The organism is Bartonella tribocorum (assembly GCF_002778015.1).
In the GTDB taxonomy this organism is placed as follows: domain Bacteria; phylum Pseudomonadota; class Alphaproteobacteria; order Rhizobiales; family Rhizobiaceae; genus Bartonella; species Bartonella tribocorum_B.
In genome coordinates this window covers 1-45690 of record NZ_NJPP01000013.1, presented here as the reverse complement: position 1 = coordinate 45690, position 45690 = coordinate 1, and the positions used below count along the sequence as shown (strand labels likewise).

The following is a 45690-nucleotide window of genomic DNA, read 5'->3' as shown; positions in this document are numbered from 1 at the left end:
TTGTATGGACACGGGCATCTTCTGCAACCATTTCGGAAAGTTCAGTTTTTCCCAAAGGGGGTAACATTTCCTTCGGGATGAGCGTGTTATTTAACTCTTGTGTTTGTGGGACAGTGAAGGTCAATTCATCACCATGTTTTAATGTTTTGAGTTGGTCTGGTGTAAGGTAGTCCTTATTGCCGATGATGAAAGTTCCCTTTACATTGATGGCAAAGCTGTTAAGGCCAGCACCTCTATAAAGTCCCGTGTAAGTCTCACCTTCCTTTGTAACCATAACAGGGAGATTATTCACATTACGTCCCATATTTTCCATGTTATCCATAAACTCTTTTAAAAGATCAATTTTTTCTGGATTAGAGATATCTTCAAAAAGATGTTGCATCGGTTCTAGATCACCCTTTACTGCTCCTGCAACACTGGCGAGCGTCATGCGTTCTTGTGTGACAAGCGAAAAGTCAAGTTGATGGCCTGCGGCTTGAGCAAGTTTTTCAAAAAACACTTGTTGTGTGCGTCCATTACCTTCTCTGAATGGATGAATGTAGTTGAGAAAGTTAAATAAGTTTGCGGCTTCCAAGTTAAATTCTTCGCGCGTTAAGCCTTGCAAATTATTCTTTTGACTAAGCGTTTGATCTAATTGTTGTAAGCCTTTTTGAACCTCATCACCGATTGCAAAAAAATTAGAATGTTCTACGATAGGCATGACGGCTGTGGTACCATCTTCAAATGTAAAGGGGATATGACGCGGATGTCCAGCCCATTCAAAGGTATTTTTAAACAACTTATGATGAATAGAGCATAGATAGGAACTATTAAACTGTTCTGGTAGAGGCTCTTTACGCAGATTGATCATTTTTTTTGCTGTATCATGCGCGCATTTTTTTACAAAGGATGTGTAGTTTTTTATTCCATATTTATTTTTGAGCGTGGCGCTTTGAAGATAAGTATAATGATGATGTGAAAAGATTCTGTCTGCGTCTGGCATTTATTCTTCCTTTCCAGTTTTTAAATAATTGTCTTAAATAAGCCTTTTTTAGCAGGCATATTTTTTCGGGTGTTTAATCTTTCTTTTTGCAAAGGCAGAAGATAAAGCTAGCCCGTTTTCGTTTGTGCGCCCTTCCCATGAAAGCAGATTGATCATTTCTTTTATTGTATCATGCGCGCATTTTTCCAAAAGGGATGTGTAGTCTTGTATTCCATATTTATTTTTGAGCGTGACGCTTTGAGGATAAGTATAATGATCAGGTGAAGGGGTTCTGTTTTTTTTTTGCTTTAGGCATGTTTACCTCCTTATAATTCAGCGTTGTCCATAAGAGTGTTAAATTTTTCTAGTGAAATACTCCCTTTCGCATATTCTTCTAAAATTTTTAGCGTTGTGGAATGAAGCGTTATTCCCTCTATTGCATGGGAGCTGATGGCCGCGTTAACGTCTTTGCGGCGTTGTTTTAATTCTTCTTCTGTTGTCTTTTCTGGCATTTATTCTTCCTTTCCAGTTTTTAAATAATTGTCTTAAATAAGCCTTTTTTAGCAGGCATGTTTTATCTTTAGTTACCGCCAAAGATATTGCGTTGTTTGAAGGGATCGTAATAAATTTCTGTGACCTTAAATTTTCCTTCAACTCGTTTGCATTGGATGATGATATCAATCATTGAAATTAATAAACCTCGAATATCATCACGCTCTAAATCACCACCTCCTTCACTTTCTTTGACCAAAAGAGTCATTTGTTCAAAGGCGCCAAGGGCTGTTGAGGCGTGAACCGTTGTAATGGAACCTGGATGGCCTGAATTAACATTGCGGATATAATAAAAGGCTGTCCCATCTCGAAGTTCTTGCAAAAGAATACGATCAGGACGCATCCGTAAGGATGATTCAAGCAATTCTTTAGGGCCAACAGAAGCTAAACCTTGGCCATCTTTTGAATAAATCATCGAAACATGGTTAGGGTGCGGTATCACCAATTCTTGTGTGTCTTCAATGGTGATAATACGCTCTTCTTGAGGAATTTTGGCGATTAACGCTTTGGATAATGTTGTTTTACCCGAACCAGTTTTTCCCGCAATCAAAATATTTTTTTGGCATTTTACAGCCTGATTTAAAAAGGAGACATAGTCTTTATTGCAATAGGCATTAGCTAAATTATGCTCGATCATTTTGAGTTCGCTAAAACGTCTATGATAATCATTCAATGGCGTGAAAGAGATTTGCTCACATAACGAGAAGAGACCTTTATTGGCGAGTTCTTCGAGAGAAAAACTCTGCGATGATGGTTTACGAATGGTCATACTAATCGTGTCTTTTTCGACAGCTGGTGGAATGACAATTTGAATGCGCTCATTGCCTGGGAGAGTTGCCGATAATATTGGATTCTTGTCTGATATATTTTGCTTGGAATAGGACGCGACAACTTTCGCAATCCCCATAAGCTCATTAAAAGACAGAGCGGGAGCTTCTATTGTTTTCCATCCATCAATTCCTTCCGTCATCACTTCATAGGGACGATTGATAACAATTTCAAAAAGACTCTCATCTTTCAAAAAAACACTAATGGGTTTTAGTTTTGTGAGAACAATAGCAACTGTTTCATTACTCATGGTGTCTAAGTTTGGATTCATTGTAAAGGTATCGCAGAATTTTTGTAAAAGTTTCTTGGAAAAGCCCGATTGATAATCTGTTTTTTGTTTTCGATAACTTTTAATTTATAAACGCTAGAAAAATCTAAATCGCGGGCAACAAAAACGTTTACCATTTCCCCTTGGTTTTTGGATAAGGTAGGAGGAATATTGACGTAATTTTGGGCAATAAGATTTGCAATGTTTCGTCCTGAAGAGAGTGTTTCATTCTCTTCTTGGTCTTGTTTTTTTAATAAATTTTTATTGGCATAGTTTGTTGCATCTTTTATCAGGGATACAAGAAGTGCAGATCCAATTCTCTCTACCCAATGATTATCAATATCACCATCAATACCAGAGCGTCCTAAATTGTCTGTTGCTGGTGAAGCTAAGGATATAATGACACCATTGGGGGTTTTCGCTCTATTCCATAGTACAAAGAGACGTTTTTGCCCCTTTTTCAACCCAGCGCGATATTCACCAACAATTTGGGTGCCTTTATCAAGAAGGACAACACGACCATTGTCTGATAAAATATCTCTGGAGACGATACAACTGGCAAAACCTTGTTGATCACTGTTGATGGCTGTTTCTAGGATACAAGGGATAGAAGTTCCCATTGTGATAATATAATTTCGATTGCCAAGAGTTGAAGCACGAATACCTTCAAGAACTGTGGGTTTGAGAAGATGATTAAAGCGTTGTGTTGTTTCATCAGGCATGCTTTCCAGTTGGTGAGGAAAGGCACTGTTCTTTGTTGGTAAATCTGTGGTGCTTTTTGGGGTATTCGCATAAGCTAATACAGGAGCACGTTGTGCTGCCTCCAGCAGGGAATCATCGGAATTTAATTGATTAATTTTGGGTGTTGGTAGCTCGACTTTGGGTAACAGAGCGTTATTTGTGTGAGTCTGTTCAAGAGAAGGAGGGGTAGGTTTTGCAGGGCGAAAAAGTTCTGTTTGTTTGATAACTTTTCCTTCTTTTGATCCTTCTTTTAAAGATTCAACCGGTTGTTTTTTGTCTGTGACAAGCATTGAATAAGCTAAATAAAGACAGACACTGAAAAGAATAATAAGAGCGATTGCTTTGCCTATATTGCTCTGTTGACCTTTTCCTTGAGCCGTTTGTATGGTATCGCGATCATTAACGTTTTTTTCATCCACGGCGTTATTCATGGCTGTTTCCTATGTTCACTTTACGTTGTACAGATGGTGATGTCGTTCCCGTTTCAGGATTAATTCCTTCTGGAACAAACCTTTTATTAAAAATACACAATACTTCATTTCCACGCCGTAGCGTGAATTGTGCTGCTGTCGCATGAACAATAACCTTGTTGCCTTTAATTGATTTAGGAATAAGGGCTTCCTGCCCATCAGGCGTTACAAGGTAAATGGCAGGGATTTCAACATTACCTAAAAAGGTAAAGGTTGTTGTTTTTCCATTATCATAGACAGAGGCAGGTTCAATGAGCGATGAGCCTTGGGCTTCATAAGCCCAATTGCGTGGTCCGAAATCTTCATGGATATTTAAAACATCATTGACAAAGTTTGCTTCACGCTGTTCGGCTTTTGCTGCTTCGGCTAATTTCTTACGCAAAGCTTCATCTTCTGGATAACGAAACTTTACCAAGAAATAGGTCTCATTGCCGGCTGAAACATCGCCTTCACGAATTTTTAGTTCAAATTGGTAAGAACGTTGTGTTCCATCTTGGCGGCTTGTGACGATTTGTAAGTTGGTCACAGGTTGGACTTCACGCGGTTTAAGAAAAACAAAGTGGCCAGCTGGTGCAACTTGCCAGGCAACAGAATTTCCAATTCCTACATAGGTTATTTCTTCATCATCGGCAAACTCCAGTTGAACTGAAGAGCGAATGGAACCAATAATTTGTACGACATTATAGGGGTCATAATTGATAAACCTGATGCGGTTATCTTTACGGGCACTAACAGGTGCTGTTTCTGCAAATGAGAAAACTGTGTGAAAGCCAAGAGTGATCGTAAAAATTAAAAAAGTTGTTTGTAAAAGCCTGATCATTTTATTACCTCTGGATCAGATCTATATTCTGAGATTTGAAAACCAAGGGGGTTGATAAGACGATCAGACGTTGAAATGTGTGCGTTAACGTAGGAAAAATTTAAAATTGAAATCCAATGGGAAATCGTTTCTTTTTCATTAAAGTCTCTGACCGTTTTATAGTAACGAACTTGAATAAGATCTTTGCTTATAAAAGAGATTGATTTTATTGTGACTGTCGCAGTCATGTTGTGATAAATATTTTGCGGACTTTCTGGATTATTGCCCGCATACCATTTTGCAAAACGGTTTTGTTCTTTTGGGGAAGATAAAAGAGAAATTAAGCGAAAATTTCTTTCTGCTTCGGATGCTTGAAAACCTTCGCGCGCACGAACATATTGGCTGGCAAAATAACGCGTTATTGCTTCATCATAGTCGTTAGGAGATTCTTTTAGGGCGCTTACAGTATCGACGATGCCTGTTGTGTTATCAACGCGAATAACAAAAGGCTCTACCGTTTTCAAGGGCGTCAAAGCTGCGACAGCCAAAGCAAGCGCAATCGTCATCAATCCAAAAAGCACTGTTAAAGCCATGGAAATTTTCATCCGCACATGCATACTATGCATGCGATCAATGTCAAAAGAGCGTGCTTCTTTTATATATTCTTCAAGCGCGTCACTTTTCACGCGTAACCTCCACAGTTTTATCAGCTTGTGCTTCATGAATTGTTGACTTTAATGAAGCTGGATTAAGGGTCGAGTTGACTGTTGCTTTTTCATTTTCCAAAGTATTGAGAATGATGGGCGTGGTCACAGGTTTTAGTGACCTTTCTTGGAGGACAATGTTTTTGTTGTTCCAATTCCATTTATCTTTATTTAAAGCACGGGTATGTTTTCCATTACAGCGTGGTGGTTTTTTGGGAGCACTCAAAGAGGCGCAGCCGGTAAGGGCAATTGTTAGGATCATAACAAAAGTTATTTTTCGTTTCATTTTTTGAACTCACAAATATTTTGGAATGCAATGCATGAGAGCCTTTATGTTGAATATCTTTACACGTTTATGGGATGTAAGAGTGCGATCGGTTTTGTTGTAAGAACCAATATGTTGACACTTACATGGAACAAGATCATGGAACGTGCGCCAAAAGGCGCACGCAGGGCAAAAACAAAAATGTTTATTTTCTTAAATAAGCGCTTTATCTTAAAACCGACCACGACCACCTCCAAATCCTCCTCCTTTTGCCACAGCTCCCACTGTTTTAGCAGCGTTACCGGCAGATCCTGAGAGGTGTGAAGCAGCACTTTTTACGGCATTACCACCTGATCTTATACCACTCGTAAACATTGAGAAAATCTGTCCTCCTGAGGCAGCAGCGTGAAAGTATGGTCCACCAGAGGCGAGCGCTGTTGCAAGACTGGGAAGTGCACGGAAGATCACAACCCCTATGATAGAAATGACAATGACAGGGGGAAAAAGAAGATAAATTGATTTATATGAAACATTGAGAACCTGTAGGATCACTTGACATATAATAGTGCCAAGCATGATCACAAGAACTTGTAAAATAGTGAAATTGATCAAAGTTGCAACCCATGCATCGGAATATTTGCGCGTTGCATTGAATAAATATAAACTAATAAATAAAGGTCCAAGACCTATAATCATAACCAGTGCAACTTGTGCAAACATTTGGACAATAAAACCACCGATACAAAAGAGTATAACGGCGAGAAGCATGATAGAACCAAGAAGTCCCACAACGATCCTTTCTAAAAACCAAGCATTGTATAAGACTTCTTGATAGCGAGAACTGGCCTTTAACAAAATATAATCAAAAACATTGGAGTTTGTTGGATTGCTGTTGAGCGCATTCCCAATCGCGTTGGACAAATCATTGAAGAAAATATCTTTAACATATGTATTAAACGTCTCCGCATTCGTTGTCATTGTGGTTACAACAACAATCTTAACAACATTGTTGAGAAGACTATGCATGGAGAGCGCAACACGACCCGTCATAACATTATAACCATAGAGAAAGATAAAAATAATTGCGGCAAGATTTAAGGGCGCTGAAAGTGCAGAAGATAAACCACTCACCGCTGTATCAACTACATCATCGAGGGGCGTTACAATATACCCAGAAATGCTTTCAAAGGGAGAAAAATTATAGTCTGACATTCGTACGCATACTTTCAAGTTTTTCTTTCAATTTTTCTTCTTTTTCTTTTAATTGTGCTTGGATCTGTTTATAATTCTCTTGCACCTTTTCTTCACGCAACTCCTCTTTTGTCTTCGTATCTCTTGCTTGAATCATCGCCAAAGACTGAAGCTTTAAAGAATTTGCTTGAAGATCAGCTTGAAGAAGAGAAACTTTTACTTGAAGCTCTTGTCGAAGAGCTTGAAGCTTCTGTAATTCTTCAAGTTGAGATTTTTTTGCAGTGTCTGTTGTTGTTTCAGTGGCTGTTGTCTCTATTTGTGCTTTAAGGTGTTCAAGTTGATCACTTATTTCTTTAATTTTTTTCGTCGTTTCAGCGGCAGTCTTATAAATGGTTTCAGCCGTTTCTGATTTTACAGCATTTAATTTTTGTGTGTTCTCAAGTGCCTGTCTATAATATTCATCAACATCGGGGGGAGTTTGCGCTATTGTATGAGAAATAAAAGAAAAAGATAATAGTGTCACTAAGCCATATTTTTTCATTGATTTTCTCTCCTTTGATAAAATATAGGCAGCCATTCTTTAGGATCTGCTCCATATTCGTTTATAATTTCATTCATGAGTTCGATATTTTTTGTGGTACCACTTAAAACGGCAATCTCATCGTTCATTCCACGTAAATTGAGTTCTGCAACGACGGAACTCTGTCCTTGTTTGATGAGAAAACGACGGGATTCTCTGCTTAATTCTGACTGTATCAGTTCAAATTCACGCTCGGTGAGTTTGAAATCTTCGACATAATCATGGTAATTTGCTTTTTGATTGGGAAAAAATATTTGGGTAGGACATTGTTCAATAATTGTATGCGCGATTGTTGAGTTTAAAGCGTCTTTGGGACTTTGTGTGGCAAAGAGCATTAAGCCGTTTTGTTTACGGATTGTTTTGAGACGATCTTGTGCAAAAGCTTTAAATGAATCATCTTCCAAAGCTTTCCAGAACTCATCAACAACAATAATGATGCGCCGTCCATCAATCAGATCAAGAATGCGATGAAAAAGATACATCATCAAGGGGCGCCGAATTTCTTCATTGTCTAAGAAATCAGTCATGTCATAGCCAATGAATTGGGCATTTAAATTGAGATCATCTTGATCATTATCAAAAACCCATCCTAAATCATTGCCTCTAATCCAGCGTTGTAGCCGTATGGCAATCCCTTCTTTGGATGTGTTGTCAAAAAACAGTTGAAGGGCACCAAGAGAGCGTTGTGTTGGAGGCAAGTTTTCCAAGGAGTCGATGGCTCTGGCGATATCTTGTCGCTCTTCTTCGGTCACGATTTGCTCTTCAGAGGTCACAAGCTTTAAAATCCAATTGCGAAGAAAGATTTTATTTTTCTCGCTGTATTCCATGCCCTTTAAGGGGGCAATACCGGTAGGGTGTCCGTTTTTTAAAGGCTTATATTTTCCACCACCTGCACGCACAAAAATTTCCGCTCCTTGATCTTTATCAAAAAAAACCATGGTCGGATTGTGTTTTTGTAATTGTGCTAGAAGAAAATTAACAATCACTGTTTTCCCAGAGCCCGATGGACCACAAACAAAGGTGTTGCCTAAATCACCAAAGTGAAAATTAAAATAGTAAGGAGAACCCGCTTGTGTCTTTAGCAAAGCTACAGCAGTTCCCCAAACATTATCATTCAATTTGCCAACCGGAAAAGAGTGGAACGGCGATAGAGCGGCAAAGTTTCTGCTGGTAATGGCGCCGGAACGTGCACGATAGCTAAAATTTCCGGGGAGCTGCGCCCACCATGCGGCTTCCAATCCTAAATCTTCTCTGGCAATCACGGCGCCCCCATTGGTTAACTGGGCACGTGCTTTTGATAAGTTTTCAGTCAATGTTTTAGGATGATCTGCAAAAACAGCTAAAGAAATGTGATGTTCGCCTAAAACAAAACGGTTTGATTCCAAATCATCTAGGGCTTCATCCAGTGCATCAATTTGTGAGCTCGCACGGTCGGCCACATTAATCATTTGATTTTGTTTGCGGCTCATAATTGCACCGGCGGCCGCTTTACTTTTAAAAACAAAGGATTGAGTTAAAATGAATTCAAATGGCACCGTGAGCAAGCCATCAGTCATCCCCGGGCGTGTTTTAGAAGGGTATTCTTTCCATCCAAACATGCCGACGAAGCGTTCGTTGCTTTCATGGCGAATTTCAATAATTTCTTTCCCAAAAATAACACGATCGGAGTAAATCGTTGAGGCAATGGTGCCAAATGTGAGAGGAATACGTTCACGTCTTCCACCTACCAATTGATGGAGAAATTCACTTTGTTCGGAAAATAAAACACCTTCATGTTCATAGATTGATAAGAGACGGACCTTATATTCTTCTAAACCCTCCATGAGATCTTGGCTTAATTCTTCGAGTTTACGAATAGCTTCCGCATCAGGTTCAGATTGCGTCTTTTTCGCTTTGCTCAAGCGCTGAAAAAATGCAACCAATTGTTCTGTTTTATCGGCTGCGGGATTCCAAAGAAGTGAAATAAACAGATCATTTCGATATAGCTCTTGAGAAACCATTTTCTGTTTGTATTTTTCATCCAAGATTGTTGCAAAAGATGAAAGAAAATGGCCTTCTGGATAAATCGTTTCACGACGCCGGATAATGTGAGAATATAAAGCAACCCGTTCATCGGCAATATTTCTCAGCAGCGTGTTTAATTGGTTGTGTAAAGAATTTAATTGATCAATGTCTGCTGTGTCAAAATTTATACCTTCAACGGCTATCACAACCATTAAACAGCGCGAATTTAAAGCAATGACATGTTGGTTAATGTAGCGTATATAAGGAATATAGTCTTCAGGTAAAGTTTCCCGCTTCATTATTGTCATCTGTTTCACCGGTTTCGTTCCTTCAGAGTAGCTCCTTGTAAGCGCGAACAAGGCGTAAGGGGGAGGTAGAACTCCCTCCCCATCGGTTGAGGTTTTTTTGTTTTCCTCGTGTATTGAGCCACGCAAATAATACACGAAATTGGTTGTGATCGTACTTTGTTACCTCACGCAAAATAAAGTGCATCCCAATTCCAAGACCAAACATGGTAAAATCACTGGTCAAAATGAAGAGAATGGATGTGGCCATAATATTGAGCGCCATTGCTTCCATTGTAACACCGCAAAACATGGCCGGACGTGTACAGGCAAGAAAAAGAGTATCTTCATTCATATTATATTATGCTCACTAATTCGTCGGACCGGCTAATTTATTGACAAGAGCAGGGGCTCCAAAAACAATGGCAATACCAAGAACACAGTAAGCCGCTTTGCGTAAATCAATAAAGCCGTACATCCAGCCAATACCCACAGCAGCAACACAGATAATGGCAATCAGCTTTGCTGTTGGACCCGTCATCGCGCTAACAATGTTGCCTAAAACACCATCAAGGTTCCCAAAACCACCCCCATCACTAGCAGAAGCCGCAGCATAAGAAAAATCTGATACAAAAACTGCCGTAAACAGCAGCATGGTCATGATAAAAACGATATCCTGAAATCTATTATTTGTCATTTTACCTCTCTATTAACAAACAATATTTATTTATATGTCGACATTCTATTGTCTCTAAAAACTGAAAAAATTTGTTATTTTAACAGTCTAAACTCTTCGTTTTTTGTTTTAAAAGCCTTGATCGTGGATCTTCCACTCTCAAATTCTCTTCAAAGAGACGGGCTGGAATTCTGTTATATGAAAATGGCAATTTTAAGTTTGTATTTTTGGTTAAGATAACAATATTAAAACAATGAAAGAAAGAATCTTATTTTTTACAAAAGTGTTGTTAATTTGCAACATAGATATTTTGATTTTTTTCTTTAAAAATAATGCTATTGCCGATAAATAATATGAAAGGAAGATAAAACAATGAATTTTTTGAGCGAGTGTGTTGTAAAAGATGCAATTTAAATTAATTGTTATTATTTACATTATGGGTTCTATCGTGTGGGGATTAAGCCAATATAAAGATAAAATAGATTTCAGCATTCTTAAACCATTTACGGTGCAAGATATCGAAGATATTGTTGATCTCTATCGAGAAGAAAAAAAATTGAGTCAACCGATCACTAAACAGCCACTAGAAAAAACTAAACAGCCATTGGACAAAAATGAATCAGTGCTTGATTTGCAGACGCGTGCTTCATTAAACAATGTTGCAAATGATGGGGCTGTTTTTCATGGTAGGGCATCTGTTACCAGTGGAACTACATTTAAATTATTGACGCCTTCTGCACAATCTTGGCGATCCCATATTACCCGTGATATTCATCTTTATGGTGTGGATACCTGCGCACCGCGTCAAAAAGCAAAATTAAAGAATCAAGAATGGCCCTGTGGTGTGGTGACAATGGCTTGGCTTGTCACCAAAACACTTGGTTATGATTTATCCTGTAAGCAGGCTTTTATGCACAATGGTGTTTATTATGCGCAATGTTTTGTTCAGGGGGTTGATTTGGCAGAGGCAGGTCTTACAGAAGGCATGTTGGTACTCTCAAAAGAGGGTAAAAATCCTATTCCAAAACAATATTATCATGCGGAAGAAAAAGCACGCGATAACAAGATTGGTCTTTGGTCAAGTGACTTCACTGAACCTCTAAAATGGCGGCGCGATAATGGATCTTATAATCCCTTTGCAAGGCCATGATTTGCTTTAATGAACCTATTGACTTAAACTTTGATAGAGAAAACTTGACCCATAAAATTACAACTGACCCTGGGGTAAGTGGGAATAAACCGTGAGAATATTGACGTCTTTGTTTCATAAAGGTGAACGGGTAATCTTTCTCTTTTCAAGAGAGAGTTGCTCTTAAAATGGACTCTCTTCTTGTGTGTTTTTAAAAAGAAGGGAAATGTCATTTTGGATGGCAAAGGATTTTTGAGTATTTGTGCTTGAAGGAAAAAGTGAGAAGATAACAAATGTTCAAGAAACGGATTTCGATAGGGGGATGATAGATTTTAAAGCTCGATTGATAAAAGTAACAATGAACAGCCCCCAAAATAGTAGAAGGTTTGATACAACTAATAGAATGTTTCACAAGAGCTTAAAAGAATTCATAGCAAAAGTTTTTCTAAATCAGAACTTTGTCTTCAATATTGGATAAAGACTGTTTGTATTTCTTCAAAGCTCGTCAATTTGTTGCATGCTTTATGAAGCTTTCATATAAACTTATCTGCTTCTAAATACTTTCTTGCAAATAGATCCTTACAATGAAAGCTTCGTAAAAGTGATTTTTATTGTTGGTGTTTTTTCTATATTTTAAAATCAATAAGTATAAAATAACTATCATAAATAAGGGAAAAGCAATGGCCGAAATATAAATAGGTAAAGAGCATTGGACTTTTTTCTTTGATGACTTCGTCGTCTATTAATGAAACTAGCTATTACCATGTTTATAGATTTTCCGAGGAGAATAACAATTCCTATTTCAGTGTCTCTATTTGAAATAAGTTGGATAAAAGCACTTGTGTGTCTTTTGATTTCGTCATTTGTATTCAGTTTTGCTTTTTTCTTCTCATTATATTTTACGACAAACGCATAGGATGGTTGTCGTGCGCTTTTTTTGCATTATTGTACTTAGATGTTCATTGTGGAAGCAAGCAAGGGATAATCACGCTCAACTTTCGTAAAATATGAAAATTCAAAACCCATTTGGGGGATAATGTTAACAGATAAGGTATTTAAAGAGGAGCAAAATGAAAAAGTTTATTTTATTATGCACGGCTCTATTGTTAAGAGCCGAGTGTAAAAAAACATAGCATAGAAGATTTTAAAAAAGATGCAAAATGAAGAGAAGAATGGGTAAAAAAGTATTTTCTTTCAGGACCAGCTGTTTAGGAATCTACGAATTGTCAAAACGTTCTAAAAGCAGAGAATGAACTATTTTTCTCGAAAGAGACTCCTTCTACCGATTGTGGGCATGCATTTTAATAAATACATACCTCAACAATAGATATGATATATAAGTTCCAAATAAAGAAGTTACTGTGCAAAAAATAATTGCTGAATAGTTGTTTCTTTAATTTTTATAGGTAGCAATCGTTATCACTTTTCATCTTTCAGATAATCGCTTCAAATTGTATTGGTCATTATATCGTTTGTTTCAACTTTATAAAATTGAGGATGATTCTCACGAGAGTATTGGACCATGTTGTCTTGCTAATGACGTTGGTGTCGCATTGAGATTTTAGAGGAAAGAACATGCTTTGAGGAATGTATAAAAGACACTAAGTTTTTATGCAATATATTGATTTATAATGATAAATCACTGTTTATATGTTGAGTGAGAGTTCCAAATAACGTAAGATTCTCTCATTTTAGACCTGTTCTATGTTGAATCAATCAAAATCACTTTCTTGCACATCACAAGCTGGATGAGCGTGGGGATAAAACTTGTATAATAAAGGACGAAAAGTAGCTCCTATGAATCATCTTAAGTGCTAAGAGGTGTCCGCAACATCAATGCATTGGCAAAGTGTGTGATGGTGCCAGTTTGTTATTTCACAAGCGTAAAGGTGGGGGTGCTATATTCATGGGGGCTTTAGCGTTATACCATGCATGGGCGTCGTTTTGAGATGGGCTTGGTGTGCTCTTTGAGAGATGTTTCTTTAAAACAAGTCCGTGAATGTACAACTGGGGGGCGTTCTATTTTACGTGAGGGTTGTGACCTATTCAAGAACGCGATAAACAAAAGCGTGAGGTAATAAGCAATCTGCATTATTTGAAAGATATTGCTTTGGGCCCTTTTTGAAAGCCGTAAAGCTGAATTAAAAGGAGATGGGAAAGATGGTAAAGGGTTTTCACTTTTACGCCTTTCAGGCATCTTACGAGTCTTTAAGTGTATCAAATGTATATTGTCTAATATCAATGGCGTATTCACAGCGAAGAGGGGGTGACCCTTTTATACGTATGAATGCTTGTCCTATTATACTGTAAAGCACTATCGTTTGAGATATGATAATGTAAGATGAAATTTTGTGCATAGGGTGTTTTGATGAGGAAATGTGATGAATATTCAGGGGAGGGCTTGTTCCTATAATTTTGGGAAAGGACCCCTATGAAATGGGAAGCTGAGAAGGAGTTGTTCTTCAGAAGACGAATTGTTTATCAACCGGTTTGAGGAGAGATTTGCATCCTCTTTGGTGTGGGGAGAACGCCAAGAACAGAGCATGGTGCGCTTTATACTTATGCTTGTAAACGCTTTAATTTTGATCAGAAATCAGTTTTAAAGTTGCTTTCTGTTTGACAGATGTGAGGACTCTAAAACTTTTTAAAAGCCAATATTCCTCTTTGCGCGAGGCGATTTCATCATAATGGTACGGGGTATTCTCTTTCTTAATGATATCAGTATAAAAAAAGGAAACTGAAATTTTCAAAATATCGGAAATTTCCTTTAAACGTCCTGCACTCACACGGTTTAGGCCTTTTTCATATTTCTGGATTTGTTGGAAAGGTGACACCTCAATGTTGACCCAATGTTTTTTGAGACATCTTCAGCATTTTTCATCTCAAACGAATCTTTTTACCAACAAAAAGATCAATATTAAGATTATTGGTTGGCATTTTTTCTCCACCGGGTGGGAGCGCCTTCGCATTCGTATTCCGAGAGTTAAAAGCACTGAACTCAAATCAGCATTTTACTTTTAGTGCTGAAAAGCACTTGGACAGTGCAAAATCTTTTGGAATTTTAGGATACCTGCAAAGTGAGATCAATTCATGTTTGAGTTTTTCAGACTTTTAATCCCTATTGGTCGTTGCGTATGCGACCAAAACATCTTTTAACTCATAAAATAATTGCAGGATCTTTGCAATAAAAATAGTTTTTCTTGAGATGGATAGGTTTTTTTAATAAGAGGCTATTTGCCTTTCAACTTTTTATTTAATATTCGCTTATTACAATTATGCCATCCGTCCTGAGTTTGGCGAAAAAAGCAACCAAACCTATGGGGTTTAAGATTAAGTGCCTAGGGGACCGAAAGAGATCTTTGCCTCATAAGAAAAATGGTTTTTCTTATGGGGCTTGATATATCATGATGATAGGAAAAAGCTTTCATGAGTGGAAATTCCTCATGCAAAACAAAATCAAAACGGGATAATAGATGGGATTGTTGGTATATTCACGAGCAGGGATATTTTTCAATGCTTGAGATCATTTTACAACAGTACTTCTTGAAGCGTATAAAGTAAAAGCTTTCATAAATAGTATAAACGCTATTCTGCTATCTTTACTGAAAAAAGATGCCTGATAGAATATATTCTCCAGACTCTTTGGTAATCCAAAATATTATGACAGTTTTTACATTTGAGAGGGATTATTAGGAGGTATTTTATTCTTTTCTTCAAGTGTTTTTATCTATACGCTCGTCCCGCTTATAATGTGCAAGCAAATAGTTTTTGATTAATTCAATATAAACAGATTTGAAATGAGAAAAGAAATTGAAGTTTCTTATTATGTATGAATAACGAATTATTATTATAAATCAATGGATTTATATTTAAGGAAGCAATTTAAAAAAGGAGGGCGTTAAATTGAAAATTTGAGTATTTTAGATGAAAAACGATATTAACGCAGTTGTTGTTAGAATTGAAATTTTTATGCAAAAAATGAGCATTTGGCAATGATAAGCTTTTGATATAAARCGTTTTAAATTTTCATAATTTATTTATTTTATCATTTTTTATGGTCTCTATAGATGATACAAAGTTGGGATATGATTTGAGAAAGTAGATGACAGAAGTCTTATCTTTCGATAAGTAAATTTGAAGTAAAAGACAGCTTGATCAATGATAAATAGAGATAGGTGCACCATGAATGAACTTACCCATATTGAGATTATTATAGCGCATTATGATGCTGTTTTTTGTGATGTGTGGGGTGTTGTGCATGACGGTGTACAGGCATTTGAACCCGCGTTGAAAGTGTTGTATAAAATTCGACAAATGGGGAAAAGTGTCATTTTATTAACCAATTCTCCTCGACTAAGGGAAGATGTTGCAGCCCAATTACAAAGCATGAATATTCATCGTGATTATTATGATGCCATTATTACTTCAGGGGATGTAACGCGTGATCTCATTTGTACTGCGCCGCGTAAAGTTTTTTTCATTGGTCCACAACGTGATTTGGTGTTGTTTGAAGGGTTAGAGTGTGAATTTGTTGAAGAATGGGAAGCTTCTGTTGTTGTTTGTAGTGGTTTTCTTGAAGATTTTGATGAAGAACCCTCTGCTTATGAGGAGATGTTTCGTCGTATGCGCGCGCGGAATTTACCTTTTATTTGTGCTAATCCTGATATGATTGTTCATTATGGGAATAAGGAATTTTGGTGTGCTGGTGCCTTGGCGCGTCTTTATCAACAATTAGGGGGGGAAGTCCGCATCGCTGGAAAACCTCATGCACCTATTTATGAGTGTGCCTTTGAAAAACTTCAAAAAATACGTGGGAAAGTAGAAAAAAGTCAAGTTTTAGCTATTGGTGATGGTCTTTTGACGGATATTAAAGGGGCGGCTCATTTTGGTCTTGATGCTCTTTACATTATGGGCGGGATTCATCGTTATGATTATATGAAAAATGGTGTGGTGGATAAGCAAGCGTTGCATTCTTTTCTGGAACGTCATGGTTATAGGCCACAAGCAATCATGTGGACACTTCAGTAATGGCTAATTTTTTGCGTCTTCAGGGAACTCATATGTTTCCTTCGGCTTGGCGGGGAGCTGTGTTGGCTCTTGGAAATTTTGATGGTGTTCATTGTGGGCATCAGGTAGTGTTGCAAAAAGCGCTTGATTTCGCGCGGATAAAAAAGAAACTCGCTGTTGTTTTAACTTTTGAACCTCATCCAAGAAGTTTTTTTCAACGTTCAGCGCCTGTCTATCGTTTGACAGAGGCTGCTGAGAAAGCTGAAATTTTTAAAATTCTTGGCTTTGATGGCGTAATTGAACAGCCATTTGATACACAGTTTGCTACTCTTTCAGCGGATGAATTTATTAGGTCGATTTTAAAGGAAGTTTTTGATGTTTCCGTTGTGGTGACAGGCGAAAATTTTCAATTTGGTCATCAGAAAAGTGGAAACGTACATCTTCTTTGTCAAAGGGGAGAAAAATATGGATTTCAGGTTGTGCAAGTTCCCTGCGTTTCTCGTTCTCAAGATTCACAATCGTTGGTCATTTCTTCTAGTTTTATTCGACAACTTCTCTCACGAGGAGACGTGGACAAAGCAGCTCATTTGTTAGGCTATCACTATCGCGTATGTTCTCATATTATTCAAGGCGAAAAACTTGGACGCCTTTTAGGATTTCCTACCGCTAATCAGATGTTGCCTCCTCAAGTTCGTTTGGCACATGGTGTTTATGCGGTACGCTTGCGTCGCGCGAATGGTATTTTATATGATGGCGTTGCAAGCTTTGGGTGTCGTCCAACGGTTGTTAAAGATGGGGTGCCACTTTTGGAAACCTATTTGTTTGATTTTAACGATGACCTTTATGGGGAAAGCTGTACCGTTTCTTTTTTCCAGTTTTTGCGCGGACAAGAAAAATTTGATGGGCTTGAACCTTTAATTGCACAAATGCACCGTGATGAAGAAAAAGCAAAAGAAATTTTACAGACAGTCCGACCATTATCAGAGTTGGATAAGCAGCTTGCTTTTAGAAATAGGCCATAAGTTTATCTGAAAAAGAAAAAAGAGCGGTAAAAAGAGCACTTAAAGTGATGATAATTACAAAGATATATTCCAAGATGTCATGGAATATATGTTTTTTCCGTTGTTGGGAGGGGGAATCGAATATTTGAAGATCTGATTGAGGCATGATTTTTTTTAAAGTTAATTTGATGGATTTTTTTATTATTCAAAAGTTTACTGCTTGTTTCTTTCTAATCTGTTAAAATCCATGATGAAAAACCAATGAATAAGAACATAGCATATTTGGCAAGAATAGATGAGAAGCAGGAGAAAGGTAGTTTTTAATCTTGGAATTTTATAAGTTTGAAATCAATAACTTTTGATTTAGAAGTTTATTATTGCTTTTTTCTGATTTGTCTTGTTATGGCCGTATCATTCTTTATGACGATATTGGGCGCATGGAGAATTTTACGCATGGGATGTTTTTTGTTCTTCATGTGATGAATATTTTCAAGTAAAGCTTTTTTGTTGTGTTCTGCGAAGGAGACCAGTGGTTAGCAGCGGTTTTCATGCTAACGCATCATGTAAACTAAAATGAAGCCGATGGAAATTGCTTTAAGTCTCGTTTCTCTCATATAATGTGATAGGGAATTCACCTTAAAGAGAGCAAGGAGAGTGCGATCAATTGTAGATAAAAAGAAATCATTAGGAAAGAGCAAGGGGGACTTGTTTTAGAATTTCTAATGCTTTTGATGATACAGGGCACACCTTTGTTATCGTATTGCACTCGCCTTTCATATTCTCAAGCCAAGAACTGTCTCTTCATTTGTTCTTTAGTAAGTATCACGCATAATAATGCAAGGGAAGGTGGTCTTGTAAGGATAAGAAAACACAATGGCTCGTTTTGGCACCATTGTTGTTGGTGGATAAAAGTGTTGGCAAAAAGTTAGGATATCTTTGCAATTTTATTTTCGGTCTATTCGTAACTTTGATGGTGTTTTTTCTGATAAAACTTTTGTTTTTGTTGTTGTTTGTCAATTAATATTCAGTGCCAATGCAGCAGGATGTTTGAGGCAAAGATCAAGGCGGGGTCGTTCTTTTTTCTTCTGCTGTTCCAGTTTTTATATGTCAGATGGAGATGAGTATCTTGCCTATATCCTTTGGAGAATTTCTGAAACCAATCTACAATCTCATTATGGGAAAATATGGCGTTATAAATGGAGAAATTCGTCTAGCGTCTTCTCTCTTTTTAATTCGGTTTTCTTCCTTTATAACTCTTCACAGCAAGATTATTTGAAGAATGAAAATGACGCATTGCTTCAGATTTTTGTTTTTCTTGTCATAGGGTCCATGTTCTTTATGTAAAGGATAAAAAGCTTTAAATGGAATAGACTTGCTTTGTACATTTACGCGCTTATTTTAAAGAAATATTTGCCTTATTTTTTTCACGACGGCGCTTGTGAATGGAAGAATCTAAGCTTCGTTGAGTGTTATCGTCTTTATGTTGAATAAAAGAGCCATTTAGCATTATTTGTTTGTATTTTGAGCCTTCAATATTGTAATTTCTTGGCTTCTTGAGAGCGTTTACAAGAGCTATTTTTTCTTAACGCATTTTTATGCGTACGGGGTCTTCTCATTTTTGATATGCAAAAGAGGTGTTTTTGATTGTTTCAAGATAAACAGATTTGAAATGTGAAAATTCTACGGGACCAGGGTTTCTTATTCAACGGGAAAAATAATTAATTATTATTATCAATCAATATATTGTAATTAATCATAGATTATGGCTTATGGCTTTTTATAGAATATTTTGTGCGCTTTTTACACAGAATGTGGGGGCTTAGTGGTTTTACTGTTGTTTTATATGTCTGTGGTGTGCGAATGAGGTGTATAGGTAAGGATGAGAAAAAGGAAATGAAGCTGTGATAAAAGGTGAGATAAATATTTTTTTGATTATCCTATAAATTTGCATGCATTGCTATGGCTTTAGAGGGGGATGTTTGTTGTATATTCAAGGAAAGAGCTTTCTTTTAGAATTCTATAAAGTCGATGATATGAAGTTAGGAAGCTTAAGTAGGAAGCCTAAATAGGAAACACGTGGCGAAAATTATTGACAGACACTCGTTTACAGATCGATGCAAACTTAAGAATCCTTATTTTTTAGGACAAGGAAAAAGCATATGAAGCTTATGATTAAAGACGTGCTAAACGGTAAAGATGCAGTGAACGCATTCCGTGATGGCAATAGGCAAGAAGAGGAAGAGACGCTGTTTTTAAAATTGTTTGCATGGTTTCAACACATGATTTTTCTATGGTCGGAGGAAAAATGGGAATGTAATGGGCTTTTATGCCATAGTTATTTGCAACCGCTTTAATGCTCGAAAAATCAGGTTGATGAGGTTCCTCGTGATCGGGGCGGTTACAGATAATTGTTTTAAAACCAACTTCTGCCAATGTTTTGATATTTTCTATGCTAATTTGGGCGCCGATAAAAATATCAGGGTCAATTTGCTGTAAATTCATTTTTATTTATTCCCAATTGTATGATTTTTATGATACTCTTAAGTCTATAAAAGAACATGATGAAGGTAAGATCTTTCAATGGCATCTTAACAAAAATATTCTTTTTTTCGAGAAGAGTGTTTTGGGCGAATGCGTTGTAAGGTGCAAAATACCTCAATGCGCAACACGTTTGTTATTGTGTTTTATATAACACATTAATTTATTAATGATAATATGATATTTCTTAACTTGAGTTAGAACCTTGAAGCTGTAAGGTTCTCTTGTTTTAAGCCCGTTTCATATTGCATCAATCAAGCCCCCTTTCTTGCACGTTATTAAGCGAGAGCCTCATGTGGAGTGAAATTTTCAAGATAAGGACAAAAAATGTTTTTTCATGAGTCCTTTTAAGGGCCAAGAGCCTATGTAACCCCTACGCGCTGGCAAAGTCGCGTGATGGGGGGCGTTTTCTTCTTCTCAAGTGTAAAGATGGAGATGCTCAATAGATTGATCGTTATGAAAATCTTCTCTGTAATGGATTCCTTGTTCTTCTCACGAAGCATAGAACATCCCATTGTGTTGCTTGTTTATGGGCAGGGGTATCCTTATTTTTTCTTTCAAGCTCATTTCACTTTGTTGCGCATAAAAGGTATAAATTTAAAGAGTATAACATTCATTGTATCCGCTCTTCTTTAGTTCAAGAAAAGGGACAAGTAAGCTGTTATCATATACAAGCCATCGATGCTGCCAATAATTCTTGATATTTAAAACACTTCTTATGACGTGTTTTAATAAGCAGTATTTTTATTTTTAAGTGTTTGTTTTCATCTGTCAGCTCTGTTTGTGAGGGCAAGCAAGTAATTTTAATCGATTGAATTTAAGAGAGGCAAACAAGAGAATTTTATGGATTTTTGTTCTCTCATTACAACATGTAAAATCATGAATTCTTCTTGATCATTTGTTATTTATTCAGGGCAGAGCTTGTTTGTCGAGTCGTATGTAGGGGATGCCATGAAGGGCGAAATCTAAGGGGTAAAGATTATGGATAGACCATTCTTTACAGATTGATGTAAATTGAAGAAACAATCATTTTAAGGCAGGGGAGGAAGAGCGTATTGCTTGTTTAAATTTATCGTTTTATCCTTAAGAACACTATTTTCATAATATTGAGCGTTCATACTAAAAGAATATTATAAAGATAAAGTTGGGGGCTGTTGTTTTTATCCTAAAAATTAAGAAAAGTGGTTGTTTTGCACGTGTTGGGTGCTTGCTTCTTTTGTTGTTTTCTGTATAGTCGTAAAAACGATAATGATGAAAGACGTAACGAATGATTATTGGACTTTTGAATCAAAAAGGGGGTGTTGGAAAAACCACGTTAAGCGTGAATCTTGCGGCCAGTTTTGCACGTACTGGTGCACGGGTATTGCTTATTGATGTTGATCCACAGGGGAGTGCATTGGATTGGGCTGCTGCGCGTGAGGATGTTCCTTTATTTTCAGTTATTGGTTTGCCGCGTGCAACAGTTCACAAAGAGATTGCACAGATTGGTCATGGTTATGATCATGTTATTATTGATAGTCCTCCGCGTGTAACGGATCTTGCGCGTAGTGCCCTTATGGCTTCGGATTTTGTGCTTATACCCGTTTTGCCTAGTCCCTATGATATTTGGGCAGCTGATGGAATTGTAAAGCTGATTGATGAAGCGCGTGTTTATAAAGAAAATCTTCAATCTGCTTTTGTTATTAATCGTAAAATAGTCAATACGGCGATAGGGCGTGATGTGAACGAAGCCCTTGGGATATATCCCGTGCATGTTCTTTCTTCTAGTGTTGCACAACGCGTGATTTTTGCAGAAGCTGCAGCACAGGGTAAGGCTGTTTACGAAGTTGATGAGCAAGGACCAGCAACCGCAGAGATTGAAGCTGTTGCAGCGGAAATCAAGGAGTTAGTGTGATGAATAAAAAAATTAAAATTGGTACGAAACCAACCAATAAATCAATCCCTTTAACGGCGGATGCGTGGGTAGGAAGCCACAAAGAAAACATGAGTGGAGGAATGAAGCGCCTTACGATTGATATACCAGAAACTTTACATCGGGTAATTAAGGTAAGTTGTGCGAGTCGTGGAACTAAAATGGCCGATGAGGTGCGCGAATTGCTTTCAAAAAAATATGGAAAATAAAAGATGATATACGATAATAAGTATGCGTTGATTTAAGTGTTTTTAACGAAGAGGATGCTGGCCATTTTTATATAAAGTTAATCGTGATAAAAGCACTTCTCTTTTTTACGAGGATTGTTGCATCTTATGAAACAGTGATAAATCTATAAAAATTTTTCGTTTTAATTTTTCTTCTATAGATGTGATCATCATACCCTTTGTATTTGTATTATAGCTGGAGAGCTGTAAATTTATTCTTCCGTAAGAGTTTTTCTGATTATGATTTTAAATGTGAAGTGATTTTTTGTTTATTTTACGTAATATATGTCATTAAGAATAGCGTTGATGATGTTTTTCTGTTACACAATACTTCATTTCATTAATTTATATTTATGTATTTAGGGGGATAAAAATAAATAAAATTTATTGATATTGATACGTTATAAGCTTTCCTCATACCCAAAAGAAATCATTGAGCATGTTAGAAAAAATATTTCTTACATTTATATGATTTTATATTCTGAGTATTGAATACTCTTTGATGGTCGGCAAGGAATAATCTTTTTTACTACTATCAGAGTGTATAAGATCGCTTTTTTAAAATTTTTATTGGCATTGAAACTTCTATTGTCATTTAAAAAGTTTAAGGGAAATTAAGGTTTTCTTTCTCGGGGGAGAAGGTGATAAGAGCACAATCAGTCGATGAGAAGATATACTCTTTCGTTTGCAGAAAATTTGCAATGAATATGGGCATGATGAATTTTTGATAAGATATTTGTTCAGCTTCTCATAATGAAGTGGTTCTTGAAGGAAAAAACTTGAAAGAAAAGAAGTGATTAAAAAGCTTTTTGAAAATATCAAGATATCACAATTTTTGCTAAAGTTTGAACAGTTCAAAGACAAAGAGCAGTTGTATCGATGATATTGCAAATGTAAATCTGAGAAAGAAAGCGGCTCTCATGATTTAACCTATTGGCGTTGAAAGTGCATGTATTTGTCGAAGGAAAGTTATATGCAAGGTCACGATATGGGAATTACATGAAACCAACGTTGTTACGATTCATATAAAATAAGAGAGGGGTAAAACTATGAATAAGATTATTATAACAGCACTATTGCTTGGCACAGGGCTTGTTACTGCTGGGTGTGAGAAAAACTACAGCGTAGCAGAATTTAAGAAAGATAAAAAATTGATGCAAGAATGGGGAAAGAAATGCGAAAAAATGGGACCATCTTTACAGTCATCATCTAGAAATTGCCAGAATTTACTAAAAGCTGCTAGTGAATTTGTATTAGATGGTTTGAACAAGGAATTAGGAAAAGAAATAGATTAATCAACTTCAAAATCTCCTGAATCTGAAAAACAACAAGTCAACAAATAAATTATAAACAATATCGATGAGAGCATGTTTTTTTGCTTTGTATTAAAGGTTATAAAAATTGAGTACAGAGGAGGGTTTTAAGATTTTTAGAAATGCACAATGAACCGGAAGTGCAATTTTAAGGGGATGCTCAATTGTGTCTCAGATTTTTTAAATTTGAAAGAAGGGGAATTTATTGATGAACAAGACCATTATTATAGCATTGCTGCTTTGCACAGGGAGTGTTGTTGCTGGTTGTGAAGAATCTTATAGTGTTGAAGATTTTAAAAAAGATGAAAAATTATTCAAAGAATATGCAGAAAAATGTGGATGGACGGGTCATTCGAAAAGCTGTAAAAATATGCGGTTAGCGGATCGTGAATTTGCTAAAGAACGTGCAAAAAAAGCAGATGAAAGATATCGTAAGTATAGAGACGAGTATAATAGAAAGCAAATGGAAGATCTAAATAAAAGGATTTCTGAAGATAAAAGGCGCAAATCTGAACAAAAGGCAAAAGAATAATCTAAAAAGTAAGAAGGCGGTTGGTATTAGAACAGGAGAGGGGGCACTATGAAGCGCGTTGTTATTACAGCATTGCTTGCTTTGCATGGGGGGGTGCTGGTTGTGAAGAATCTTATAGTATAGAAGATTTTAAAACCAACGAAAAATTATATGAGGAATAGGCAAAGAAAGGTGAAAAGGGCGATTCATCGCTAACATCTTGTCAAAATTGTAAAAATCTTCGATAAGTGTATATGGAACTTTTTTTGAGGCCTTCATTAAAATCGTCAAACTCAATAAATTATTGTATCAATAATGGATGGGATTGTTATTGTTGCTATTACGTTTTTTGAGGTTCCGTCTTTAACCTTTGGAGAGCTTTTTGATGGTTTCAAAAGCTCGTCTTTTACGGTTTGTACTCTTTGTGGAAGCCGATGCCATATTGTCGTCTATTCAGTTGAAAAGTGCTTTCAATTGTGATACTGCTGCATCCCAATGAGCTGCCGTATGTTGCTGCTAATTATTTCAAACTGTGTGCTGATTTTTTAATGTCTTTGTTGCATGCATGATAAAACATGAGACAAAATCTATGTTTTTAGTTTTTTTGCGTTTATCATAAATGAATATTTCATCACACTAATAACGGCTTTAAGCTTTGCGGTTCATTTCAGAAAAATTTGGAAAAAACTGTTTTGAATTTACTTTTTTCTGTTTTTAAGAGAGTAAAAAAATCATTCTGAATGGACTTATTATCGTTTTATATTCAAACTATTTTTAAAAAATTGCTGTTTATTTGAGCCTATTATAACATCAATTAAGGGGGTGAGAGAGTTATACGAGGACGGCTTTTCTGGAACTTTGAGGCGTTGATTCCATCCTTTCGTCTTGTTCATTTTTTTTTCTTGCGAGTTTTCACAGCTTTTTTGGGTGTTTTTTATCGTAATTATGCCATCGCATGATCGTTTTGAGTGATGGTGGCGCTCATGCGTAAATTTTATGTATGAAGTATTTTTTGTTCTTAAGTGTTTGGTGAATATTATTTGAACAATGCTTTAATTTGTAAAAAGTGTTTATTTTTTTCATGTTGAATGAGAGCTTTGATGATCGCTTCTTTCATTTCAAACCTGTTCTAGGTTGAGCTAAGAAGAACCATATTTTTTGCACGTCAAAAACGAAGGTGCCCCTTGTGAATAAAAAACAATGTAGAAAAGAATATAAATTTCTTTTATAAACTTCTCTCAAGAGTTAACAAGGGTTGTCGCCTCATGAGGGGCTGAATGTATGATGGTGTGCGGCTTGCTTTTTCATAAATGTCAAGATGGTGGTGCTTTTTATCATAAGCATCAATTACCCCTTTAGGGTTGTGATATGCCTTGAAGGAGGAGGTTTTAGTGAAATCTGCTTGATTAAGAGGATAAATTGTTTACAGATTAGATCTGGTGAAAAAATCCGTCCTTTAAGGCAGGGATGAAGTTGGGATTTAAAAGAGCGTAAAAAGACAAAAACTAATGGTTAAAAATGCATATAAAAGTAGAGCTTAACACCAAAAGATTTGCAAACGATATTTGAAATTTTGCGGTGATTGTCTGAAGGGATTAAAATTTTGCTTTGACCTTATATACAATTGAGATGCTCATTGGCACAGTTTACAAAAAGCTCAGAGAATATGCTTAGTATATCTCCATTCCCAGCATTAAAATAACAAAAAAAGCATTGATGGTGATAATCAAGGTTGAATAAAGCATCGCGGCTTTTACGAGATCAACCATAAGGACCTCTTTCTGTTCTTTGAGAGGGGATTTTATGAATAACAATATGTTACAGCCTGTAATATATTCTAATACAACATATTCGACAAGCTTAAAATCTTTTCTTTTTTATAAAGGCTTGAGGCATTGGAGTACTGTAAGGCATTAATAAAGAAAAGCTTTAAAATAAATATTGATTTCGTAGTTTTTTGTACTGCGCTCAACTCTTTTTACCCTATTATGCCATAAAATACGGTTATTGACGGTGCTAATAGGGCATGTAAACTTTACTTGAAACGTTTAAGTGTCTTTTATTGCGTGTGCGTATCTTTTTTATGAACATTCATAGGCTTGTTTGTTGAGCCTTTCGTTTGAGTGATCACATAAGGAGGAAGTCAAGAGGAGCTCGCTTGATAAAAATTCGGGTTGTGTACAGAGCAGATTGAGTTAAGGTTTTTGTCCTTTAAGGCGTGTGGTGGGGAAGTTAAACACGCTTTCTGATCGTTCTCTTTCATAACAAAATTGGTTCATGTTGCTTTTTGAGTATACTTTTGTATGAAAAAAGGAATGTTCCAAACGGAATATACTTATGTTGCATATTAATGCGCTTACTTTAAAGAAACGTCTCTTAAGGTCATGGTATAACGGTTAGACCTCCATGAAAATAGTATACGATAGCGTGCTCCTGTTTTTATGTTTCATAAAAGAGTAAGCATCATTCTATACCTGTCTTTAATGTTTCTTACAGCTCTTTTAGCTCTTTGAGAGGTTTTATAAAAAGCTTTTTTCTTTCAGTATATTGTTATTTACACCTTAGGCTTTGTTTGTGATGTGCAGGTGATTTTAATTGATGCAACATAGAATAATTGGAAATGCGATAATTTTGCGCTCTTTAAGTTTTTTATCAAGCATACAAAAAGAAAGAATTACTAAATCAATATATTGATTTATATAAATTAAGTCTCCCATATGATTTTGAAACAGAAAAGCCGCTAGAAGATTGAAAATAAGAGGAAGTCCATAGCAGAAATGCTTTTATTAAGCAGATTGTTTTTCCTGTTTTTAGGCTAAGAGCGCATGTGAAGCAGCGATATTTAAGAGTGAATATGCATTGTGGAGTGAAATAATCTTAAGGGAAGATGATGTGAAATTTTGAAAATAGCAATAGAAGAGAGTTAAGCGTTATTCAATTTGAATACCGTAAGATTCTCTCATTTCAAGTCTTTTTATATTCAATCAACCAAAACCATTTTTTTAAATGTTACAAGCAGGGAGAGCAGAAACTTGCACAAGAAAGGCAAAATACTTCTTATGAAGCATCTCGAGTGCCAAGAGGGGCAATATTGGGAACTGTGTATGTGATGGTGTCGGCTTGCTCTTTTTATTAAGCATAAAGAGGGATTTTATACATTTCATGGAGGATTTATGATGATATCATTCATGGGACCGGTGCAAAATGGGTTTGTGCAAAATCAATCCATGAAAAATCGGCTTTGAGGGATTGTTTCTTTAAAATAAGTGCTGTGATATGCGATTGAAAGCCTAGCGAACGCATGGATTAAGAAACGCTTGAAAAGGTTTTAAAAATCTTATATAGTCGTTCATTGCAAAGAAAAGCGAATGATAATTCAAAAAAAGAAATTGGTAGCTATAGCAGAAATGCTTTTATTAAATTGAGCTGCTGTGAGGTGTTTTTTTAGTAATGCTTTACGGCTGATCTGTTCAGAAGAGCATTCTTTTGGTGGTTTGTGCAAAATGTTGCATGTAAGCAGAAAGAGCATGATGTTGGGTGTGTCTTTTTGAATGGATGCAAACTGATCTTGTAGAGTGCCATCTTATGGGATGTTAGGAGAGTACGCAGATCCAGGAAAAGCCATAAGGTTATGGAGGGTGAAATGCTGCTATCGACAAAATGCTGACTTAATGGGCTTTAGGTCTTTGTGTGTTGAAAGTTCTTGTTGGTAGATGTTTTTTGTGGCCAAGGTTATAGCCAGAGCATTGTTGTTTTCTCCAGAGCGTTGTTTTTTTATTGAAGGCTTGGTGGTGATAAATAGGCAACAAGGGAGAATAGGTAAAACAACAAGATAGAATGGGTAAAATAAGCAGAAAAATTTTTTGAAAATTGCGATATTGCTGCGCTGAGATTTAAGTTTATGGCGTTGTGGTGAGTTAGTATAGCAGCAATAAGGGTTTTTGAGCAAAGCAAGAAATATTTTAGAGAATGCGTTGAAAGTTGACGAGGTATACGCTTTTAAGGGTTATTGTACTGTTATCTGAGCAATGTTCGCACTATGAGTGCGATTGGCTGTGGCAGCATTGAAGAAAAACTGTTTAATCTCCCTCATTTGAAAGCAAGATTGAATAATATGGTTGAAGGGGAAATAAAAATGTCTGTAGTGCAATATGGTGATGATAGTTTTGCAGCAAAAGCAAAAGTTCTTGATAATAATCTTATTGATCGTGATTGGGCGATGACAAAATTTGTCGCTGCTGTTAAAGGATTAGCTCAAGTGGTTGATTACGAAAGCAATATGCTAGAGAGCAGTGGTGTTCCAGATTACGAAGAAATAAATTTATGTAAAATACGTGGTTTGCGTGATCTTAATAAATCTATGAGTGATGTGAAACGCTACATGAACCAAGATATTGAACATGAGGTTGAAAATTTGCTGTCTGATTTACAAGAAAAATTACAGCGTAATAGTGAGTTACTTCAAACGCATTTAAGTGTAGTCAATGATCTTTCGCAAGCTATGCAGTTCTCTGGGCTTGTGAAAGAATTAGAGGAATAATCTAAATTTGATTAATAATCAGCTGTTCTATGTCATTATAATGATGAGTGAGAATATTGATTTGAATAAAGAGCTTGTTTGTTGAGTTTGTATGTTTTAAGCGCGTTTGGGTATTTAAATTATCATTCTGCTGTAAAGCAGAGTCTTTAAGATGGTTTTTTTTAGGGTTATGTGCGCACATACGCGTGTTTGTGGGGAGGCCAAAGTAGGAAGAAGGCTTTAAGAAAAGACGAGTTGTTCAAGAGTATTGAGATTATTTACAGAATATTGTTTTAAAGGCGAGGTTGATAGGGCGCATCGTTTTTTCGTTTATAGAGGGGGGCAAAAGGGTAATGAGATTATCCCATGATGCCTTATGTAATAGCTTTCTTTAAAGTGTGGTGATTAAGTTTTACACATTGAATCTTTTCAGAAATGTGATGGATATTGCCTGCCTGATGAGGCACTGTTTTTAAAAGTTGGGGGATATGAGGTGCACCGCTGTGGAGCCCCAGTGTAAGCGGTTTTAAGATAAAGATTAAGGCGGTTTAGTATTTTTTCTTCTGTTGCCAGCTTTTGTATGCCAGATTGGAGCAAGCACCTCTCTATTGGGGTTAATATTTGAAAAGGGAATGTAGCTTCATTGGGGGGAATTATAAAGCTGTAAAGGGGGTGTTTTTCCCATCATCTTTTAGCTTTACGGTTTTCAAAAGCATTGATTGAAAGCGCTGCCTTCTAAATAGTGAAGAGGATGTATTTCTTCATGTTTTTATTTATGGCGTTTTTTAATGGGATAACGTTCCTTATGCAAAACAGAAGGATTCAAAAAAAATACACTTATGTTGCCAATGTACGGGCTTTTTTAAAGAAATATTTCTCAAGGCTCGTTACACCCATTTTACAAACGTTCTATTTTGTGATGGCGGTTTGTGATGCAACTCGTGTGTGTGATGTGACGGCGTCCGTGAAAGTATAAAGCTCCCATGGAAATAATATAAAAGAGTGCTACCACCTTTGTGTTCATATTTTGATGTTTATAAAAGTATAAGTTGGCATCTTTCTCAGAATCGTCATACTCTTTGTTAGCCTTCTGTGATAGCTTTTGGCACGTGAGATTTTTGGGCATTTTATTCTTTTTTACTCCTATACCTCCTTGCTTGTGATGTGAAAACAAGTGATTTGGATTAATTTACCAAGATGAGAGGATTTTATTATATTCGATATTAAAGTAGAAAAAAGATGATGTATGATGATCAAGCAATATATTATTTTATTTAAGCAAATGATAAGTGAAGAGACGTTTAGGAGACGGAGTTATAGGAGTTGTCAAGAGTAGGAAGTTGCTCGATGAGGCGCTGGAATGTTTATAGATCTAACGAGGCAATTAAGGAGAAAAAAGAACGCTATTGCTATAGTGCGTTTCTAGATATTTTTAGGGATGTTTATGAAGAGCATAAAGACATATAAAGAGAAAAAGTTTTGCGCCTCATATCATATGAAATGAATTAAGTAAAATTTGTGCTAAAAACCGCGTTATTTATAAATTGCAGTGCTTTGTTATTCAGGGGTAGGGGAAAAAAATAGTCAAGTATAGAGATCATTTAAAGCCTTTTAATTTTGATCACAAATTAAGTTTAAAATAGCTTTTTGTTTGATAGACGGAAGTATTCTAAAACTTTTTAAAAGCAAAAACTCATCTTTACTTGATGCAATTTCTTCATGATGGTACGGGGCATTTTCTTTTGTGATAATATCAGTGTAAAAAAAGGCAAGAGGAACATTCAAAATATCGGAAATTTCCTTTAAACGTCCTGCGCTCACGCGATTTAAGCCTTTTTCATATTTCTGGATTTGTTGAAAATTAACTCTTAAGTGTTGTCCTAATGTTTTTTGAGACATTCCCAACATTTTTCGTCTCAAACGAATTTTTTTGCCAACAAAAAGATCAATATTAAGATTTTGAGTTTGCATTTTCTCCTCCGGTTGCGAGCGCCCCCTTATGCGTATTCCGGGAGCTTGAAAATACTGAGTTCTCGTCAGCATTTTGCTTTTAGTGCTGAAAAGCACCTGGACAGTGCAAAATCTCCCGGAATTCCGGGACACCCACAGAGTGGGTTCATTTTTACGCTAGGGTTTCAGGTTTTCAAGGCCCTATTGGTCGTTGCGTATGCGACCAAAAACATCTTCTAATGTGTAAAGTAATTTTAGGAACTTGGCAATAAAAATAGTTTTTTAAAATGGATAGACTTTTTAATGAGAAGCTGTTTGCCTTTCAAGTTTTGAATATTTACTTACTAAACTTATGTTTTCAGATTGGTTTTTCACAAAAGAAAAAACGTGCTTGTTAAGTTTAAGGCATTCTTACGGTGCTGTTTTTAATCAATAACCAAAATGACTTGTTTTCTCCTTTGTTATGCGGCTGAGACGTTATTTTGTTATGTTATAAGTTACTATGATTGAGTGCAGTGTGGGAAGCCAATGAAGATTTTGAGTTTGCAGTTTTCCCTCCGGTTGCGAACGCCCTCGCGTTGGTATTCTGGGCGTTAAAGGTACTGAACTGAAATCAGCATTCTTCTTTTAGTGCTGAAAAGCACTTGGACAGTGCAAAATCTCTCGGAATTCCGAGATACCCACAGAGTGGGTTCATTTTTACGTTAGGGTTTCAGGTTTTCAAGGCCTTATTGGTCGTTGCGTATACGATTTAAACATCCTTTAACTCATAAAGTCATTTTAGGAGCTTGGTAATAAAAATAGTTTTTCTTAAAACGGGATAGATTTTTTTTTTATGAGAGGCTGTTTGTTTTTCAAATTTTGAATATTCACTTGTCAAAATCATGACATCAGATCTGCGTTGTACAAAGGGAGCAACAAGCTTTAGTTTTTAAAGTTAAGGAACCTCTTATGGTGTGGCTTTATGGCGTCTTTGACTAATACCCCAAAAGGCTTGTTTTGTCCTTTTGATGTAGTTTGGGCATCATGATGATAGAAAAGAATTTTCATGAGAGAAAACGCCTCATGCAATATAAAATATCAAAATAAAATGGGTTTGTTATTGTCAATTCATGTGTTTGTTTTAAAGAGAACTTTCTCCATGCTCACATTCATTTCATAATGGTGCTGATAGAATGGTATAGGACGCTTCGTGAAGTGTATACAGATTCTATGAGTGCTACAAAAGAATGGTAAAAAAACTGCTATTTTTTGTATATGAAGGGGATAAGCTGGTAAATTTATTATTCATTTTCCTTTGCCAATTTTCAATGTTGAGATGCTCTTTGTATTATGCTTCATAAGAAGCATTTTTACACTTTTCTTAAATTGTTTTTATCCATACACCAACGTTTCTGCTTGTGATGTGCAAGCGAATAGTTCTAATTGCGTCAAGGTGGGCAGATTAGAAATAAGAGAATGCGATGGTATTTAGTTTTTTTCATTTAATATAAAAAAATCATTATCGGTTAATTTTACTGAGATCATGATTGTTGAGAAGTCTAAAAATATAAGTTTAAATAAAAAAGCAGCACTTGATGCTGCTTTTTTATTTTATGTAAGTTAAAAGTGCTTTTTCTTTAAAAACAATACCGTATCCCGCCAGATACACTGGTGCCTGATACACCAGTTTTCTGCAGTTTTTGTCGATAGCTGATATCGCCATTCAGCACGATATTTTGAGAAAAATAGGCATTCACACCCACGCCCCCTTCAATTGAAGAGCCGGTAGGGTCAAGTTGAAAGGTATCAGCAATTTTTATGGTTTCACCATCACCAAAAGTTCTGATAACATTCATTTTGCCATAGAAGGAAACAGCTTTGTTTTCTTCATTAGCCATGATCGTTTTTGTTAAACGTCCACCAAAACGAACTAACCATTGATGTGGATTGCCCATGTCTACTTTTAAGCCATTGGCATCTGAGAAGATATCAAATATGAGATTTTGATAAATGAATTGCGCTTGCGGTTCAAAGACCAGCCCTTTTATACTGGTTGTTAATTTCTGTCCAAGGGTCGCAGATATATTCAGGATCTCTGTACCATCCAATTTTGCGGCATTTCCAACAAGAGCTGTGGTAATATTTCCTTTTAACGTTCCGTAAGAAAGAAGAGCGTTGACATATATCCCATTGCTATGTTGAATGCCGCTATAAGCGGTAAGAGACCATTTATCAAGCGTTGTTTTTTTAGAATCTTGCATCTTTTGGGGTGTAAAGGCAAGTTTTCCGTATGTTCCTAAAAGACCAAACTGTGTGCTTATGTCTTTGCTTTCTAAGGCAGCTAATATGATCCCCAGTTGTAACGCGCCATAGTCTACATCAGCATCATAACCATAGCGCAGCGGGCCGCGGTTGGAAGATAAGGTAACTTTTTCGCCGTAGGAAGAGAAAAAGAGATTATTCTTTTTATCATTTTCTGCTCCAAATACTGTTGTTCGCATCGCGTCTAACAATGTGTTTTGGTTGTTTACATCAGCAAATCCTGCAGAAAATAAAGCATTAGGCAGGGTTAAATAGTTTGCCACTTGTGGTAAAAGCGCTCGAACTTTTTTATCTTTATCAATGTAGGCATTTTGTAAGCGGAAATCCCAGAAATCACCATTATTCTTGCCAAAAAGATTTTGGCTTTCATGAGAGGTTCCAGGTTTGTAGGCTGTGAGTACATATTTATAAGGTTGTCCACCCATTGTCATATAGTTTCCTGCTAACGTGAAGGAATTTTCGTTTGCTTGTCCGGAAACTTGAATGATTGAAATGCCATGGGTTTCTAAAGGAAGTGACATCATCTGATCTCCCCAAACAGAAGAGCTGTCGGTCATTTTTTTATCTGTTTCTTGGAGATTGATGTGAACAACAGTACTGCCTAAGACATCTCCATTAATCACAAGACGATCGGTTTGTTGTTTCGTGATAGAAGAATGTTGATCCCATTGAGTGTTAACATAAATCTCTGCCAGACCTTCTGCTTGATAAACCGCTGCTGTATGAGCTGTCTCATTTTCTTGAAGAAGATTAGGCCCTATAAACAAAGTTTGGTAACGTCCCTCCACTGGTTTTTCAAACATAATAGCACTGTCTGTAAGGTGCAATACGGAAAGATTAGAGAATGATTTTTCATCAAGACCAAATTGTGCATGGTCATTTAAAACATTATCATTATTTACGGCATTTTTATTTGGCCTTACGTGCCATTTTGTCCCCTCTTTTAGATCAAAAATTGTTCTATTATCTTTAGAAGTTCTTACCCTGCCTTCTAACGAAGAGTGGCTTGAAACCAGTGTAAGGGTGTTTGTCGATTCATTTTCGTTTTTTATATTTTTTAATAAAATGTCGGCGTGAATTTCTGAATTTTTAAGACTGACTACACCGTTTAAGCTTGTTCCAGAAAGGTTGATAGCAATTCCATGGTCAACGAAAATCTTTGTATTCTTTAGATTTACGTTACTGGTAATACTTTGTTCTTGAACGACGTTGGCATTTCTTTCAGCATTGCGTGTATGCCGTTTTCTAGGTGTACGATGCAGATTATTTCGGAAAATAATACCATTCGCTTCATGCTCTCCCGTGATTTTTACGTTTGAATCTTGAAGATTGATTGTTCCTTCTATATTGAGCAAACCAACTGTTTCTGCTGTTACCGTAATATCTGTGGCATCAATCTTTCCACCATTTGATACACTCAGTGCAATAAAACCGGCATCAACGGTTCCACTGTTCATTTGGATTTTTGAATTATTTCCCTCTGCATGAATAGCAAAATCTCTGTCTTGAATTTTTTTGTTATGCAAAGTTATAGTTCCACCGTTATCAACCTCAATTCCAGCTCTTATATCCGCTATATCCTCGATTTTTTCTGGATTTTTAGGCTGTTCTATGGGGGATATTTCTGCAAGCTCTGATTCTTCAGATACTTTTTGTGCAGATACAGATTGCACGGGCACTGGTTCTACAGATTCTGGTGATGCTGATTGTCCATCTGCTGGTCTTACAGATATTGATTGTGAAGCATTAGGCACTGGTGGCTCTTCTTCTGATCCTGTACTTTCCGCTTCTGTCGGTTCAGATTCTGGTGATTTAAGTTCTGTCGAGTCAGATTCTGTACGTGTTGGCTGTAAATCGGATAAAGATTGTGTCTCTTCTGGTTGTGAAGATCTAGCAAGACTCTCTGGTGCGCTTTCATTAATAGAGTCTGTAGGTGAGGTGGGGGCACCACGTCTTCTGGATTTTGCTGTTGATTCCTCTGTTGTTGGAGACACGTCTGTTGATAAGGATTGTGTCTGTGTACTAGTAGTGTTTTGTGTGGTTGTAGGGACAGCTGGAGATTTGACACCTTCTTTTACTTCAGCTTGTTCAGAATCGCTGTTAGGAGTAGACTGTACAGATGTATCCGAAGAATCAGGAGAGGATACGGGTACTTCTGCGGGGTTAGATTCTGAAGATGGAGGGGTATCTTCTTGGGATTTTGCTGTTTCGTCTGTTGAGTTTTCCTCTACTGTTTCCGTCATTTTTGTTGATAAGTTTTGTGTCGATGTAACAGTATCGCTTTGTGTGGCTTTTTGGGAAGCTTGAGATTCAGCTGCTTGTGTCTCTGTTTTTTGAGCTTTTTCAGAAGTGCCTGCAGAAGGAGCCTGTGCAGATACACCCGTTGAAGGAACAGCAGGGGATGTGGACGCCGCTGCGGAGCCAGGTTCTGAAGGTGGAGTAGAGGGAGGTGAGTTATCACTTTTATCCTCAGTGGAGGGTAAAGAGGAAGAATCCACCGTTGTGCCAGCCACTTCCCCAGCAGCATAAGACAAGCTGGTAGAAGAATAAAATAGAACTCCAGAAATAGTATAAAGTAAGAAACTTTTTTTCATATGGTTGTATTCCTAAAATATTTCCCCTCTTTTCATAGAATATAAAATTTATATTTCATTATGTTTCTTTTGTAAGAAACATAATGAAATATAATGAGAATGCATTATATTTCAAGATAGAATACAAATATTTTTAAAAGTGATAGCGTATTCCAGCGGAAATATTTACTCCAGAGATACCAACTTTTTCTAATTTATGTTGATAGCTGAAATCACCATGAAGTTCGATATTGTGCGATAAGTGTGCCTGAATACCAAAACCACCTTCAACTGAATATCCCATAGTAGCAAGCTTAAAATTTTTACTAAAAGCTTTGATCAGATTAAGTTTGCCGTAGAAAGAAAGGGCACGACCTTTGTTTTGCGTTAAACGTCCACCAATACAGACCAGCCATTGATCAGGTTTGCCTATATTTATTTTAGAGTTATTCTCATTTGCGGGAGAGTTTTTATTTGAGGAAGAACCAAGTATGAGGCGCTGATAAACAAGTTGTGCTTGGGGTTCTAGAATGACGCCTTCAAAACTGGTTAATAGTTTTTGGCCAACAATTGCAGCAGCTCCTAATATTTGACTATTATTTATTTTGAGGGAATTTTCGCTCATATCTTCTTTAAAAATTCCATAAGAGAGAAATGCATTTGCATAGATGCCACTGTCATGATGGATATTTCCATAGGCTGTGAGTGACCATTTATCGAACATATTCTTATAAGAGCTTTCTGCATTTTTAGGAGCAAAAAACAAATTCCCATATGTTCCAGAAAAATCAAAATTAGAGCTTTCTGCATCTTTAGGAGCGAAAGACAATTTCCCATATGCTCCAAAAACACCAAAATTTGTGCTGATATTCTGATTTCTTAGTGCTATTAATATTGCTCCTGCTTGCAATGCAGCATAGCGAATATTTGTATGAACGTTCTTAATGCTGGAAAACGTGTTTTTGCTGCCATAAGTGGATAAGAAAATGCTTCTCTCTTGATAATCTTTGGGTTCAAACATTGTTATTTGCATATTATCTAACAAGATGTTTTGATTGTTGACATCAGCAAGCCCAGCAGCAAACATCGCAATAGGCGCGACCGGAGAGCTTTCTATTTGTGGTGTAAGCTTTTCCCTGTTTGCTGTTTCATCAAGAGAAGAAGTTGTGGTTGTTTTATAATCTGTAAGTGGATATGTGCTCTTAGCATCAGCGCTGGGAGTACTATCACTCTTTGTAGGCAAGTTTACATGAGCTTCTGCGGATGTGTTAAGAGCCGTTTGTGATGTTGCGGAAGCAGCATTCGTTTCTGGATCAATATCAGATTGCATATCTTTATTTAACTCAGGCTGTGTAATTTCATGACCTGTTCTTAAGGATAAATTGTCCTGGTATTGTGAAACAACATCAGTGGACGGTAATTGATCACTCGCGCGTTTTTTTCTGGTGCTGGAATTAATAACAGAGTGTTTATTCTCTTTATGTGCAAGAGAGGCGCTTTTTCTCTCTACATTTGTTATTCCATCGGTGTTTGAATTATTTTGCTGGAGCGCATCAAAATACGATGCATCTGCTAAAACATTTGTAGTAGTATTATTTTGTTTTTGTAAGGCATTATTTGTTATTCTCAATTGGTCAATTCCTTCAAGAGTATGGTGTGTTGGGGAGCTTAGGCTAGAGGCGGTACTGGTAGACGTGAAGGTAAAAGAAGAAAAAAACAAAGCACAAGCGGCTGTACATAACAAAAAATTCTTATGCATAGAGATATTCCTTAAGATATTTTCTTTTTTTTGATAAAAAGTGAAAAACTTTTTGACACATAATAATTTTTTGTAATGTGCCAAAATAAGCAGAACCATTTACATGTTAGTGCTTCTTATGTGTCAAAAGAGAAAGCTGAGATTTCTAAAAGCGATAACGTGCTCCACCGGAAAAATTAACTCCAGAGAACCCAGCTTTTTGGAGTTTATGTTGGTAATTAACGTCAGCATGAAGGGCAATATTTTGGGAAAGTTGTGCGTTAATGCCAACCCCTCCTTCAAGGGAAGTCTCCATAGAATCGAGATGGAAAGGTTTAACAATATCGATCGTGCTTTTCTCATTAAAAGCTTTTATGACGTTCAATTTACCATAAAAAGAAAGAACACGATCGCTTTCAATCGGAAGCACTGTTTTTGTTAAACGTCCTCCAATACGGACCAACCATTGTTGGGGGGTCTTTATATTAACTTGGAAGCCATCAATATCTGAAAGCGTGCCAAAAGCAATATGTTGATAAATAAGTTGCGCTTGTGGTTCAAAAGCTAATCCTTTAACATTGGTTGCTAGTTTTTGTCCAACGGTTGCCGATATATTCAATGTCTTCGTATTGTCTAGTTTTGTGGTGTTGCCGATAAGAGCTGTCGTAATATGTCCATTTAAAATGCCGTAAGAGAAAAGGGCATTAACACAGAGACCATCGTCATGGTGGAGATTCCCATAGGCCGTCAAGGACCATTTATCCAGTGTGCTTTTGTCAGAACCTTCCATATCCTTTGGCGTAAAAGAGAGCTTTCCATAGGTGCCTAAAAGACCAAAATTTGCGGTAATGTCTTGACTTTCTAACGTTGCTAATGTCATGCCTGCTTGTAAGGCAGCATAGCGAATATCCGCACCATAACTATATTCCAATGGACTATGGCTGGAGGATAACGTTATCTTGTTGCCATAAGTTGATAAGAAAATTCCTTTCTTTTTATGACCTTCTAATCCAAAAACTGTTGAGTGCATATTATCTAACAGTGTATTTTGATTGCTTACATCAGCCAATCCAGAAGAAAACAGTGCGTTAGGCATGATCAAATAGCTTGCCACCTGAGGAACAAGAGCTTTGATTTTCCCTTCATCATCGAGAGTCGCATTTTGCAAGCGGAAATCCCAGAAATTTTCATTTTCTTCCAAGAGAGCTTGTCCGTTATTTTCTTTTTGAGAGGATGATGCATTGGTATTTTGTGCATCTTTCTCTTCTGATCCTTGCGATATTCCGCTTAAATGACTTTGTGTCCTATCAGCTTTTCCATGGCTGGATGTTGCTCCATAGCCATTGAGTATATATTTATAAGGTAAGCCCCCCATTGTGGTGTAGCCATGGGCAAGTTTGAAGGAATCTTCATTTGCTTGTCCAGAAACCTGAACAAGTGAGATCCCACGCATATTCAAAGGAATTGAATCTCCTGCTTTTTCATTATCGAATGATTCTGCAGGCTTGGAAAGATTATTGAAATAGATCGTTGTGGTGCCTGAAACATCACCATGAACGAGAACACGGTCAGTTTTTTGTTGTTCTTTTGCAAGCCCATTACTCCATTCGGTATTAAAATAAATGCTTGCGTTGCCTGTTGCATTGTAAACTGCTGCTGCATTGGAGCTTCTGTTTTGTCCTTCTTTTTGTGGGTACTTTCCTACATGCAAGGTTTGATAACGGTTATTTACCAATACGTGCGGCTTACTAAAGACGATAGAACTACTATCAAGGTTTAAGATTGAAACGAAAGACTGTGCTCGTTGATTAATATCCGCAAGCTGGTATCGATTAGCTAAATCAAATTCTTTGTCTGCTTCAAATTCACTAATTTTTAAGTACCATTTGCTGTTATTATTCAGAGTAAAAATCGTTGTATTTTGCGGGAATGTTTTTACTCTTCCTTCCATAATCGAATGATCAGCGGTTAATGTAATTGTGCTGGGACCTTTGTCATCTTCGGTTCTATTTTTCAATAACATATCAGAACGAATTTCTGAATTTTTAAGATGAACTTCGGCAACCGCTTTTGAGTAATATGGCCCTACAATACCGACACCATTTCTTACAAGAAGTTTTGTGCCTGTTAAAGTGACCTTATTAACAACTTTTTCGCCTTCTTCTATATGATCACTTGGAATATAGTCAAAAAGGATACCCCAACCCATATGATGTCCAGAGACGTTGATGACTGAATCTTCAACATTAATAATACCGTTTCCAATTTCGAATCCGCGGGTTTCTGCTTCTCCTACAATCTCTCTAGCATCAATACGTCCTCCTTTGGTTGCAGTAAGCAAAACTGCATCTGAACGCATTGTTGAATTTGTAATAACGGTCAAGCTTTTTTCAGTAGCAAGCCCTGTCGTATGCCCACCGCGAACAAAAACATCATTAAAAGTGTTTTTTTCTCCTTCAATTGCACGTGCCATAACTATAGAAGTTTCAGGAGGTTGTGTATCTGCATAAGTTGAACCGAAATGAGAAAAAATCAAAGTTCCAGCAATTGTACATAACAAAAAATTTTTCTTATAAATAGATTTCTTACACATAGATATGCCTTTAATATTTGTCTGCCTTTGATGCTTACTTCATCCCCCTGATGGCGCAAGTACACAGGTGTCTTTATATCATTATGTTTTTTATGTAAAGAACAAAACATATTTATGTAAAGAACAAAACATATTTTATATGATGCTCTATCATTTAAAAGTTTATGTGAGAAAATCTTTTAAAAGGGGACGTGTCACTCAGCGAACACGGATTGCAGAAAGGTCTGCTTAATAAGTCTCGTGTTTCATAAATGCTATGAAATAGGAAGCCTGCAAGAATGTTTGTTCTTAAAGTTTTCTACTACGAAAGTTCTAAAGAGTTTTTACATAGGGAATAAATGACCCATTATATATTTAAATTCAATAAACAAGAAGATATACTTTTCTTCTTTTCGATACCAAGTTAATAATTTTGCATGACATTATTTTAGAATGTACAAAATTAAACAGCGCTATTGATATTTCAGCGCTGCGTGTATTATTTAAAATAAAAAACAAAGATTTTTAAAAACGATATTGCATTCTACAAGAAATATGGAATCCAGATACACCGGCTCTTTGAAGTTTATGTTGATAACTAGCATCAGCATGAAGTACGGTATTTTTTGATAATTGTGCATTCATACCAAGCCCACTTTCAACAGAAGATCCCATAGAATCGAGGTGAAAAGGTTTAACAATTTGTATTGTGCCACCGTCACCAAAAGCTTTAATAACGTTCAGTTTACCATAGAAGGAAATGGCATAATCTTTTTCAGCAAGGAATATCGTTTGCGTCAAACGTCCACCAAAACGTACTAACCATTGACGAGGGGTGCCCATATCCACATTAAAGCTATCAATATCTGTGAGAGTGCCAAGCATGAGACGTTGATAAATTAGTTGTGCTTGTGGCTCAAAGATCAATTTTTTAGCACTATCTGTTAGTTCTTGTCCGATAGTTGCTGATGCACTCAATGTATTCGTATTATCCAAATTTGCAGTCTTTCCGATGAGCGCTGTAGTGATGTCTCCCTTCAGAATTGCGTAAGATAAGAATGTATTGATGTATACACCATTGCTATGGCGAAGATTACTATATCCAGCAAGTGACCATTTATTCAATGTACTTCTGTCCGCACCCTCCATATCTTTTGGGGTAAAAATCAAGTTTCCGTAGCTTCCTAAAAGACCAAAATTGGTTGTCATGTTTTGATCTTCTAGAGCTGCTAATGTAACACCCGCTTGTAAAGCGCTATAATAAACATCCGCACCATAGCCATATTGCAATGAAGTACGGCTAGAGGACAGTGTCATCCTATTCCCATAAGTAGATAAAGAGATTCCTTTGTTTTTATTATCTTTTGTTTCAAAAGCTGTTGCCCGCATATTGTTTACCAGTGTATTTTGATTGTTTACATCAGCAAATCCAGCGGAAAATAGAGCATTAGGAAGCACCAAATAGCTTGCTACTTGGGGAACAAGGGCTCTAATCTCTCCTTCACTATCAAGTGTGGCATTTTGCAAGCGGAAATCCCAAAAATTCTCATTTTTATCTAAATGACTATGCACACTAGCCGCTTCCCTACGGTTTGATGCGGATTCATCTTTCGCATTTTGCGAAACACCCTCAAGAGCATTCCCGTTTATAACGTAGCTCGTATAATCTTTGAGAGTATTTTCTTCTGATTCTTGGGATACGTCGCCTAAATGACTTTGCGCACTATCTGCTTTCCCACGGTTTGATGTTGGTCCGTAGGCATTGAGTGTATATTTGTATGGCAATCCATTCATTGTCGTGTAGCCATGGGCAAGCTTGAAGGAATCTTCATCTGCTTTTCCAGATACTTGAATAAGTGAAAGACCACGCGCGTTTAAAGAAACAGAATTTTCTGCTTGTGAGTTCTCACTTTTTGAAAGGTTTTTGACATGGATTGTTGTGGTTCCTGATACATCACCATGGACAAGAAGGCGGTCAGCTTTTTGCTGTTCCTTTTCTAGACCATCACTCCATTCGATATTGAAATAGATATTCGCATTACCCGTTGCATTGTAAGCCTTTTCTACAGTTGGGACCATGTTTTCTCGAGATTGATAAACCTGAGCGGTTCGCCCCACACTCAAGGTTTGATATTGCCCCTTTCCTAAAGCAGGTTTCACATTGTCATGCGGGGCATTAAATATAATAGAGCTATTATTAAGGTTCAGGACTGAAACAGTCGAAAGTGCTCGTTGTTTAAGGTCACTGAGAGTAAAGCTAAAAGTATTAAAATCAGTATCGACATCCTCTTCACTGACCTTTAAAAACCACTTGCTGTTATTGCTCAGAGTAAGAGCTGTTGTATTTACCTTTAAGGTTCTTGCTCTTCCTTCTAGAATCGAATTGTCAGCATTTAATACAAGAGAGACAGGAAGAGTGTCGTCATCATAATATTTACGTTTTGTTTTATTTCTCAATAAGACATCAGCACGAATTTCTGAATCTTTAAGATGAATTTGAGCTATAGCTTTTGAACCGTAAGGACCTCTAATACCCACACCGTTTTTCACAAGTAGTTTGCTCTTGGTAAGGCTAATCTCATTAACGACATTTTCACCTTCTTTTATATCATTTTTGGGGATTTCATAAATAACGATACCAGCAGCTCCTGCTTTCTGGACGACCATAGTTGAATCTTCAATATGGATGATACCGTTTTTTGTGTCTAAACCTTTATACAGTGTATTCGCATTAATTCCTTTAGCGTGAATGCGTCCACCTTTTGACACAGAAAAAGCAGTCAATTCTGAGTGTATTGTTGATTCTGTAATTGTGACAGCTGCTTTCTCACTCGCAGATACTCCAGCCTCCCTATTACGAATAAGAACATTTTTAAAAGCCTCTTTTTTTTCTTTGTCTAAGCTAATTTTACGAATAATTTCAGGATGTTGTGTATCTGCATAAGTTGAACCGAAATGAGAAAAAATCAAAGTTCCAGCAATTGTACATAACAAAAAATTTTTCTTATAAATAGATTTCTTACACATAGATATGCCTTTAATATTGGTCTGCCTTTGATGCTTACTTCATCCCCCTGATGGTGCAAGTACACAGGTGTCTTTATATCATTATGTTTTTTATGTAAAGAACAAAACAAATTATAATGGTGCTATTCTTTATAATTTGAAGTTTTGCTTCAGAAAAGATTTTTTCATGACATAGAAAGCAGTAATAATGGATTTCATAAAACTTCGCTTAGTAAGCTTATGCTAACACAATGATAAAGCATACTATTTTAAAATTGTCTCTTCAGGATAATTGTTATAAAATCTCTATAGCGCTGAGATGGATTGTTTTAGGCGCTCAGAAAATCTCAGTCAATTTTCTTTGCGATAGGAGAAGATCGGTTATAAGAGGAAGAGATGAGGGGGGTATTTGCGGGTTTTCTTCAAAAAGATCTTTTTAAGGCACCAAAGTTCATTTTCCTAAGGCAGTATAGCTCATTTTGCAATGGTGCTCATGAATGGTATAATGGTAAATTCATAGATCTCCATCATTTGCTGGAACTTTGATTTTTTCTCATTTTGGTTTTATGCTTATGAAGGAATAGGCCGGCATCATCAAACACTTTGCTAGCCCCCAATATTGCGATGATAGCTCTTGGGTCCCCCTTTTGGAGACGGTTCATAAGAGTTATGCCTTTCTTATATAATTTTGCTCATACACCACGCTTTGCTCGTGATGTACACAGAGACATAGTTTTGATTGATTCAACATGGAACAGGTTTGCAATAGGAGAGTTTTAGGGTGTTTTAGACTCTCATTCAAAATGTAAAAAAGTAAACTATATTATAAATCAGTGATTTGTTGTTTGCGGTATGATGTCTGGTCGTTTTGTGCTAGAACCAGCGTTAAGAAATGCCTTGTTGTAAGCGAAAATCCTCGTGATGTTTATTCGTATCCTTAAATAGATGTTGCTTGATATTCGTTTTTCATAGTTTTATTCTGCAGAGCAAGTTAGCGTGTATTTGTAAGACAAACCATTTTTGGGGGGAGGTGCTATTGGGATGCTTGAAAAGTTTTTCGTCATTTTCCCAGAGGCTTGGATAAGCAAAAATCGACCAGTCTTTAAAAGATTAGAAGCATTTTCTACAATACTCTTTTATTAAGTCGCTTTAAGGCTAGAGTTAATATGAAAACCGTTTCTTAAAGAGAGATCTCTCAAGGTACGTCACACCCATTTTGCGCCGATGCTCGTGAATGGTATAACGATAAAACTCGTGAGCTCCATCTATACTGGTGAAAGGAGCAGTGGGCGCTTTTACACTTGATAAAAGAATGAATCCATTACACACTTTGCCAACCCTCACTGTTGCGACAGCTCTTGGCATTTGAGACGGCTGATAAAAAGGCAGTTTTAGTCTTTCTTAATAGTTTTTTATCCATATGACCCACTCGTTTGTAATGTGTAAGGGATATGGTTTTGATTGATTCAACATGGAATAGGTTTGAAATGAGAAAATCCTACGATATTCGGGACTCTCATTCAACAGGGAAAACAGGGAACACTCTTTATAAATTAATGAAATTCCTTATAGTTATAATAATTATGCTTTTTAGTCATTCGATTACGCTGGTTTGGTCTTTCCGTTTTACAATCGTAAAAGCATTTTTAGGGACAGTAATTTGTGTTTTTCTTCTCATTATTGTTAAATATTCGTCGATAATCTTTTTACTATCTTTTCCATGAAGTCTCTCATAAATTGCGTTGGATATGTTTTTTGTGCCAAAAGTTGCAAGGGATTTAGTTTTTTGCATTATAGCTAAAAAATAATAAAAAACTTTACAGTTTTTTGTGTGCGATAGAATATTTATTTTTTTAATAAATATAAATCACAATGCTAAATTTATATTAGTTATATAATGATACTATACTTATTGTTATATATTGAATATATGTGAAATATTAATTAAACCTATTACTATTTTATCAGCTTGGATATTCTTACAATTTAATAAATTATTAGAAAGAGAGTGCTGTTTGTAAAAAATAAAGAAAATAGAATAAATAGATACTGCTTTCACAGAATCATCTGAAGATTGGTAGCATCCTATTACATTTAAAAAAATTCATTTCCCTTATGCTGATTTTGACAGTTGTTTCATTTTCTTTCAGTGAGATGAGCTTTCTCAAAATTGTTTACCTAAAACGGTGCAGGAAAGTGTCAATGAAGCCTTATAGATGGTGTAATAAGCTCGTTGATTGAAAGAATAGGGGGATATAAACGTAGAAGGGGCAAAGAAAGAGCTTTTTATTATTATCTTTTTAAATATTGTTATCTGTTTATTGTCTAATTTTTGTCTAAAAGTGCATTTTTCTTAGCTTTATGGATAAATTCGCGAATAGAATATATGCCGCGGGGCACGTGTGAAGAGGCCGAAAAGCCTATTTTAAGTAGAAAGATGCAATCTATACAGCGCTTCATGGTGAAAGCTTTAAAATGAATGATGATTATGGTTCATAAAATTGCATTTCTATTAGAAATTATTCTTTTATTAAAAGGTCTCCACTTTATTTTGAGCTTTTGACGTATTCTAGGTAAAAATACCTTATATTTTTCCTTGATAAAAAGGGTAGGGGATAAAGTCAAGGACTGCGGGAGTTGTCTTATAAAGGAAGATGCAGGGTTTATAAAAGAGTGTCAAGAATAAAAAAGGCAGCTTATTGGCTGCCTTTTTGTTAAATGGAATAGAATGAATAGGCTGTTTTTACAGCCTTGCTTTAAAACTGATAGCGTATGCCGCCTGAAAAACTTGCACCACTTATACCGGTTTTTTGCAGCTTTTGTTGATAACTCACATCACCATGAAGGGAGAGATTAGTGGACAATTGTGCACTAATACCAAGCCCACCTTCAAGGGAAGTCCCTGAGGGGTCACGTTTATAATCCTTATCAATATGGATTGCTTGATCATCACCAAAGGTTTTGATCAAGTTTACTTTTCCATAAAAAGACATAGGACGGTTGTTTTCTGTGGCAATGGTTTTGGTTAAACGTCCACCAACACGGATCAACCAACGGATCAACCATT

At 36.5% G+C, this 45690-nt stretch carries 27 protein-coding genes and 2 pseudogenes; 9 read left to right on the top strand and 20 right to left on the bottom strand.

All coding sequences use genetic code 11. The annotated features are described in order from the left end of the window. From CEV08_RS04930 to CEV08_RS04875, 12 genes are all read right to left on the bottom strand, one after another. A partial coding sequence (locus CEV08_RS04930) for a Fic family protein (RefSeq protein WP_180753556.1) occupies positions 1-982 on the bottom strand: 982 nt, incomplete at its 3' end. A gap of 305 nt (positions 983-1287) precedes the next feature. Continuing rightward, positions 1288-1473 carry an antitoxin VbhA family protein gene (locus tag CEV08_RS04925; protein ID WP_100130614.1) on the bottom strand — a complete coding sequence of 62 codons (186 nt, stop codon included), beginning with the start codon at positions 1471-1473 and terminating at the stop codon, positions 1288-1290. A gap of 68 nt (positions 1474-1541) precedes the next feature. Then, positions 1542-2612 carry a P-type DNA transfer ATPase VirB11 gene (gene virB11 / locus CEV08_RS04920; RefSeq protein ID WP_100130613.1) on the bottom strand — a complete coding sequence of 357 codons (1071 nt, stop codon included), beginning with the start codon at positions 2610-2612 and terminating at the stop codon, positions 1542-1544. Then, positions 2609-3781, bottom strand: coding sequence for a type IV secretion system protein VirB10 (virB10, locus tag CEV08_RS04915; RefSeq protein WP_100130612.1), 1173 nt, complete (start codon positions 3779-3781; stop codon positions 2609-2611). Before virB10 ends, virB11 begins: the two co-directional genes overlap by 4 nt. Further along, on the bottom strand, positions 3774-4640 hold the full coding sequence (gene virB9 / locus CEV08_RS04910) for a P-type conjugative transfer protein VirB9 (RefSeq protein WP_100130611.1): 867 nt from the start codon (positions 4638-4640) through the stop codon (positions 3774-3776). Before virB9 ends, virB10 begins: the two co-directional genes overlap by 8 nt. Further along, positions 4637-5341 carry a virB8 family protein gene (locus tag CEV08_RS04905; protein WP_208436847.1) on the bottom strand — a complete coding sequence of 235 codons (705 nt, stop codon included), beginning with the start codon at positions 5339-5341 and terminating at the stop codon, positions 4637-4639. The genes virB9 and CEV08_RS04905 overlap by 4 nt, the downstream gene beginning before the upstream one ends. Then, positions 5295-5609 carry a type IV secretion system protein VirB7 gene (locus CEV08_RS04900; protein ID WP_100130609.1) on the bottom strand — a complete coding sequence of 105 codons (315 nt, stop codon included), beginning with the start codon at positions 5607-5609 and terminating at the stop codon, positions 5295-5297. Before CEV08_RS04900 ends, CEV08_RS04905 begins: the two co-directional genes overlap by 47 nt. A gap of 210 nt (positions 5610-5819) precedes the next feature. Then, positions 5820-6800 (bottom strand): type IV secretion system protein, encoded by a 981-nt coding sequence (locus CEV08_RS04895; RefSeq protein WP_100130608.1) that lies wholly within the window; start codon positions 6798-6800, stop codon positions 5820-5822. Further along, positions 6787-7320, bottom strand: a complete 534-nt coding sequence (locus CEV08_RS04890) for a type IV secretion system protein VirB5 (RefSeq protein WP_100130607.1) — start codon at positions 7318-7320, stop codon at positions 6787-6789. Before CEV08_RS04890 ends, CEV08_RS04895 begins: the two co-directional genes overlap by 14 nt. Further along, positions 7317-9671, bottom strand: a complete 2355-nt coding sequence (locus CEV08_RS04885; RefSeq protein WP_100130606.1) for a VirB4 family type IV secretion/conjugal transfer ATPase — start codon at positions 9669-9671, stop codon at positions 7317-7319. Before CEV08_RS04885 ends, CEV08_RS04890 begins: the two co-directional genes overlap by 4 nt. 22 nt (positions 9672-9693) lie before the next feature. Further along, positions 9694-10002, bottom strand: a complete 309-nt coding sequence (locus tag CEV08_RS04880) for a type IV secretion system protein VirB3 (RefSeq protein WP_100130605.1) — start codon at positions 10000-10002, stop codon at positions 9694-9696. Between the two features lie 15 nt (positions 10003-10017). Then, on the bottom strand, positions 10018-10344 hold the full coding sequence (locus tag CEV08_RS04875; protein ID WP_100130604.1) for a TrbC/VirB2 family protein: 327 nt from the start codon (positions 10342-10344) through the stop codon (positions 10018-10020). Between the two features lie 382 nt (positions 10345-10726). Here CEV08_RS04875 and CEV08_RS04870 point away from each other — a divergent pair, with 382 nt between their 5' ends. Then, positions 10727-11473: a hypothetical protein gene (locus CEV08_RS04870; RefSeq protein WP_100130603.1), complete on the top strand. Its 747-nt coding sequence runs from the start codon at positions 10727-10729 to the stop codon at positions 11471-11473. 1780 nt (positions 11474-13253) lie between these two features. Further along, positions 13254-13641, top strand: a pseudogene (locus CEV08_RS09940) (hypothetical protein); the annotation flags it as partial. Positions 13642-14028: 387 nt separating this feature from the next. On the opposite strand, the pseudogene CEV08_RS04850 reads toward CEV08_RS09940, so the two are convergent. Then, positions 14029-14389 (bottom strand): annotated as a pseudogene (locus CEV08_RS04850) (helix-turn-helix domain-containing protein). 1245 nt (positions 14390-15634) lie between these two features. Here CEV08_RS04850 and CEV08_RS04845 point away from each other — a divergent pair. Then, positions 15635-16480, top strand: a complete 846-nt coding sequence (locus tag CEV08_RS04845; RefSeq protein ID WP_100130601.1) for a TIGR01459 family HAD-type hydrolase — start codon at positions 15635-15637, stop codon at positions 16478-16480. Continuing rightward, positions 16480-17481 (top strand): bifunctional riboflavin kinase/FAD synthetase, encoded by a 1002-nt coding sequence (locus tag CEV08_RS04840; protein ID WP_100130600.1) that lies wholly within the window; start codon positions 16480-16482, stop codon positions 17479-17481. The genes CEV08_RS04845 and CEV08_RS04840 overlap by 1 nt, the downstream gene beginning before the upstream one ends. A 2151-nt stretch (positions 17482-19632) precedes the next feature. Here CEV08_RS04840 and CEV08_RS04830 read toward each other — a convergent pair. Then, complete coding sequence (locus tag CEV08_RS04830) at positions 19633-19962, bottom strand: TIGR01244 family sulfur transferase (protein WP_100130598.1); 330 nt, start codon at positions 19960-19962, stop codon at positions 19633-19635. Positions 19963-21265: 1303 nt separating this feature from the next. On the opposite strand from CEV08_RS04830, the gene parA reads away from it, so the two are divergent. The 5 genes from parA to CEV08_RS04805 all read left to right on the top strand — a co-directional run bounded on the left by parA (position 21266) and on the right by CEV08_RS04805 (position 28501). Next, positions 21266-21892, top strand: a complete 627-nt coding sequence (parA, locus tag CEV08_RS04825; RefSeq protein ID WP_100130597.1) for a ParA family partition ATPase — start codon at positions 21266-21268, stop codon at positions 21890-21892. Beyond that, the gene (locus CEV08_RS04820) at positions 21892-22119 is read left to right on the top strand and encodes a hypothetical protein (protein ID WP_100130596.1); all 228 of its coding nucleotides are present in this window, start codon (positions 21892-21894) and stop codon (positions 22117-22119) included. The genes parA and CEV08_RS04820 overlap by 1 nt, the downstream gene beginning before the upstream one ends. Before the next feature lie 1067 nt (positions 22120-23186). Then, on the top strand, positions 23187-23432 hold the full coding sequence (locus CEV08_RS04815; RefSeq protein WP_100130595.1) for an EexN family lipoprotein: 246 nt from the start codon (positions 23187-23189) through the stop codon (positions 23430-23432). Positions 23433-23658: 226 nt separating this feature from the next. Further along, complete coding sequence (locus tag CEV08_RS04810) at positions 23659-23982, top strand: EexN family lipoprotein (RefSeq protein ID WP_100130594.1); 324 nt, start codon at positions 23659-23661, stop codon at positions 23980-23982. A 4114-nt stretch (positions 23983-28096) separates the two neighbouring features. Beyond that, a complete protein-coding gene (locus tag CEV08_RS04805; RefSeq protein WP_100130616.1) occupies positions 28097-28501 on the top strand; it encodes a flagellar protein FlgN in 405 nt (134 codons plus the stop codon). A gap of 1590 nt (positions 28502-30091) precedes the next feature. Here the strand turns inward: CEV08_RS04805 and CEV08_RS04795 are convergent. From CEV08_RS04795 to CEV08_RS04765, 6 genes are all read right to left on the bottom strand, one after another. After that, positions 30092-30451 carry a helix-turn-helix domain-containing protein gene (locus CEV08_RS04795; RefSeq protein WP_100130592.1) on the bottom strand — a complete coding sequence of 120 codons (360 nt, stop codon included), beginning with the start codon at positions 30449-30451 and terminating at the stop codon, positions 30092-30094. A gap of 1598 nt (positions 30452-32049) precedes the next feature. Continuing rightward, entirely contained in the window at positions 32050-35328 is a 3279-nt protein-coding gene (locus CEV08_RS04790; RefSeq protein ID WP_100130591.1) for an autotransporter outer membrane beta-barrel domain-containing protein, read from the bottom strand. Positions 35329-35461: 133 nt separating this feature from the next. Beyond that, complete coding sequence (locus CEV08_RS04785; protein WP_100130615.1) at positions 35462-37066, bottom strand: autotransporter outer membrane beta-barrel domain-containing protein; 1605 nt, start codon at positions 37064-37066, stop codon at positions 35462-35464. Positions 37067-37211: 145 nt separating this feature from the next. Continuing rightward, positions 37212-39638, bottom strand: coding sequence for an autotransporter outer membrane beta-barrel domain-containing protein (locus CEV08_RS04780; RefSeq protein WP_100130590.1), 2427 nt, complete (start codon positions 39636-39638; stop codon positions 37212-37214). A gap of 504 nt (positions 39639-40142) precedes the next feature. Continuing rightward, a complete protein-coding gene (locus CEV08_RS04775; protein WP_100130589.1) occupies positions 40143-42644 on the bottom strand; it encodes an autotransporter outer membrane beta-barrel domain-containing protein in 2502 nt (833 codons plus the stop codon). A 2735-nt stretch (positions 42645-45379) separates the two neighbouring features. Then, positions 45380-45690, bottom strand: a 311-nt coding sequence (locus CEV08_RS04765; RefSeq protein WP_143434454.1) for an autotransporter outer membrane beta-barrel domain-containing protein, incomplete at its 5' end; no start/stop codon positions are given.

What these genes read in the sequence shown, in the direction of transcription:
- CEV08_RS04925 (WP_100130614.1), bottom strand. Translation starts at nt 1,473, where the DNA reads ATGCCAGAAAAGACAACAGAAGAAGAATTAAAACAACGCCGCAAAGAC.
- virB11 (WP_100130613.1), bottom strand. Translation starts at nt 2,612, where the DNA reads ATGAATCCAAACTTAGACACCATGAGTAATGAAACAGTTGCTATTGTT.
- virB10 (WP_100130612.1), bottom strand. Translation starts at nt 3,781, where the DNA reads ATGAATAACGCCGTGGATGAAAAAAACGTTAATGATCGCGATACCATA.
- virB9 (WP_100130611.1), bottom strand. Translation starts at nt 4,640, where the DNA reads ATGATCAGGCTTTTACAAACAACTTTTTTAATTTTTACGATCACTCTT.
- CEV08_RS04905 (WP_208436847.1), bottom strand. Translation starts at nt 5,341, where the DNA reads ATGAAGCACAAGCTGATAAAACTGTGGAGGTTACGCGTGAAAAGTGAC.
- CEV08_RS04900 (WP_100130609.1), bottom strand. Translation starts at nt 5,609, where the DNA reads ATGAAACGAAAAATAACTTTTGTTATGATCCTAACAATTGCCCTTACC.
- CEV08_RS04895 (WP_100130608.1), bottom strand. Translation starts at nt 6,800, where the DNA reads ATGTCAGACTATAATTTTTCTCCCTTTGAAAGCATTTCTGGGTATATT.
- CEV08_RS04890 (WP_100130607.1), bottom strand. Translation starts at nt 7,320, where the DNA reads ATGAAAAAATATGGCTTAGTGACACTATTATCTTTTTCTTTTATTTCT.
- CEV08_RS04885 (WP_100130606.1), bottom strand. Translation starts at nt 9,671, where the DNA reads ATGACAATAATGAAGCGGGAAACTTTACCTGAAGACTATATTCCTTAT.
- CEV08_RS04880 (WP_100130605.1), bottom strand. Translation starts at nt 10,002, where the DNA reads ATGAATGAAGATACTCTTTTTCTTGCCTGTACACGTCCGGCCATGTTT.
- CEV08_RS04875 (WP_100130604.1), bottom strand. Translation starts at nt 10,344, where the DNA reads ATGACAAATAATAGATTTCAGGATATCGTTTTTATCATGACCATGCTG.
- CEV08_RS04870 (WP_100130603.1), top strand. Translation starts at nt 10,727, where the DNA reads ATGCAATTTAAATTAATTGTTATTATTTACATTATGGGTTCTATCGTG.
- CEV08_RS04845 (WP_100130601.1), top strand. Translation starts at nt 15,635, where the DNA reads ATGAATGAACTTACCCATATTGAGATTATTATAGCGCATTATGATGCT.
- CEV08_RS04840 (WP_100130600.1), top strand. Translation starts at nt 16,480, where the DNA reads ATGGCTAATTTTTTGCGTCTTCAGGGAACTCATATGTTTCCTTCGGCT.
- CEV08_RS04830 (WP_100130598.1), bottom strand. Translation starts at nt 19,962, where the DNA reads ATGAATTTACAGCAAATTGACCCTGATATTTTTATCGGCGCCCAAATT.
- parA (WP_100130597.1), top strand. Translation starts at nt 21,266, where the DNA reads ATGATTATTGGACTTTTGAATCAAAAAGGGGGTGTTGGAAAAACCACG.
- CEV08_RS04820 (WP_100130596.1), top strand. Translation starts at nt 21,892, where the DNA reads ATGAATAAAAAAATTAAAATTGGTACGAAACCAACCAATAAATCAATC.
- CEV08_RS04815 (WP_100130595.1), top strand. Translation starts at nt 23,187, where the DNA reads ATGAATAAGATTATTATAACAGCACTATTGCTTGGCACAGGGCTTGTT.
- CEV08_RS04810 (WP_100130594.1), top strand. Translation starts at nt 23,659, where the DNA reads ATGAACAAGACCATTATTATAGCATTGCTGCTTTGCACAGGGAGTGTT.
- CEV08_RS04805 (WP_100130616.1), top strand. Translation starts at nt 28,097, where the DNA reads ATGTCTGTAGTGCAATATGGTGATGATAGTTTTGCAGCAAAAGCAAAA.
- CEV08_RS04795 (WP_100130592.1), bottom strand. Translation starts at nt 30,451, where the DNA reads ATGCAAACTCAAAATCTTAATATTGATCTTTTTGTTGGCAAAAAAATT.
- CEV08_RS04790 (WP_100130591.1), bottom strand. Translation starts at nt 35,328, where the DNA reads ATGAAAAAAAGTTTCTTACTTTATACTATTTCTGGAGTTCTATTTTAT.
- CEV08_RS04785 (WP_100130615.1), bottom strand. Translation starts at nt 37,066, where the DNA reads ATGCATAAGAATTTTTTGTTATGTACAGCCGCTTGTGCTTTGTTTTTT.
- CEV08_RS04780 (WP_100130590.1), bottom strand. Translation starts at nt 39,638, where the DNA reads ATGTGTAAGAAATCTATTTATAAGAAAAATTTTTTGTTATGTACAATT.
- CEV08_RS04775 (WP_100130589.1), bottom strand. Translation starts at nt 42,644, where the DNA reads ATGTGTAAGAAATCTATTTATAAGAAAAATTTTTTGTTATGTACAATT.